Genomic DNA, 56,212 nt, shown 5'->3' with positions numbered 1-56,212 from the left:
CGGTCGACCCCCGCCGCGGCGAGCGCGAGGGCGACGGTGACTCCCGTCCGGTCCTTGCCGACCGTGCAGTGGACGAGCACCGGCTGCTGCGCGGCGATGGCGCGGACGGCCTCGACGACGCGGTCGGCGGACTCCTCGACGATCGCGGAGTAGAGATCCTCGAGGCTGAGGTCGCGCGCGAAGAAGGAGGCGACGGACCCGAGGAAGAGCGGCACGCGCTGCACCTCGCAGGCGAGGTCGTCGAGGCGGCTCGGCGAGCGGGCGACCTCGGCGTCGTCGCGCAGGTCGACGATCCTCCGGATGCCGAGGCTCCGCATCGTCGCGACGCCGTCGTCGTCGAGGCCCACCAGGTTGCCGGAGCGGAAGAGGACGCCCGGGCGGGTGCGCCCCTCCCCCGCGGGCAGGCCGCCGACGTCGCGGAAGTTGGTGGCCCCGGAGACGAGGGATGCCGTCACGTCGCGGCCCCGTCATGGGCGTGCGGCGTGCGCGGGGCGGTGGTCGCCGGCGGAGGCGTGCCGCCGACGACGGCGGCCGTGCCGCCGGAGCGAGGCGGCACCGGGTAGCGGCCGGCGATCGCGACGCGGTTGAACGCGTTGATGGCGACGAGGATCCAGCTGAGCGCGACGTACTCCTCCTCGCTGAGGATGCCGCCGGCGTGGTCGTAGACCTCGTCCGGGAGGCCGTCCTCGTGGATGAAGACGAACGACTCCGTCAGCTCCAGGGCGGCGCGCTCGCGCTCGTCGAAGACGCCGGACTCCCGCCACGTCGCGATCTGCGCGATGACGTCCGCGTCGAGGCCGGCGGCGACGGCCGCCTCCACGTGCACGCGCACGCAGTAGGCGCAGCCGTTGAGCTGCGATGCGTGGATCTGGACGATCTCGCGCAGCCGCGCGTCGATGCCGGCGCGGGCGGCGAGCCCGCCGACCGTGGTGGAGAACGCGCGCAACGCGGCGTACGCCTCGGGGGCCTTCTTCGACAGGTGCACGCGACGTTCCTCGCCCATGGCGACAGCCTAGGCCCGTGCTGCGCCCACACTGACTTGTCGCAGATGTACGTCGCGACTGTGTCCGGGCGTACATCTGCGACAAGTCAGCGCCCCAGGCAGCACTGAGGACCGGTGGCGCCGCGGCGACGGGGGTGGAAGGGTGGGCGGGTGCCCGCCGACGACGAGTTCTCGTTCCTGCCCGCCCAGGCCGCCGCCGCGGCCGCGCCGCTCCCCCGCGTCGAGCGCCGCACCCTGTCGCTCCCCGACGGGCGCGTCCTCAGCGGACTGGCCTGGGGCGACGCCCCGCCCGCGGTGACCCTGCTGCACGGCGCGGGGCTGAACGCGCACACCTGGGACACGACGCTCCTGCATCTCGGCCTCCCCGCCCTCGCGCTCGACCTCCCCGGCCACGGCGACTCGTCCTGGCGCGACGACGCGGCGTACGTCGCGCGCGTCCTGGCCCCGGACGTCGTCGCGGCGCTCGAGGAATGGACCGGCCGGCCGCAGACACTCGTGGGCCACTCGCTCGGCGGGCTCACGGCGGCGGCGGTCGCGGCGGCGCGGCCCGACCTCGTCGAGCGGCTGATCGTCCTGGACATCACCCCCGGCGTGGACCCGAGCGCCGGTCCCGCGCAGATCCGGGCGTTCTTCGCCGGGCCGACCGACTGGGCCTCCCGCGACGAGCTGGTGGAGCGCGCCCTGTCGTTCGGTCTCGGCGGGTCGCGCGCCGCCGCGGAGCGCGGCGTCTTCCTGAACTCCCGGGTGCGCCCGGACGGGCGCGTGGAGTGGAAGCACCACTTCGCCCACCTGGCCGCGGCCGCCGCCGCCGGCGGCTCGGCGGACACCGGGACGCCCGACGCGGTCCGGGCCGTCCTCACGGAGACCGGCTGGGAGGACCTCGCCGCGGTCCGCACGCCCCTCGACCTCGTCCGCGGCGAGCGCGGCTTCGTCACGGCGGCCGACGCGGACGAGCTGCTCCGCCGCCATCCCGGCGCCGACGTGCACGCCCTGCCCACCGGCCACAACCTGCACGAGGAGGATCCGGCGGCCCTCGCCGCGCTCCTCCGCGACATCATCGACGGGCGCTGAGCGGCCGACGTCCGGTGCCCGCGACGGGCCGCTGTCGCCGATCGTCACACGGCATCGAGCGTATGCGGGTGAAAGTAGGCTGTCACCACCCCTGCACGGCATCCCACAGCACCCGGATGCTTCGGCCTGCGAAAGGAACCCCCGCAATGCTGCGCCGCACCGCCCTCGCCACGAGCACCCTCCTCCTCGGAGCGCTCGTGCTGACCTCCTGCACCGGCACCTCGGACGCCCCCACCGCGACCGGCACGCCCGACCCGGACGCGACGCTGACCGTGCGCCTGACGCTCGAGCCCACCAACCTCGACATCCGCCGGACGAACGGCGCCGCGCTCGAGCAGGCCCTCATCGACAACGTGTACCAGGGGCTCGTGACCCGCGAGGGCGCCGAGGACGGCACGGTCTCGATCGCCCCGGCCCTCGCCACCGAGTGGACCGTGTCGGACGACGGCCTCACCTACACCTTCTCCCTCCGCGAGGGCGTCACCTTCCACGACGGCAGCGAGCTGACCGTCGACGACGTCGTGGACTCGCTGCAGAGCACCAAGGACGACGCGACCCTGCAGGGCAGCGCGGACCTCGCCGGCGTCTCGTCGATCACGGCCCCGGACGCGTCGACCGTCGTCGTCACGCTGGCCCAGCCGAACATCGACTTCCTCTTCGCGCTGACCGGCCGCGCCGGTCTCGTCTTCAACGCCGGCGACACGACCGACCTCGCGACCGCCGCGAACGGCACCGGCCCCTTCCGCCTGCAGTCGTGGAACACCGGCGACAGCCTCGTGCTCGAACGCAACGACGACTACTGGGGCGACCCGGCGGGCGTCGCGGAGGTCGTGCTCGACTACATCCCCGATCAGAGCGCCGCGGTGAACGCGGCCGTCAGCGGCGACGTCGACGTCGCGCTGGAGATCGACCCCGAGCTGCAGAGCCAGCTCGAGGGCGGCGACTTCGACCTGCGCACGGGCCTGACCACCGACAAGGGCACCCTGGCGTTCAACAACCAGCGCGCGCCGTTGAACGACGAGCGCGTGCGCGAGGCGCTGCGCCTGGCGATCGATCACGACGACCTCGTCGAGGCCCTCGGCACCGGGGAGACCCTCTACGGTCCGATCCCGCCGCTCGACCCCGGCTACGAGGACCTGTCGGACACGCTGTCGTACGACCCGGACCGCGCACGCGAGCTGCTCGCCGAGGCCGGCGTCTCCGACCTGGACCTGACCCTGACGATCCCCAGCGTCTACGACACGACGCTGCCGACGTTCCTGGTGTCGTCGTTCGCCGACATCGGCGTGACCCTCGAGGTCGATTCCGTCGAGTTCCCCGCCTGGCTGCAGGACGTGTTCCAGAACAAGGACTACGACCTCAGCTTCGTCCGCCACGTGGAGGCGCGCGACTTCGGCAACTGGGCGAACCCGGACTACTACTTCGGCTACGACAACGCCGAGGTCCAGGACCTCTACGCTCGCGCCCTGGCCACCACCGACGAGGACGAGTCCTCCGCACTGCTGTCCGAGGCGGCCCGGATCGTCGCCGACGAGGACGCCGCCGACTGGCTGTTCCTCTCCACGCCGATCGCCGCCGTCGGCACGCACGTCGCGAACTTCCCGCAGAACTCGCTGAACGTGCGGATGCCGCTGGCGGAGACGACGGTCTCGGCGGAGTGATCCGTTACGCGCTGACACGGCTGGGCCTGCTCGTGCTGGGCCTGGCCGTGGCCAGCGTGCTGATCTTCGTCTCGCTGCGCGTGCTGCCGGGCGACGTCGCGCAGCTCATCGCCGGCACGGAGTCCACCCCCGCGCAGGTCGAGGCGCTGCGCGAGAGCCTCGGACTGAACACGCCGCTGCCGGTGCAGTACCTGGACTGGGTGGGGGGCCTCCTGCGCGGCGACCTCGGCACATCGCTGCTCACCGGCGCTCCCGTCGCCGCCGAGCTCGGGGACAAGGCGCAGGTCACCGTCCCGCTGGGGATCATGTCCCTTCTCGTCGCGCTCGTCATCGGGGTGCCCTTCGGAGTGCTCTCGGCGATCCGCCGCGGCCGCGCCGACGGAACGGCCGTCGGCGTCGGGGCGCAGGCGCTCGCGGCCGTCCCGGTGGTGTGGGCGGGGATGATGCTCGTCGTCGTCTTCGCGGTGTGGCTGGGCTGGCTGCCGCCGCAGGGCTTCCCCCGCGCGGGGTGGGCCGACCCGGCCGCTGCGCTGCGCGCGCTCGTGCTGCCGGCCCTCACCATCGGGGTGGTGGAGGGGGCGATGCTGCTGCGCTTCGTCCGCAGCGCGACGCTGCAGGCGATCGGGCAGGACTACGTCCGCACCGCCGCCGCGAAGGGGCTCACACGCACCCGCGCCCTGCTCACCCACGGTCTGCCGAACGTGGGACTGTCGGTGATCACCGTGCTCGGCCTGCAGATCGCCGGGATCGTCGTGGGGGCCGTCGTCATCGAGCAGCTCTTCACGCTCCCGGGCGTCGGACGGATGCTCGTCACCGACGTGGCCACCCGCGACCTGCCCAAGGTCCAGGGCGAGCTGCTCGCCCTCACCGGCTTCGTCCTCGTCGTCGGATTCCTCGTCGACCTGGTCCACCGCCTGATCGACCCGCGGCAACGGGAGGCCTCGTGAGCGCGACCGACCCCCGCCGCGACGAGCGGGCCTCCACGCCCGGCGGCCGTCGGCGTCCCGGCATCCGTCCCGCCCGCCGGAGCGCCGCGCGCGACCGGCGCCGCACCCTGGGCCGCCTGTGGGCGCTCGGCACCGGCCGCTTCGGCATCGCCGTCGTCGCCGTCGTCGTGCTGACCGCGCTCGTGTCGCTGGTCTGGACGCCGTTCGACCCCGCGGCGGTCGACGTGCGGGCGCGGTGGGAGGGTCCGTCGTGGCCGCACCTGCTCGGCACCGAGGACAACGGCCGCGACATCCTCAGCCTCCTCATGGCCGGAGCCCGCACGACCGTGCTGGTCGCGGTCGGCGCGGGCCTCGTCGCCACCGTCGTGGGCCTCGGCCTGGCGGCCCTCGGCGCGCTCACGCCGCGGTGGGTGCGCGAGGGCGTGGCTGTCCTCGTCGACATCCTCATCGCGTTCCCCGTCCTCATCATCGCCATGATGATCTCCGCGGTGTGGGGCGGGTCCCTGTGGGTCGTCGTGTGGTCGGTCGGCATCGGCTTCGGCGTGAACATCGCCCGCGTCACCCGGCCGGAGCTGCGCCGGGTGCTGCACAGCGACTTCGTGCTCGCCGGGCGCGCGAGCGGGCTCACCGGCGCGCAGAACCTGCGGCGTCATCTCCTCCCCAACGTCGCCCCCGTCTTCATCGTGCAGCTGTCGTGGGGCATGGCGGTCGCCGTCCTCGCCGAGGCGGGCCTGTCGTACCTCGGCTTCGGCGCCCCGATCACCCAGCCGTCGTGGGGCGTGCTGCTCAGCGACCTGCAGAGCTACATCGCCGTGCACCCGCTGACGGTCGTCTGGCCCGGCCTGGCGATCACCGTGACGGTGCTGGGGCTCAATCTGCTCGGCGACGCGCTCCGCGAGGCGGGCGACCCGACGCTGACGCCACGGACCCGCGCCGCCCGGACGCCGGTCCCGGAGGTGATCGCGTGAGCCTCGTCGTCCGGGATCTGCGGATCGAGATCGACGGGAGGGCCGTCGTCGACGGCATCTCCTTCGACGTCCCCGACGGCGCCCGCCTGGGCCTGATCGGCGAGTCCGGGTCGGGCAAGTCGCTCACCGCCCTGGCCATCCTCGGACTCCTCCCGGACGGCGCGACCGCGAGCGGGAGCGTCCGCTGGGACGACCGCGAGATCCTCGGCCTCCCGGACCGCGAGCTCGCTCGGCTGCGCGGCGACGACATCGGCATCGTCTTCCAGGACCCGCGCACGGCGATCAACCCCATCCGCACGGTCGGACGCCAGATCGGCGAGGCCGTGCGCATCCACGAGGGCGTCTCCCGTCGCGAGGCGCTCCGCCGGGCCGTCGTCGAGGCGGAGCGGGTCGCCCTGCCCGATCCCGAGCGCATCGTCGCGCGCTATCCGCACCAGCTCTCCGGCGGACAGCGCCAGCGCGTCGCGATCGCGATGGCCCTCGCCTGCCGTCCGCGCCTCCTCATCGCCGACGAGCCGACGACGGCGCTGGACGTCACCATCCAGGCCGGGATCCTCTCGCTCCTGCGATCGCTCGTCGCCGACGCCGGCATGTCGCTCGTGTTCATCACGCACGACCTCGCGGTGCTCGCGCAGGTCGCCACGCACGCCGTCGTCCTCGAGCACGGGCGGGTCGCCGAGCGGGGCACGGTCGCCGAGCTGCTGCGCGCCCCCGCGGCCCCCATCACGCAGGCCCTCGTCCGCGACGCGACCGCGACCCTGTGGCATCCCGAGATCGGACGGAGGGATGCCGCCGCCCCGGGGCCGTCGCCGACCCCGCCCGGCCGCACACCCGACGACGCGACACCGGGGGGCGAGCGCGCATGAGCGACACGATCATCCATGCGCGGGGGCTGTCGCGCTCGTACCCGGCGCCCCGCACCCCCGGACGCGGGCGCGCGGCGCGGACGACCGCCCTGGAGGACGTCGACCTCTCCGTCCTGGCGGGCTCGGCCGTCGGCGTGATCGGCGAGTCGGGGTCGGGCAAATCCACGCTCATCCGTCTGCTGATGGGTCTCGACATCCCCACCGCCGGGACGGTCGAGGTCGACGGGCGGCCGGTGGATGCACGCGGCTCGGCGCGGTCGCTGCACTGGCTGCGGCGGCAGACCGGCATCGTCTTCCAGGACCCCTACGCCTCCCTCGATCCGCGGATGAACGTCGGGCGCATCGTCGGCGAGCCGCTGTGGGCCCTCGACATCGACGGCGACCGGCGCGCCCGCGTCGCCGAGGTGCTGGAACAGGTCGGGCTGGACGCCGACATGGCCGAGCGTTTCCCGCACGAGTTCTCCGGCGGTCAGCGCCAGCGGATCGCCCTCGCGCGCGCCATCGTCCACCGTCCGCGGATCCTCGTCGGGGACGAGCCCCTGTCGGCGCTCGACGTCACCGTCCGCGCGCAGATCCTCCGGCTCCTCGCCCGCCTCCGCGCGGAGGAGCAGCTGACCCTCGTCCTCGTGTCTCACGACATCGGCGTGGTGCAGAACGTGTGCGAGCAGGTGGTCGTCATGAAGGACGGCAAGGTCGTCGAGCAGGGCCCCACCGAGAAGGTGCTGCTGCAGCCGCAGGCGGCGTACACGCGGGCGCTGCTGGCATCCATCCCGACCCTGCCGTCCTAGGGCCTCGGGCCGGGATGCCGTGAGGCGGGGCCGTCTGCTCCCGGGACATGCGCCGCGGCCGGGACAGGCGGATCCGGGGTGTCGGCGCCTGTCGCGGGTTCGTCGCCTGCCCCGGATGCGCGGCATCCCGAGCGCAGGAGCGACGGCGGGGGCAAGTGGTCCGGGAATGTCGGGAGCGGGCGCTACTCTCGCCGCATGGCAGCCGGAATCGTCCCCCCGTTCCTCCTCGACCGCATCGCCTCGACCGACGACCCGCGTCTCGCACGCGCGGCCGCGGCGGCCCGAAAGACCCTCGCGATGCCGCGTCCGCCGCGGCCCGCGCGGACGCGGCTGCGCCTGTCCATCGACGAAGGCGCGCTCGTCGCGGAGGCCGTCCCCGCCCCCGACCGCATCATCTCCGACGCGCAGAACGCGGAGCTGCTGCCCGGTCGCCGCGTGCGCAGCGAGGACGAGCCCGCCACGGGGGATGCGGCGGTCGACGAGGCCTACGACGGCCTGGGCGCGACCTACGACTTCTTCTGGGACGCGTTCGCGCGCGACGGGATCGACGGCGCCGGCGGCTCGCTGCTGGCGACCGTGCACTTCGGCGACGACTACGACAACGCCTTCTGGAACGGCGAGCGCATGGTGTTCGGCGACGGCGACGGGGAGGTCTTCGTCGGGTTCACCCGGTCGCTGAGCGTCATCGCGCACGAGCTCGCGCACGGTGTGACCGAGGCCGCCGGTGGACTCGAGTACCAGGGGCAGTCCGGCGCGCTCAACGAGTCGCTGTCCGACGTGTTCGGGGTGCTCGCCGAGCAGCACCACCTCGGGGAGCGCGCCGACGAGGCGACCTGGCTCGTCGGCGCCGGCATCTTCGCCGACGCGGTCGAGGGGGTCGCGCTCCGATCCGTGAGCGACCCGGGCACCGCCTACGACGACGACGTGCTCGGGCGCGACCCCCAGCCGGGGCACATGCGGGACTACGTCGACACGCAGGACGACAACGGCGGGGTGCATATCAACTCCGGCATCCCGAACCGGGCGTTCTTCCTCGTCGCCTCGGCGCTGGGCGGCTTCGCCTGGGAGCGGGCCGGGCTCATCTGGTACCGCACACTGACCTCCGGCACCCTGTCGGTGACCGCGGACTTCTCCGCCTTCGCGACCGCCACCCTCGCCGCCGCGGCGGCAGAGTACGGTGAGGAGTCGGAGGAGGTCGCCGCCGTCCGCGCCGCATGGGCAGGAGTCGGCGTCGAGGAGGATGACGCAGCCTGACCAGGACACCGCGCCGCGGCTGATCATCGTCGTCGCCCGCTCGGGCGGTCTGGCGGGCCTGACGCGCGAGTGGCGCGCCGAGGCGGACCCGGAGCGCGAGCCGAGGTGGCGGGAGCTCGTGGAGAGCTGCCCGTGGGACGCGACTCCCCCGCCCGCCCGCGGCGCCGACCGGTTCCACTGGCGCATCGAGGTCCGCGCCGACGCGGCGACCCTGCACGAGGCGCGGCTCGGCGACACGCAGGTGTCCGGCCCCTGGCGCACCCTCGTCGACGAGGTCCGCAGCGCCGCCGCCTGACTCCTGCCCGCGCGCGCCTCCCCCGTCGAGATCACGTGATCTCGTCGAGGTCACGCGCTCCGGCGCGCACGAACGTGTCGTCTCGGCGAGATCACGTGATCTCGCGGCCGCCGCCGCGCGCCCGTCCACGGGCGGGAGCGGCGGGTCAGCGGAAGAGGCCGCGCCGCTTCTTCTTCGGGATGCTCAGCTGCAGGTAGATCACGCCGAGCCAGCGCCCGAACTTGAACCCGACGCGGCCCATGCGCCCGACCTCGGTGAAGCCGAGCTTCTCGTGCAGGGCGATCGAGGCGTCGGCGCCTTTGTCGCTGATGGCGGCCACCATCTCGCGGATGCCCTTCTCGGCACAGGCCTCGATCAGCGCTTCGAGCAGGGCGCGTCCGAGCCCCTTTCCGGCGGCGGCCTGCCCGAGGTAGATCGAGTTCTCGACCGTGTACCGGTAGGCGGACTTGGACTGCCACGGCTGCACGAGCGCATAGCCCAGCAGCTGACCGCTCGGCGACTGCGCGACGAGGAAGGGCAGCCCGAGCTTCTCGATCAGGGCGAACTTGTCGCGCCACTGACCGATCGACCACGCCTTCTCGTCGAACGTCACGACCGAGTTGCGGACGTAGTAGTTGTAGATCTCGCGGATGTCGGGGATGTCCCCCGCGGTCGCCGGACGGATCTCGTACGAGAACGGCGCCTCCGGTGCCGGCTGGCGCCGCAGATGCGCCGGCAGGCGGCGGCGGCTCTTCTCGTACTCCTCTTCCAGCACGCCCGCCAGCCTACGGCCGCGGTGTGTCAGGCAGGTAACCGCCAGTCCACGGGCTCCGCACGCTGCTCCTCCAGCAGGGCGTTGACCCGGGAGAACGGGCGCGAGCCGAAGAAGCCGCGGCTCGCCGACAGCGGCGAGGGATGCGCGGACGACACGACGGCCGTCTCCCCGAGGAGCGGGGTGAGGCCGGCGGCATCCCTCCCCCAGAGCACCGCCACCAGCGGCTTGTCGCGCTCGACGAGACTGCGGATGGCGCGCTCGGTCACCCGTTCCCACCCCCACCCCCGGTGGGATGCCGGCTGCCCCGGCGCCACGGTGAGCACCCTGTTCAGCAGCATGACCCCCTGGGCGCCCCACGCGGAGAGGTCGCCATGGGGGGCGGGGGCGATGTCGAGGTCGTCCGACAGCTCGCGGTAGATGTTCGCGAGGCTCCGCGGGAGGGGACGCACGTGCGGGTCCACTGCGAAGGACAGCCCGATCGGGTGGCCGGGCGTCGGGTACGGGTCCTGTCCGACGATGAGCACGCGCACCTCGTCGCGCGGGACGCGGAACGCCCGCAGCACGAGGTCGCCCGCGGGGAGGTACGGGGCGCCCTCCGCGCGGAGGCGCTCCCCGATGGCCGCGATGTCCGCCGCGACCGGTGCGAGCGGCTCGACCCAGGACGGGTCGATGAGGCCCGCGTCGGCGAGCTCGGGGAGGGTCTTGGCGGTCACGCGGCGAGGCCCGACCGCACGACGACGCTCGAGGCGCCCGCCGTCACGCGGCGTCCTCCTCGCTGACCGACCCCTGGAACGACCAGGGGAAGTCGATCCACAGCGAGGTGTCCTTCCATGCGTAATCCGGGGTGATGATCGTCGAGGGCTTGGTGTAGATGACCGCGGACCGCGCCTCCGCGCCGTGCCGGGCCAGCAGTTTCACGGCGAGGTCGAGCGTCCGTCCGCTGTCCGCCACGTCGTCCACGAGCAGGACCCGCCGGCCGGTCAGGTACGACAGGTCCAGCTCCGGGGGCAGCACCTCCGGAGCGTCCAGCACCGTGCCGACGCCGGTGTAGAACTCGACGTTCAACGCACCGCAGTTCTTCACGCCGAGGCCGTAGGCGATGGCGCCGCCCGGCAGCAGTCCGCCACGCGCGATCGCGACCACGACCTCGGGGTGGAAGCCGTCGGCGACGATGTCGCGCGAGATCGCGCGGGTGGCCTCCCCGAAGTCGTCCGAGGTCAGCCGCTCGCGCTCGTCCGTCGTCTCCGCCACGCGGGTCCCCTCTCGTCGTGGTCCCACCCTACGGGCGGTCGTCTCAGCGGGTCTTCAGCGGTCCGCGTGCGAGCAGGTGCTGGGCGGACTGCGCAACCGGCCGCACCGTCACGAGGTCGAGGTTCACGTGACCCGGCGCGTCGAGGGCGTAGGCGATGACGTCCGCGACGTCCTCCGCCACCAGCGGCGCCTCGACGCCCTCGTAGAGCGCGTCGGCCCCGGCCTGGTCGCCCCCGAGGCGGTTGAGGGTGAACTCCTCGGTGCGGACCATGCCCGGCGCGATCTCGATCACGCGGATCGGCTCGCCGTTCAGCTCCTGCCGGAGCGCGTGCACCAGCATCGCCTCCCCCGCCTTCGCGGCGTTGTACCCGCCGCCGCCGGGGTACGCCACGCGCGCCGCGGTCGAGGTCACGAAGAGCGCGTCCGCGTGACCGGCGCGGTCGGCGGCGCTCCGCAGGAGCGGGAGGAGGGATGCTACGAGCCGCTGCCCCGAGAGGACGTTCGCCTCGAACATCCAGCGCCAGTCGTCCGGGTCGCCGTCCTCCACGCGGTCGGTGCCGCGGGCTCCGCCGGCGACGTGCACGAGCGCGTCGACGCCGCCGGTCTCCTCCACCCACGCGGCGAGCGCGGCGATCGCGTCGCCGTCGGTGAGGTCGGCGACGTGCGCGACGACCCCGGTCTCCGCCTCGAGCGCGGCGAGGCGATCGGCGCGGCGGGCGACGCCCACGACGTCCCATCCGCGTGAGCGGAGGTGGCGGGCGGTGGCCTCGCCGATCCCCGAGCTGGCCCCGGTCACTACTGCACGTCGCGTCATGGCATCCACGCTACTGTCCCGCCCGGGCGTCCCGGCACGGGGCAGGTTACGGCGCGTGTCCGACCGGTTGTCCCGGGCGAGGGCGCTGCCTACGCTCGCAGGAGGCCGCGGCATCCGTCGGGCCCCACGCGACTTCAGGAGTAGCCATGTCCGCACCCGAGAACTGGCGTTTCGAGACCAAGCAGATCCACACGGGCGCCCAGCCCGACCCGGTGACCAAGGCCCGCGCCACGCCGATCTACCAGACCACCTCGTACGTGTTCGACAACGCCGACCACGCCGCGAACCTGTTCGCGCTGGCGGAGTTCGGCAACATCTACACCCGTATCCAGAACCCCACGCAGGACGTCGTCGAGCAGCGCATCGCCGCGCTGGAGGGCGGCACCGGTGCGCTTCTGGTGGCCAGCGGACAGGCGGCGGAGACCTTCGCCGTCCTGAACATCGCCCAGGCAGGCGACCACATCGTCTCGTCGAGCTCGATCTACGGCGGCACGTACAACCTCTTCAAGTACACGCTGGCCAAGCTCGGCATCGAGACGACCTTCGTCGAGAACCAGGACGACCCCGAGGCCTGGCGCGCGGCCGTCCGTCCGAACACCAAGCTCTTCTTCGCCGAGACCATCGGCAACCCGAAGATCAACGTCCTCGACATCCGCTCGGTCGCCGACGTCGCCCACGAGGCCGGCGTGCCGCTCATCGTCGACAACACGATCGCGACGCCCTACCTCATCCGCCCGTTCGAGCACGGCGCCGACATCGTCGTCCACTCCGCGACCAAGTTCCTCGGCGGACACGGCACGGTCATCGGCGGCACCATCGTCGACGGCGGCACGTTCCCGTGGTCGGAGCACGCCGACCGCTACCCCGGCCTGACCACCCCGGACCCGTCGTACCACGGCGCCGTCTACACGCAGGCGGTCGGCGACGGCCTGGCCTACATCATCAAGGCGCGCGTGCAGCTGCTGCGCGACCTGGGCGCGTCCATCGCCCCGCAGAGCGCGTGGCAGCTGATCCAGGGCATCGAGACGCTGTCGCTGCGCATCGAGCGCCACGTGCAGAACGCGCAGGAGATCGCCGAGTGGCTCGAGGGCCACCCCGACGTCGCGAGCGTCAACTACTCGGGTCTGCCGTCGTCGCCCTGGTACGCCGCCGCGAACAACTACGCCCCGAAGGGCGTCGGAGCGGTGCTGTCCTTCGAGCTCAAGGGCGGCGTCGAGGCGGGGCGCGAGTTCGTCAACTCGCTCGTCCTGTTCAGCCACCTCGCGAACATCGGCGACGTCCGCTCGCTCGTCATCCACCCGGCATCCACGACGCACTCGCAGCTGACGCCCGAGCAGCAGCTGACCGCGGGCGTCACCCCGGGGCTGGTGCGCCTGTCGGTCGGACTCGAGAACATCGCCGACCTGAAGGCCGACCTCGACCAGGCCCTCGCCGCCGCGCGTCGTCTCTCCGAGGCCGCCCGCGTCTGAGGCCGTTCGCGAGGACGCCCCGGCCCGTCAGGGTCGGGGCGTCCGCGTCTCCCCCGCAGAATCGGAGCGGGGCGCCGGAATCGGAGGATCCGGCGCCCACGGTCCGATTCCGGCGCGCGACTCCGACTCCGCGGCGGTCGGAGACGAATGGATGCCACCGGGGTGGCATCCATCTCAGATCTTCTGTCGTGGACGCAGGCTGCCCAGCCCGCCGTCCACGCCGAGCACCTGACCCGTGACCCAGACGTTCTCGGGGTCGAGCAGGAACTGCACCGCGCGGGCGATGTCGTCCGGCTCGCCGAGGCGGCCCGTCGGGTGCATCGCCTCGGACACCTTGCGCGACATGTCGGACGAGGTGAGCTTCGCGGTCAGCCGCGTCTGCACGAGCCCGGGCGCGACGGCGTTGACCCGTAGCCCGTGCGCGGCGTAGCTGGCCGCCGACGACAGCGTCAGGCCGATCACGCCGGACTTCGCCGCGGCGATCGCGTCGTGGTTCGGCAGTCCGGCCAGGGCGGCGGCGGACGACACGAGCACCACGGACCCGCCGTCGCGCAGGTGCGCCCCGGCCGCGCGCACCGCGGCGAACGCGGTCGTCAGCGACGCGGTCACGATCCCGTCGTACTGCTCGCGCGAGGTGAGGTGCGCGGGCTTGAGCAGCATGGACCCGGCGAAGACCGCCAGCCCGTCCAGGTGCCCCGCCCGTTCGACCGCCTCGCCGACGACGCGGTCCACGGCGTCGAAGTCGGCGGCATCCAGAGGGAAGTCCGGCTCGATGACCGAGGAGTCGCGAGCCGTCGTGAGGACGCGGTGCCCCGCGTCGGTGAGTCGTCGTGCCGTCGCCCCGCCGATGTCGCTCGAGGCTGCGATGAGGAGGTAGTTCGCCATGCCGTGATTGTGCGCGACGGCGCCACTCACGATCGGGGGCTGGACAGGCGCCCGCGGGCGGCCCTCCCGTCTGCAGGACCGGTGGGCTGGACGGGAGCTCGCGGGCGGCCCGCCCGCCGGTCAGCAGGACCGGCGGGGCTGGACGCGCCTCGCGTGGCCCGTGCGCCGCCCGCGCCCGCCTCCGTCCTGCAGATGTGCGGGTCGACGCCCCCGCGCTCCCGGCGTAACACGGGAGGCCGCGGCCGTCCGACCGGGGAGAATGGATGCCATGGACTGGCAGATCTCCGAGGACACGGTGCCGTCGGCGCCGATCACGGAGGCCGACGCCCGGCTGCTCCTCGGCCGCCCGCCCGCCACCGGCGCCTGGCGCGACGGCGATCCCGCCGGCGACCGGCTGTTCGCGGCGTTCGGCGCGTTCGAGACGGAGAACGGCCAGTCGCTCCCGGGCTACCGCCTCGCCTACGAGACGTGGGGCGAGCTGTCCCCCGCGCGCGACAACGCCGTCCTGGTGCTGCATGCGCTCACCGGGGACGGGCACGTCCGCGGCTCGGCCGGTCCCGGCCACCCCACGGCCGGCTGGTGGAACGAGCTCGTCGGCCCCGGCGCGGCGATCGACACGGACCGGTGGTTCGTCGTCGCGCCCAACATGCTGGGGGGATGCCAGGGCTCGACCGGTCCGGCCAGCATCGCGCCCGACGGGTACGAGTGGGCCGCGCGGTTCCCGCACCTGACCATCCGCGACCAGGTGCGCGCGCAGGTGCAGCTCGCCGACGCGCTCGGCATCGACGTCTGGCACGCGGTCGTCGGCGGATCCATGGGCGGCATGCACGCGCTGGAATGGGCCGTCGGCCACCCCGACCGCGTGGCGCGGGCGGCCGTCCTGTCGGCACCGCCGGTCACGACCGCCGACCAGATCGCCTTGAACTCGGTGCAGCTGGACGCCGTCCGCATGGACCCGCGGTTCAACGGCGGCGCGTTCTACGACGCCGGCGACGGCGACGGCCCTCACCGCGGGCTGGCGCTCGCCCGCCGCATGGCGCTGCTGAACTACCGCAGCCCGACCGAGCTGAACTCCCGCTTCCAGCGGTCCTGGCAGTCCGGCGTCAGCCCCCTCGGGCACGGCGGCCGCTTCGCGGTGGAGTCGTATTTGGACTTCCATGGCAACAAGTTCACGCGCCGCTTCGACGCCAACAGCTACCTGACGCTCGTCGAGGCGATGAACTCGCACGACGTGGGGCGCGACCGCGGCGGTGTCGAGGACGCGCTCGCCCGCGTCACCGCGACGACCCTGGTGCTGGGGGTCGACAGCGACCGCCTCTTCCCCATCGAGGGGCAGCACCGCATCGCCCGCGGCATCCCGCACACCCTCGACGGCGACGAGGCGGTCGTCCTCGTCAGCGACTACGGCCACGACGGCTTCCTCATCGAGACCGCGGCCGTCGCCACGCACCTGCGCCGCCTGTTCGCGGCCTGACGAAGAATGGATGCCACCGCAGTGGCATCCCTTCCCCCGGAGCGCCCGGGCCGGGCAGGGCCGCAGCGCTGCGTCGGGATGAAAGCCTTCCCGCCGGGCGGAGCCTCAGCGCTGGGTCGGGATGGATCCGGTGATCGCGGTCTGCGCGGCCTCCGCGACGGGCACGCGGTGGCCGGCGGCGGCGCGACCAGCGCGCTTCTCCACGCGGTACGACAGCGCGGCGACGACGAAGCCGCCGAGGGCGAGCAGCGCACCGACCCAGGCCGGGGCGACGAGTCCGAGGCCGGCGGCGATCGCGAGGCCGCCGAGGAAGGCGCCGAGGCTGTTGCCGATGTTCAGCGCCGAGTGGTTCAACGCGGCGGCGATGGACTGGTTGTCCTCGGCGACGTCCATGAGCCGGGTCTGGATGGCGGGGCTGAGGGCGGCGCCGAAGAACGCCACGAGGAACGCGAAGAGCACGAGGCTGACGATCCATCCCGCGGTCAGGGCGAGCCCCACCGACGCCGCGCCGAGCGCGAGGAGGCCGGTGAGCAGCCAGAAGCGCAGGTCCTTGTCGGCGAGGGTGCCGCCGACGACGTTGCCGGCGGTCATCCCGACGCCGACGAGCACCAGCACGAGCGAGACGGTCCATTCCGGCTGCCCGGCCACGTCCGTGATCATCGGGGCGATGTAGCTGTACATCGCGAAGAACCCGCCGAAGCCGACGGCGCCGATGCCGAGCGCGAACCACACCTGGCCGATCCGGAAGACGCGCAGCTCGTCGCGCAGGCGGCGGCCCGGGACGCCCGGGTGGTGCGGGACGAAGAGGGCGATGCAGACGGTCGCGAGGAGGAAGATGCCGGTGACCACGGCGAACGCCGCGCGCCACCCGACCTGCTGGCCGAGGAAGGTGCCGATCGGGACGCCGACGACGTTCGCGATCGTCAGGCCCGTGAGCACGAACGCCACGCCCTTCGCGCGATTGCCCGGGCCGAGCGCGTCGGCGGCGACGAGCGCACCGATGCCGAAGTACGCGCCGTGCGGGAGGCCGGCGAGGAACCGGGATGCCGCCACCAGCTCGAACGTCGGGGCCACCACCGTCAACAGGGTGAAGAACGTCAGGGCGGCGGCGAGCACGATCATCACCCGGTGCCGCGGGAAGCGGGCCACGGAGCCGGCGATCGTGGGGGCGCCGACGACCACGCCGAGGGCGTAGAGCGAGATGAGCCAGCCGGCCTGCGCGATCGCCTCGTCGGGCGACGCGGCCCAGGCGGCCGGGTTGAGGTCGCGGGCGATGTTGGGCAGCAGGCCCATCACCACGAACTCGGTCATGCCGATGCCGAAGCTGCCGATGGCGAGGGAGAGGAGCGCCCTCGTCGCCGCCCCCCTCGAGGTCGTCGAGGAGGTCATGCCTCCGATGCTATGCCCCGCGCGACGGTCGTGTCGAATCGATTCGGAGCCCGGACGCGGAACGTGCGCGCAGAGTGATCCGCAGCCGCGACGCAGAACGCGCGTGCAGACCGCCGGACGTCAGGACCGGGCGTCGAGAGCGCGCTCGAGGCGCTCGATCTTGCCGTCGATCTCGCCGGTGCGCCCCGGGCGGATGTCGGCCTTGAGCACGAGAGAGACCCGCGAGCCGTACGGCAGGACCGCGTCGGTGGCGCGCTTCACCACGTCCATGACCTCGTCCCACTCCCCCTCGACCTCGGTGAACATCGACGACGTGCGGTGCGGCAGTCCGGACGCGCGCACGACGGCGACGGCCGCGGCGACGGCATCGTGCACGGAGCCGTCGGGGGTCTCAGCGGAGGCGGGACCGACGCCCGAGGGGGCGACCGAGAAGGCGATGAGCATGCGTCGAGGCTACCGGCGCGCGGCGGCGAGCGGCAGGCGCCTGCCGCGTGCGAGCCGCCGACGTCGGACGGGGACGGATGCCACCGGGGTGGCATCCGTCGTCCTCACACGCGCGATGCCGCGGGCACCCGCTCGCCGGTCAGCAGCTCGCGCACACCGCGCGGGCGCGCGACACGGCCCACCGGGACGCGGACCAGCCGCACCACCGCCCACACGAACAGCCAGATCGCGAGGACGTTGCGCAGCTCGAGCAGCAGAACCGGGCCGAGGTACGGCCGGGTCGCCATGAGGCCGTCGTACCAGAGCGGGTAGACCAGCTGCGTGACGCCGGCGATCGCGAGGGTGAGCAGCGCTGGCCCGAACCACCGGCGCCGGTCCAGGACGAGGCCGACGACGATGGGGGCGAAGATCCACACGTAGTACTGCGGCGATCCCACCTTGTTGAGCACGATGAACGCGGTGACGAGCACGAGCGACAGCGGCGGGAACAGCGTCGCGAACGTCGCACCCCGCCACATCTTGACCGCGCCGAGCGCCGCGGCACCGGCGATGGCGAGCAGCAGCAGCGGGGTCATGAGGACGATCAACGGGTCGACCTGCGGCCCGGTCACCTGGAACGTCAGGACGTCGGGGTCGTAGTACACCCAGGCCTCGGGCACGTCGAGGGCGGCCAGGATCATGTAGACCCCGGCGACGGGCGCCTCCATCTGGATGCCGCGGCTCGTCTGATCGCCGACGAAGCCGAACACGTGGCTCGCTCCCCCCAGCAGGGCGACGAGCAGGATCGTCCCGCCCGAGACGGCGACCGCGCCCCAGACGAGGGACAGACGGCGACGGGCCGCGACGAGACCGGCGGCGAGGATGGCGGCGGGCCACACCTTCATCCACACCGCGGCGGAGAGCAGCACGGAGGCGACGAAGGGCCGGCGGACGAGCCACAGGCTGCCCGCGATGGCCAGGGGGACGGTGAAGCCGTCGATGCGGTAGATCCCGACGGGACCCATCAGGAGGATGGCCGCGAGCCAGAACGCCGCGGCGGTGAGGCGGCCGCGCGACCGGCCGCGCCCGAGGAGCAGGGCGAAGGCGCCGGCGTTGGCCAGCGAGACGGTGATGGCCCACGCGGGGGTGTAGGACACGGCCCACGCGAACGCCCAGGCGACCGCCATGGGGATGAGGGCGAGCTGCGGGTAGATCCAGCCCTGCGTCACGCCGGGCAGCTCCCACGAGCCGGAGAGGGTGCAGGCGGCGGGATCGGCCGCACCGAAGAGGGCGCAGCGCGACCACGGTTCGTAGACGAGGTACACGTCGCCCATGGGCGCGTTCGGCTGCTGATAGCCCAGGACGCCCACGACCACGTGCACGACGACGAACGCGATCCAGAGAACGACAGCCCACGGCACCGTCACATCCTAGGGGTCGCCTCATCCCGGTCTCCTGAACGAGGGATGCCGCCGGCTCGCGCCTCGTCTGCCCTGGTGGGGCGTCAGGCGGCGAGGGCGGGGGTCAGACGGCGAGCGCGGCCGCGACGGCGGCGCTCAGCCCCTCCGCGACGTCCAGCGCAGTGATCGGACCGCCGGCGGCCCCGTGCCGCGCGGCCGCCGTCGACCCGGCCGTGCCGTGCAGCCACGCAGCGGCCGCCGCCGCGTCGGCGAGATCGTCGAGGGTCGTGCGCCCGGCCGCGACCGCGCCGGCGAGGACCGCGCCGAGCGCGCCGCCGAGGACGTCCCCGGTCCCGGCGGTCGCGAGCCACGGCGTGCCGCTGGTGACCCGGCGGACGACGCCGTCCGGGGTGGCGACGAGCGTCGCCGCCCCCTTCAGCAGCACGACCCCGTCGATGGCGATGGCCGTCTCCCGGGCGGCCGCGGCCCGGCCGTCATCGTCGGCGTCGGCTGCCACCGGGTCCAGGTCCAGGGCCTCGCGCAGCCGGTCCAGCTCGCGCGCGTGTGGGGTCACGATCACGGGCGCCCCGGCCCCGGGCACGAGGTCGAGCGCGCCGGCGTCCACGACGACCGGCAGCTCCCCCGAGAGCACCTCGCGCAGCGCCGCGGTCTCGTCGGAAGAGCGGGAGGCGGCATCCATCCCGGATCCGATCACCCAGGCCTGCACGCGGCCGTCGGCCGTGACGGTCTCGGGTCGACGCTGCATCACGAGGTCCTGCGCGCGCTGCGGGCCGAGGTAGCGGACCATTCCCGTGCCCGCGCGCCACGCGGCCTCGACACCCAGGACCGCGGCCCCCGGGTAGCGCGCCGATCCGGTGCGCATGCCCACCACCCCGCGGGAATACTTGTCATCGCCGGCCGTTGGCCTCCGAAGTGCGCGCGCCGTCTCGCGTGCGGTCCAGTCCGTCGCCGTCATGGCGCCACCCTAGGAGAAAGGGTCCCCCGTGAGCAGCCTCTTCACGCCCCTCGCGATCCGCGGTAACGAGATGCGCAACCGCCTGTGGGTCTCGCCGATGTGCCAGTACAGCGCCGTCGACGGGGTCCCCAACGACTGGCACCACGTGCACCTGGCCCAGTTCGCCGCCGGCGGGGCGGGACTGGTCGTCGCCGAGGCCACCGCGGTCTCCCCCGAGGGCCGTATCTCCCCCGAGGACGTCGGCCTCTGGAACGACGCCCAGCTCGAGGCGTGGCGGCCCGTCGTCGCCGCCATCCGTGCGCGCGGCGCGGTCGCGGGCGTGCAGCTCGGCCACGCGGGACGCAAGGCCTCGACCACCTCGCCCCTCACCGGCGGGCGCGGGACCGTCGCACCGGCCGACGGCGGGTGGCAGACGGTCGCCCCCTCCGCCGTCGCCTACGACCGCTTCGCCGAGCCGGTCGCCCTCGACGCGGAGGGCATCGAGAAGGTGGTGCGCGACTTCGCCGAGGCGGCCCGCCGCGCCGTCGCCGCCGGCTTCGAGGTGCTCGAGCTGCATGCCGCCCACGGCTACCTGCTGCACCAGTTCCTCTCCCCGCTGACCAACCTCCGCGACGACGCCTACGGCGGGTCGTTCGAGAACCGCGTACGCCTGCTCGTGCGGGTGACGGAGGCCGTGCGCGCGGCCGCTCCGGATGCCGCGGTGTTCGTGCGCTTCTCCGCCACCGACGCCGCGGAGGGCGGCTGGGACGTCGCCGACACCGTCGCCGCCGCCCGCCTCGTCGCGGACGCCGGGGCCGACCTGATCGACGTGTCGAGCGGCGGGCTCGTGCCCCACCAGCGCATCACCACGGGCCCGGGCTACCAGGTCGAGTACGCGGCGACCGTCCGCCGCGAGACGGGTCTGCTCGTCAGTGCCGTCGGCATGATCGACGACCCGGCCCTCGCCGAGAACGTGGTCGCCGACGGGCGGGCCGACGCCGTGATGTCCGGCCGGGAGTGGCTGCGCGACCCCCACTTCGGCCTGCGCGCCGCCGCCGCCCTCGGCGCCGACGTGCCGTGGCCGGCGCAGTACACCCGCGCCGCCCGCTGACCTGCCGGCGTTCCGACGCCGAGAAACGCCCGCTGCACCGAGAAACGCCCGCACCCGGCGTTTCCGGGTGCAGCGGGCGTTTCTCACGGGCCCCCGGCGGGCGCACGCCGAGGACACGGGATGCCACGGGGCCGGGACCCGCGGCATCCGGTGTCGGGACGGTCAGGCGTAACGGCGGCGGGCGGTGGCGTCCTGCACCTCGCCGACGAGCTCCTCGATGACGTCCTCGAGGAACAGCACCGCGGTGACGTCGCCGCGCTCGTCGCGCACCTGCGCGAGGTGCCGGCCGGCGCGACGCATGAGCCCGAGGGCGTCCTCGAGGTCGGTCGTCTCGAGCACGGGGACCATGTGGTGGATGCGCTTGGCCGGGATGGGCCGTGCGAGGTCCGCCGGCGTGTCCGCGTCGTCGGCCACGCGCAGGACGTCCTTGAGGTGGACGTACCCGGTCGGGGCGCCGCTCTCGTCGACGATCACGTAGCGCGAGTAGCCGTGCCGGGCGACGGCGCGCTCGATCTCGTCCACGTTGGTCGTCGCCGGCAGCGTCACGAGGTCGGCCATCGGCACGGCGATGTCGGCGGCCTTCTTCTCGGTGAACTCCACGACCGCGGTGACCGTGCCGGCGCTGTCGTCGAGCACGCCCTCCAGGCGCGACTGGTTGACGATGGTCGCGACCTCGTCGAGCGTGAAGGTGGAGGCGGCCTCGTCCTTCGGCTCGACCCGGAAGAGCCGGACGACGTGGTTGGCGATCCAGTTGAGCGCGACGATGACGGGGTAGAACGCCTTCGACACCGCGACCAGCGGCGGCGCCAGCATGAGCACCGCCCGGTCGGGCAGCGAGAACGCGAGGTTCTTCGGCACCATCTCGCCGAACACCACGTGCAGGTACGACACGATGAGGAGCGCGACGACGAACGCCGCGACGTCCACGGCGGCCGCCGGCAGCCCGGTCAGCTCCATCGGCACCGCGAGCAGGTGGTGGATCGCGGGCTCCGACACGTTCAGGATCAGCAGCGAGCAGATCGTGATGCCGAGCTGGCACGTCGCCAGCATGAGCGTCGCGTGCTCCATCGCATAGAGCGCCGTCTTGGCGGATCGGGAGCCGCGGTCGGCGAGCGGCTCGACCTGCGACCTCCGGGCGGAGATGACGGCGAACTCGGCGCCGACGAAGAAGGCGTTGGCGACGAGCAGCACCACGAGCCATGCGAGTCCGGCCCAGTCGCTCATCGCTGGTCGCCGCCCTTCGTCGCGCGGACGAGGTCGTCCACGTCCTCCTCCACTGGCGTCGGCGTGAACTGCACGCGGTCGACGCGGCGCCCGTCCATGCGGTGGACCGTCAACGTCCCGCCGTCGATGTCCACGCGGTCCCCGACGGCGGGGATCCGCTCGAGCTGCGCCATGACGAACCCGCCGACGGTGTCGTAGACCTCCCCTTCGGGCACGACCACGCCCGCGCGGTCCAGCGCCTCGTCCGGCCGCAGGTCGCCGGGGAAGGTGAGGGACTGCGCCGACCGCACCACGCCCGCCCGCGACCGGTCGTGCTCGTCGAGCACCTCGCCGACGATCTCCTCCACGAGGTCCTCGAGCGTGACCACGCCGGCCGTCCCGCCGTACTCGTCGACGACGATCGCCATCTGGTAGCCGCGGGACCGGAGCTCCTCCACGAGCGCGTCGAGGTGCACGGTCTCGGGTACACGCAGCGGCTCGGTGGCGAGGGCCGCGGCGGGCACCTCGCCACGGCGCTCGCGCGGCACGCCGATCGCGGCCTTCAGGTGCACGACGCCGACGATGTCGTCCATGGACTCGCCGTACACCGGGAAGCGGCTGTGCCCCGTGCGCCGGGCGAGCTGCACGACGTCGTCGGCCGGGTCGCCCGCGGCGAGCGCGTGCACGCTCGGACGCGGGGTCATCACGTCGGCCGCGCTGAGCCGCGCGAAGGTGAGGCTGCGGTCCAGCAGCGACGCGGTGTCCTTCTCGAGCATGCCGGCGCTGGCGGAGCGCCGCACGAGGCTGGACAGCTCCTCCGCCGTGCGCGCGCCGGACAGCTCCTCCTTCGGCTCGACCCCCATGGCCCGCAGCACGCCGTTGGCGCTGCCGTTCAGGACCATGATCGCCGGGCGGAACACCGTCGTGAAGGCGACCTGGAAAGGCATGACGAGCTTGGCCGTCTGCCGCGGGATCGCGAGCGCGAAGTTCTTCGGGACGAGCTCGCCGAGGATCATCGACAGCACCGTCGCGAACGCGATGCCGATGAACGCCGCGAGCGGCACGACGAGCCCCGCGGGCAGCCCGGCGGCGAGGAACACCGGACGCAGGAGGTTCGAGATCGCCGGCTCCATCGTGTACCCGGTGAGCAGGGTCGTCAGCGTGATGCCCAGCTGCGCGCTCGACAGGTGCGTCGACGTGATGCGCAGCGCGTCGATCGTCAAGGACAGACGGGACTCGCCGGCGGCCCGACGGGACTCGAGGTCGGCGCGGTCCAGGTTGACCAGCGCGAACTCGCTCGCGACGAACAGACCTGTTCCGACAGTGAGAAGCAGCCCCACGCCCAGCATGACGTAATCCATCAGGCATCACCTCCGCTCGGCGCGGAGGCGGGTCGTCGGGGCCTGGGTCTACAACTGGGAGGGTCGTCCATCGTGAGGGCAATTCTAGGGCAGGGGCCCGACATCGGTCCCGCCCGTCAGGATGGATCCATGGATGCCACCGTCCCGGCGCCCGCGCGGGCCGCTCTCGCCGAGCGGGCCGTGCTGTCCCGGTACCTGCACCGCTTCGGACCCGTGGCCTGGGCGCACGCCTCCCCCGGGTCGCGGACGTGGCACTACTGGTGGCACGCGCACCTCGTGCACGTCCTCGCCGACACGGAGCGACGTGCGCCCGACCGCCGGCGTCGCGCCGTCCTCGCCGCGGTCGTCCGCGGTGTGGGCCTGCGCACGGGACTCACCTGGATCACCCCGTACTACGACGACATCGCGTGGATGGGTCTGGCCCTCGACGCCGCCGGCGGGCACCGGTGGCCGCGGCGCCGCATCGCCCGTCGACTGGCCCGGGCCGTCGATCCCCGGACCGGGGTCCTGCCGTGGCGGGTCGGCAGCACGCTCTTCAACGCCCCGGCCAACGCACCCGGCGGACTCGTGCTGGTCGCGCACGGGCGGAGGGATGCCGCGGAGCGGTTCGCCGAATGGATGGCATCCGTCCTCCACGACGACGACACGGGGCTCGTCAGGGACGGCCGCGAGGACGGGCGCGTGCGTCCGGACCTATGGACGTACAACCAGGGCGCGGTCATCGGACTCGAGCTCGCACTGTCCGATGAGAACCCCCTCGGCGCCGCGCACGAGGACCGGGCACGGGCGCTGGTGCGCGCCGTCGACGCCTGGTGCGCCCCGCAGGACGGGCTGTTCCCCGCGGCGGGGGGCGGGGACGGCGGACTGTTCGCCGGCATCCTCGCGCGCTACCTCGCCGAGGCCGCCGTGCGAGTGAGCGGACCGGAGGGCGCGACGGCGCGACGACTCGTCGAGCGCAACGCCGACGCGATCTGGGCGACGGCGGTGGACGGTCTGTTCTCCGCCGACCCGCGCCGCCCGGCGCGGCCGGAGGGCGACGACCTCGACCTGTCCGTGCAGCTCGGGGCGTGGATCACCCTCGAGGCCGCGGCCGCGATCGCCCCGCGTCCCTGAGCCCCGCGGCATCCCTCCGCCCGGGCGAGGCCGTCACCAGCTGACGGGCAGCGCCTTGCCCTCCTCGTACCCGGCGGCCGACTGCAGTCCCACCCGGGCGCGCTCGTGGAACTCGGCCACGCTCGCCGCCCCCGCATAGGTGAAGGAGGAGCGCACGCCGGAGGTGATCATGTCGAGCAGGTCCTCCAGGCCGGGGCGCTGCGGGTCGAGGTAGATGCGCGACGACGAGATGCCCTCCGCGAACAGCTCCTTGCGGGCCCGCTCGTAAGGGTCGAGGCGTCCGAAGCGCCCCTGCACCGCCTTCGTGGAGGCCATGCCCCACGACTCCTTGTAGATGCGGCCGTCCGCGTCCGCCTGCAGCTCCCCCGGCGCCTCGATCGTTCCGGCGAACCACGAGCCGATCATGACGGAGGCGGCGCCGGCCGCCAGGGCCAGCGCGACGTCGCGCGGGTAGCGGACCCCGCCGTCGGCCCAGACGTGGGCGCCCACGGCGCGCGCGGCCTCGGCGGTCTCGAGCACGGCCGAGAACTGCGGACGGCCGACCGCCGTCATCATGCGCGTGGTGCACATGGCGCCGGGGCCGACGCCCACCTTGAGGATGGACGCGCCGGCGTCGGTAAGGTCGCGCACGCCCTCGGCGGTCACGATGTTCCCGGCGGCGATCGGGATGCCGAGATCGAGCGCGGCCACCTCGCGCAGGGCGCGCAGCATCTGCTCCTGATGACCGTGCGCCGTGTCGACGACGAGGACGTCCACGCCCGCCGCGGCGAGCGCGCGGGCCTTCTCGGCGACGTCGCCGTTCACGCCGACCGCGGCGGCCACGACGAGGCGGCCGTCGGCGTCGACGGCGGGGCGGTACAGGGTCGTCCGCAGCGCGCTGCGCCGCGAGAGCATGCCGACGACGCGCCCGTGCCGGACGACGCAGACGAGGTCCGTGTCGGCGGCGACGAGCAGGTCGAAGGCGTGACGGGCATCGGTGACGTCGTCCGCGTCGATCGAGACCGGACGCGCGCGGACGAGGTCCCCGAGCTGCGCGTCCGGGAGGGCGGTGGCGAGCCGGGTCGCGGGCACGATGCCGACGACGTCGTCCAGCGACAGCGTCTCCGCGCCCGGATCCGCCACGAGGATGCCGTGACCTTCCGTCGGCGGCAGCACCTTCGCCGCTTCCGCGGCGGTCGCGTGCGGCGGCAGGACCAGGGGGCTGTCCCACGGCACCGGCTGCGACTTCACCCAGCGGATGGCGGCGTCCAGCTCCTGCAGCGGCATGTCCTGCGGCAGGACGCCCAGTCCGCCGCGGCGCGCCAGCGTCGCGGCGAGCCGCGTCCCGGTCACCGAGTTCATGTTCGAGGAGACGAGCGGGATGGTGGCCCCGCTGCCGTCTCCGGGAGCGAGGTCCACGTCCAGACGGCTGCGCACGTCCGAGTGCCGGGGCACCAGGAAGACGTCGGAATACGTGAGATCGACCTCGGGTGACGCGCCGTAGAACTCCATGGCATCCACCTCACCACATCAGGGGAATGTAAAGACCCGGAAGGCGGGCGGGAACCTCGGCTAGGCTGGAGTATCGCGCGCAACGTCGACGACTTCCTGCCGACGGATGCGCGCATCCACAGGAATCTTCATCGAGGAAAGCAGGCGATCGACTGTGTCGAGCCAGGTGACGGGCGTCGGTACTTCGAGCGAGGGCGAGTTCGGCGCGAACGAGTGGCTCGTAGACGAGCTCTACGAACAGTTCAAGGTCGACAAGCACTCCGTGGACAAGGCCTGGTGGCCGATTCTGGAGGCGTACCACCCGGTCGTCGACGGAACCGCCGCCGCCCCGCCGTCCGCGACAGCTCCCACCGAGCCGAAGCCGGTGACGGCACCGATTCCCGTGGTGGGCCAGGCGCCGGTGGCACGCACCACCGCGAAGCCCGCCGCTCCGCAGCCGATCCCCGCGCAGGCGCCCGCGTCGGCGCCGTCCGCCGCGAGCGAGAGCACCGAGGAGGACCGGGTCACCGTCCTCAAGGGGATGCCGAAGGCGCTCGCCTCCAACATGGACGAGTCGCTGACGGTTCCCACCGCCACGAGCGTGCGCACCGTGCCCGCGAAGCTGATGATCGACAACCGCATCGTCATCAACAACCACATGTCCCGCACGCGCGGCGGCAAGGTGAGCTTCACGCACCTCATCGGGTGGGCGCTGATCCAGGCGCTCAAGGAGTTCCCGAGCCAGAACGTGTACTACGCCGAGATCGACGGCAAGCCGGCCGTCGTCGCCCCCGCGCACGTGAACCTGGGCATCGCGATCGACCTGCCCAAGCCCGACGGCACCCGCGCGCTCATGGTGCCGAGCATCAAGCGCGCCGACACCCTCACGTTCAGCGAGTTCCTCGCGTCCTACGAGGACCTCGTGCGCCGCGCCCGCAACAACAAGCTGACCGCGGCCGACTTCCAGGGCACCACCGTCTCGCTCACCAACCCGGGCGGCATCGGCACGGTCCACTCGGTCCCGCGGCTCATGCGCGGCCAGGGCTGCATCGTCGGCGCCGGCGCGCTCGAGTACCCCGCCGAGTTCCAGGGCGCGAGCGAGAAGACGCTCAACGAGATGGCGATCGGCAAGACGATCACCCTCACCAGCACCTACGACCACCGCGTGATCCAGGGCGCCGGCTCCGGCGAGTTCCTCAAGAAGGTGCACGAGCTGCTCATCGGCCAGCGCGGCTTCTACGACGACATCTTCGCGGCCCTGCGCATCCCCTACGCGCCCATCCACTGGGCGGCCGACATCAGCGTCGACCTGTCCGAGCGCATCGACAAGAGCGCGCGCGTCCAGGAGCTCATCAACTCCTACCGGGTCCGCGGCCACCTCATGGCCGACATCGACCCGCTCGAGTACGTGCAGCGCACGCACCCCGACCTCGAGATCGAGTCGCACGGCCTGACCTTCTGGGACCTCGACCGCGAGTTCGTGACCGGCGGCCTCGGTGCCAAGCGCGTGGCGAAGCTGCGCGACATCCTCGGCGTGCTGCGCGACTCGTACTGCCGCACCATCGGCATCGAGTACATGCACATCCAGGACCCGGCCCAGCGCCAGTGGTTCCAGCGGCAGGTCGAGGTCAAGTACACCAAGCCCGGCCACGACGAGCAGCTGCGCATCCTGTCGAAACTGAACCAGGCCGAGGCGTTCGAGACGTTCCTGCAGACCAAGTACGTCGGCCAGAAGCGCTTCAGCCTCGAGGGCGGGGAGTCGCTCATCCCGCTGCTCGACCAGATCCTCCAGGGCGCCGCCTCCGTCGGTCTCGACGGCGCCGCCATCGGTATGGCGCACCGCGGTCGCCTGAACGTCCTCACCAACATCGCCGGCAAGACGTACGGTCAGGTCTTCCGCGAGTTCGAGGGCGCGGTCGCCATCGGCAGCAAGCGCGGCTCGGGCGACGTGAAGTACCACCTCGGCACCGAGGGCACCTTCGTCGGCGACGCCGGCGACGAGCTCCCCGTGTACCTGGCGGCCAACCCGTCGCACCTCGAGACCGTCGACGGCGTGCTCGAGGGCATCGTCCGCGCCAAGCAGGACCGCAAGCCCATCGGCACGTTCTCGTGGCTGCCGATCCTCGTCCACGGCGACGCCGCCTTCGCGGGTCAGGGCGTCGTGGTCGAGACGCTGCAGATGTCGCAGCTGCGCGGCTACCGCACCGGCGGCACGATCCACGTCGTGGTCAACAACCAGGTCGGCTTCACCACCACGCCGACCGACGCGCGCACCTCGGTGTACGCCACGGACGTCGCCAAGACGGTCCAGGCCCCGATCCTCCACGTGAACGGCGACGACCCCGAGGCCGTCGTCCGCGCCGCCGAGCTCGCGTTCCTGTACCGGGAGGAGTTCCACCGCGACGTCGTGATCGACCTCGTCTGCTACCGCCGCCGCGGTCACAACGAGGGCGACGACCCCTCGATGACGCAGCCGCTGATGACCAACCTCATCGAGGCCAAGCGATCGGTGCGCCGTCTCTACACGGAGTCGCTCGTCGGTCGCGGCGACATCACCGAGGACGAGTACGAGCAGGCGAAGCAGGACTTCCAGAACCGCCTCGAGGTCGCCTTCGCGGACACGCACGAGGCCGAGACCGGCACCAACCCGGTCGTCTCGACCGACGCGGCCGACGAGGTGCCGACGGGCGAGCCCGAGACCACCGGCGTCTCGCGCGAGGTCGTCCAGCACATCGGCGACGCGTTCGTGAACAAGCCCGACGGCTTCACCGTCCACAACAAGCTGCAGCAGCTGCTCGACAAGCGCTACGACATGAGCCGCAACGGCAACATCGACTGGGCCTTCGGCGAGCTCCTCGCCTTCGGCTCCGTGCTGATGGAGGGCACCCCGGTGCGCCTGGCCGGTCAGGACTCCCGTCGCGGGACGTTCGTGCAGCGCCACTCGGTGCTCCACGACCGCTCGAACGGCCAGGAATGGCTCCCGCTGACCAACCTCAGCGAGAACCAGGGCCGCTTCTGGGTCTACGACTCGCTGCTCAGCGAGTACGCCGCGATGGCCTTCGAGTACGGCTACTCGGTGGAGCGCTCCGACGCGCTGGTGCTGTGGGAGGCGCAGTTCGGCGACTTCGCCAACGGCGCGCAGTCCGTCATCGACGAGTTCATCTCGTCGGCGGACCAGAAGTGGGCGCAGCAGTCCAGCGTCGTCCTCCTCCTGCCCCACGGCTACGAGGGCCAGGGACCGGACCACTCGTCGGCGCGCATCGAGCGCTACCTGCAGATGTGCGCGCAGGACAACATGATCGTCGCGCGTCCCTCGACCCCGGCGTCGTACTTCCACCTGCTCCGCCGTCAGGCCTACCAGCGCCCGCGCCGCCCGCTCGTCGTGTTCACGCCCAAGGCGATGCTCCGCCTGCGCGGCGCGACGAGCCCCGTCGAGGACTTCCTCGAGGGTCGGTTCGAGCCGGTGCTCGACGACGACCGCGGCGGCGACCGCGGCGCCGTCACCCGCGTGCTGCTGCACGCCGGCAAGATCCACTGGGACCTGCGTGCGGAGCTCGAGAAGAACCCCAACCCGGCCGTCGCGCTGGTCCGTCTCGAGCAGTACTACCCGGCGCCGGTCGAGCAGCTGACCCGCGTGCTGGAGAACTACCCGAACGCCGAGCTGGTGTGGGTCCAGGACGAGCCCGAGAACCAGGGCGCCTGGCCGTTCATCGCCCTCGAGGTCGCGCAGCAGCTGGGCGGACGCGCCATCCGGTGCATCTCCCGCGCCGCGGCGGCGTCGACGGCGACCGGCTCGCCGAAGGTGCACGCCTCCGAGCACGCCGAGATCATGAAGGCGGCGCTCGCGCGCTGACCCGCGACAGCGGACCCCGGGGCCCGGTCGACATCGCGTCGGCCGGGCCCCGTCGTCGTCCCGGACGGAGCGCACCGCCCGGCGGCGCTCAGCCGCACGGCCGCGTCGAATCAGGTGGACGGCGCCGCGAGCCGACCCGCCCGGCGGCGCTCAGCCGCACGGCCGGGTCGGATCAGGTGGACGGCGCCGCGAGCCCGAGCGCGGGAGCGAGGCGGGGGATCCCCCACGCCAGTCCGGCGTCCAGCGCCTGACCCGTGTGTCCGGCGCCGGGCACGGTGTAGGTGAGGGTCGTGAACCCGGCCTTCTGCGCGGCCTGCGCGTTCGACGCCTGTCCGGGACCGTAGGTCGTGTCGTCCGCACCCCAGGTGAACACGGCGGTGTGCCCGTCGAACGTGCCGGCCGGTGCGGCGGCCATGAGTGAGGACGGCTTGGCCGCCTCGAACGCGGTCGCGTTGCCGCCGTAGACGTCGGCGACGGTCTCGCTCACGTGCTCGGACCCGGGGTACTCGTTGCCCGACACGTCGAGGATGTTGCCCCAGACGTCCGGGTGACCCGCGCCGTAGAACGCCGCGCACGAGCCGCCGTTCGAGAACCCGCCGATCGTCCAGTAGCGGTTGTCCGGGGTGACATTGAGGTGGGTCTTCGCCCACTGCGGCAGCAGCTCATTGATGTAAGTGCTCACCGCGCCGTACATCGCGGAGTCCGCACAGGCGGGGTCGCTCGTGGACGCCGCCAGCTGGTCGACGACGACCGCGATCGGCGCGAGGCCGCGGTTCTGCGCGGCGTAGGCGTCGAGCGCCTTCGCCAGGCTCGTCGGGTCGGGCGACCCCGGCTGGCCCATCATGAAGACGAGGAGCGGGAGGGCCGGCGGGTCGGCGACGAGGGCGGCGGGCGGGAGATAGAGCGAGGCGTCGCGAGCGGCGAACTGCCCCGTCGGGATCTGCGCGCTCCCGCTCAGGGCGCTCACCGTCCCCTGCGTCGGCATGTCCGCCGGCGGCTGCCACCGCTGGTAGAGGGTCGCGGGGTCACCCTCGGTGGCGTTCGTGGTCGGCAGGTCGGCGGCGTCGAGGGCCTGGATGCCGAGGACAGCGGCCGGCGTATGGGTCACTCCGTACGCCGCGTTCACCCCGAGGGCGCCGGCCAGCAGCGAGGCGAGCACCGTCACCACGCCGACGATGCGACGCCCCCACGGGCGCCGGCAGATGCCGACGACCCCGATGGCGATGCCGAACACCGCCAGCGCCGACCACTTCGCCGCCCCGACGGGCAGCGGGCCCTGCATCGTCTCGAGGGCGTTCAGGATGAGCGCCACGACGTACATCACGGCGCCGGCGATCACGCCGATCACCAGGGTCAGCACCACCCGTCGGCGCGGCCAGAGAATGACCGCCAGCGCACCGGCCACGGCGATCGCCGCCACGACGGCGAGCAGGGGGCTGTCGATGAGCTCGATCGACAGGAAGAACTTCCTCACTTGCGTCCCTCCCACGCCGTCCGAGCGAGGGCGACGAGCTCGCGGCGGGAGGCGTCCGGCAGATAGGCGCGGCCCACGGCCGCCCCGATGGCGGGCAGCTCCAGCGGATCCCGGTACGCCAGCGACAGCGGGCGGTAACGGGGGCGGAACTTGCCCTTGAAGCGGAACAGCGAGGCGAAGCCATAGGCCGGCTCGAGCACCTCGGCGAGCCAGCGCAGCACGGCCCGCAACGGGGAGGCATCCGCCCCCGGCTCCTCGCCCGGGTCGTCCGCGAGGGGCGCACCCGACAGGCTGAGCACCGTCGCCCCCTCGGACTGCAACTGCAGCGCGGCCTTGGCGATGAGGAACTCCATCATGCCGTTCTGACCGTCCGCGCGCCGCCGCATGAAGTCGAGGGTCCAGCCGGTGATGCGACCGTGCTCCCAGCTCGGCATCCAGCTCGTCACGGCCTCGATGCGCCCGTCCGGGCCGACCGCGAGCTGCAGGCGCACCTCGGGGTCGCGCAGCTCCTCGAGCGAGCCCAGGGTGAACCCCATCTCGGGGAGGGCCCGGTCGGCCACCCACTCCTCATCGATGGCCACGACCTGCGAGGCCTGCGAGACCGTGAGATCCGGCCAGCGCGTCCAGATCGAGGTGAAGCCGTCACGCTCCGCGCGGGTCAACGGCTGCCGCACCTTCTGCCAGGCCTTGCCGGCGAACTCCAGGCCCGGCAGGTCCATCACGGTCTCCACTCCTACCGGCACCTCCCGCCAGCCGCGGGCCCGGAGATCGTCCATGGTCTCGGCGTGGATGCTGTAGAACGCCGGCGTCCAGCCCTGCTCGAGGCAGTAGTCGGTGAATCCGGCGAGGGCGGCGGGACGCTCCCCCGGGGCGGCGAGCGGATCCCCGACGGCGAGCGCGACGTCGCCGACGAGGCGGTAGGCGACGGCGGCGGTGCGGTCCTCGGCGTACCAGTAGCGGTTGCCCTCCCAGGTGCCGAGGAAGCCGAGGGTGTCGCTGCCGCGGCGCAGCAGGTCCCGGTACAGACGGTCGTCCCCCGCGTCCGGCCGCTGCACCTTGCGGAACAGCCACAGCAGCGCCGCGCAGACGATCGCCCAGAACAGCACGCCCACCCACTGGTAGACGAACAGCGCCGGACCGTGGTGCGGGAACGGAGACGACCCCGGCGGGTGGAGGAAGACGGGCGGGATGAAGCGGCGCACCGTGAGGCCGAGCAGGTCGAGGACGCCGAGGTCGCGGTCGAACTCCCGGCGGTTGACCTCCTCGACGACGAAGAAGGCCGCACCGCAGACGACGAACGCCGCCCCCACGACGACAGCGACCGTCCGGGCCGCCCGGGCCGTCGCCCGGATCCGGAACCGCTCGCGCGCGACCAGCAGCGCGGCCGCCAGGGCGAGCGGGATGACGATCGACGCCAGCGCCCACAGCACGTACTCGGCGCCGCTGCCGTCCACCCACGGGTCGATGACCAGGCGGCCGTCGAGCAGCGACACGACGGGGAGGACCGCGGATGCCACGAGCACCGCGACCGCCAGCACGAGGGCCGCGCGGCGTCCCTGCCGCAGGCCCCAGGCGGCGATGAGCAGCAGCACGAGCGGCGTCACGGCCAGCAGGGCGGGACCCACGCCCCGGGTCATGAGGAGCGCGAACTGCTCGTCGCACGCCGACGACGACAGCTGGTCGCACTGCTCGATGAGCGCCTCGTCGAACTGCGTGTAGGCGTCGACCACGAGCGAGAGCGGACCGCGCCCCCCGCCGCTGACGAGGGCGACCAGCGGCCCCAGCCCCACGACGGTCGTCAGCAGCGCCAGCAGGGTCCGCGTCTCGCGCGTCGAGCTGCGGTGCCAGGACCCCCGCGCGCTGCCGCGGGCGAGGAACGCCCCGGTCAGCAGGCCGAGCGTGGCCGCGATGAGTCGGTACCAGGAGTCCGCGTCGCCCGCGTAGAGCGCGAACAGCGCGAGCAGGGCGAAGCCGACGAGCCGCACCCGGCGTCGCCAGAGCGTGGATGCCATCGCCGACGCGGCCATGACGACGGCGGCCGAGGTGATCGTGGGATCGAGGACGGGCACCTCGGTGGCGATGACGGGGCGGAGGTCGGTGAGCCCCCACGCCGCCGCGTGCAGGCCGATGCCCGTCAGCAGGCCGAGGACGCCGAGTCCGCCGAGGAGGGCGGCGGTGCGCCGGGAGCCCAGACGCCGCTCCGCCCACGCCAGCAGTGTCACGGCGACGAGGATCGACGCCAGCGCGTCCACGGTCGAGTCCGGCACCACCAGGGCGGTGACGAGCGTCCACCACCGCCCCGACACGAAGGTGGACAGGGGCCCCGCGCCCCAGGCCGAGGCGTCCGTCCCCCACAACGACCCCGTGGCGGCGGACGCCGAGAGGATGGCAACCGCGAAGGCCAGCGCGACCGGGTTGACGGCCGCGTAGCGCCGCAACGCGTCGCCGAGGGAGCGCAGACGGGCGCGCAGGACCGCGCCGCGGGTCGGGGCCGGCGGGGTCGTCGTGGTGTGGGACATCGGCGGGATGCTACTCCAGAACTCGATACCGGATGCCGTGAACCCGGCGGATCAGTACCAGATGTCGAGCAGCGGCGTCGCGGCGGGCGCGAAGGCCGCGTCGAGCGCGGCGAGCGCGTCCGGACCGCCGCGGACGAGACCCGCGACGGACAGCTCGGTGGCACGGACGCCGCCGAGCAGGAGCGAGCCCAGCGCGTTGACCGACAGCGTCACGTCGGCCTCGTCGTCGACGGGGACGACCTCCGCGGTTCCCTCCTCGTCGATCCGGAGCGACCAGGTGCCGTCGGCGAAGCCCAGGGGGTCCTCGACGCGGATCGTCGTCGTCAGCGCGGCCGCGTACGTCCGCGCCGCGAGCGCGCGGGGCACGTCGAGCACGCGCAGCCAGTGATGGTCGGTGAGCGTCGCGGTGACCGCGCGCCGGTCGGACACCATCCACTGCACCGGCGGGACCGCGGGCTGCAGGCTGGCCGTGACCCGCGAGACGAGATCGTGCTCGAGGGCGAAGCGCCAGAGCGCCGCGACGGCCTCGTCGTCGTCCGCGAGCAGGATCCGCACCCGCAGCTCGTGGTCCGTGAACGCCGACCCGTCCTTCTCGGCGAGCGTGTACACCAGGATGCCGCGCTCCTCCCCCGCCGCATCGGTGTAGGCGACGGCGCGCACCTTGCGGGCCTCCTTGTCGTCGGGGTTCAGCCCGGCCATGCCGCGCCACCGCGCCTCCCACCCGCGGACCGAGCCCGGACGCTGGACGCGGATGCGCTCGTGCAGCGTCTCGAGCCGCACGGGGAGGGTCTCGCGGGCCACGAAGTCGAGACGACCGGATGCCACCGGGCCGGTGAATGCGGCGCGGCGGCTGTCGATCACGACGTCCGACGCCCAGGCCGCGGGTGAGAAGCCCCACCGCCCGTAGATGGTGGCCTCGGTGACCGTGAGCCCCGCGACCGCGAAGCCGGCGGCCGCCGCCGTGCGCAGCTCACCGGTGAGCATCGCGCGGGCGATCCCCCGCCGCCGGTGCGTGGGGGCGACGGTGACGGCGCTGATGGACCAGAGCGGGAGCGTCCGCTCGGGCGAGACGGTCAGCTCCGACGGCCAGGACTCGATCGTGCCCACCGGGGCGTCGGGCGCCTCGCCCGCGCGGTCGAAGACGCCGATCAGCCGCCGGGCGCGCATCGCGCGCCGTGCCGTCTCGACCACCTCGTCCGTCGGCTCCTCGTCCAGGAACCCGCGGACCACCGACCGGAGGTAGGGCACGAAGTCGTCGCCGTCGCCGGAGACGAGCGCGTACTCCAGCTCGTTCTCGGCGAGGGCCTGCGATGACGAGGCGTCCAGGGGCAGAGTCGCGGTGTCGGTGTGAGCCATGCCCCCAGCCTAGGGAGGGCCGGCGTCCGTGTCCGGCGGGCTTGTCCCGGATCGCGGGAGCCCGGACGACTAGTGCGTCGCCTGGATCGAGCGCAGGCGCGTGAGCACCTGATCGCGCAGCTCGTCGGGAGCCGTCTCCTTGCAGGCCCGTGCGACCACCTCGGTCAGGGTGCGGGCGACGAGCGCCTCGTCCTGGCATCCGGGGCAGTTCTCGAGGTGCTCGCGGATGTCGTTGTGCTCCGTCTTGCACACCTCGTTGCGGAGGTACTCCTCCAGGTCGCGCCGTGCCTTGTCGCAGCCGCAGTCGCTCATTTCTTCACTCCCGTCGCGGCCTGGTAGCCGCGCTCCTTCGCGTAGTCCGACAGCAGGTCTCGCAGCAGCCGCCGGCCGCGGTGCAGACGGCTCATGACCGTGCCGATCGGGGTTTTCATGATGTCGGCGATCTCCTGGTAGGCGAAGCCCTCGACGTCGGCGAGGTACACCGCCATCCGGAAGTCCTCGGGGATCGACTGCAGCGCGTCCTTGACGACCGACGCGGGCATGTGGTCGATGGCCTCGGCCTCGGCGGACCGGGCACTGGTGGCGGTGGTCGACTCGGCACCGCCGAGCTGCCAGTCCTCCAGGTCGTCGATCGCGCTCTGGTAGGGCTCGCGCTGCTTCTTGCGGTACGTGTTGATGTACGTGTTCGTCAGGATGCGGTACAGCCAGGCCTTCAGGTTCGTGCCCTGCGTGAACGAGGCCCACGAGCCGAAGGCCTTCACGAAGGTCTCCTGCACGAGGTCCGCCGCATCGGCGGGGTTGCGCGTCATGCGCATCGCCGCCGCATAGAGCTGGTCCATGAAGGGCAGCGCCTGCTCTTCGAACTGCGCGCGGGGCTCCGTCGCATCTGCCGTGTCGTCCATCATGCGCCAGTCTACGTCCGGCGTGTCCGCCGGCCACTGGACGGTCTCGCGCTCGAGAAGTGCGGTCACGTGTCGTCCCCCTTTCAGTAGGGTAGGAACCGATGACCGACCACGGGTATTCCCCGCTCTCCCCCTCCGCCGCCCCGCGCGGCCCATGGGACGCGCCCGTCGCCGACGGAGTCCTGGATGCCGCGATCACGGTGCCCGGTTCGAAGTCGCTGACGAACCGCGAGCTCGTCCTCGCCGCCATCGCCGACGGCCCGGGCATGCTCCACGCCCCGCTGCACTCCGACGACTCGGCCCGCATGGTCGACGCCCTGCGCGCGCTCGGCGTGACCATCGAGGACGTCCCCACCGACTCCCCCTACGGACCCGACCTCCTCGTCACCCCGCCGTCGGCGTTCACCGGCGACGCGACGGTCGACTGCGGGCAGGCGGGCACGGTCATGCGCTTCGTCGCCCCCGTCGCAGGCCTCGCCCGCGGCGACGTCCTGGTCACGGCGCACGAGAGCGCGCTGCACCGCCCGATGGGCACGATGATCTCCGCCCTCCGCGACGTCGGCGTCGACATCGACGACGGCGGGCACTGGGCCCTCCCGTTCTCGGTCCGCGGCCACGGCCACATCCGCGGCGGCGAGGTCGACATCGACGCGAGCCAGTCGAGCCAGTTCGTCTCGGGGCTGCTTCTGGCCGCCCCCCGCTTCGACGTCGGCCTGCGCCTGCGCCACGTCGGCTCGCGCCTGCCGAGCGTGCCCCACATCGACATGACCGTCGAGGCCCTCGGGCACCGCGGCATCCACGTCGAGCGCCCCGCGCCGGGCGAGTGGATCGTGCCCGCCGGCCCCGTGCGGGCCAAGGACGTCGCCATCGAGCCCGACCTGTCCAACGCGGCGCCGTTCCTCGCGGCCGCCATGGTGGTCGGCGGGTCCGTCACCGTCACCGGATGGCCGCTGCACTCGACGCAGCCGGGCGCCCTGCTCGGCGACATCCTCACCGAGATGGGGGCCCGGGTCGTCCGCCGCGGCGGCAACCTCACCGTCTCGGCCGGGGAGGGCATCTCCGGCGTCGAGCTCGACCTCTCGGCCGCCGGAGAGCTGGCGCCGACGATCTTCGGCCTCGCGGCGTTCGCCGACGGTCCGACGACGCTGCACGGCATCGGCCACATCCGCGGACACGAGACCGACCGCATCGCCGCTCTCGTGGGCAACCTGCGCTCGCTCGGCGGCGAGGCGCACGAGCTGCCCGACGGCATCCGGATCGTCCCCCGCCCCCTGCGGGGCGGCGAGTGGAAGGCGCACCACGATCACCGTCTCGCGACGACCGGCGCGCTCATCGGTCTGCGGGTCCCCGGGGTCCGCGTGGACGAGATCGGGACGACCGCCAAGACCCTCCCCCAGTTCGCCGCGCTCTGGCGGATCATGCTGGGGATGGATGCCACGGGCTGACGCGTGAGCTGGCTCGACGACAGCGACGACGACGACGATCTCGACTACGACGAGTCGTCCATCCGGGTCCGCCCGAATCCCAAGGCGAACCGTCCGCGGACCAAGCGGCGTCCGGCGCACGCCGACGCGCAGATCGCGCGCGTGCTCGGCGTGGACCGCGGCCGCTACACGGTGCTCGTCGACGAGGACGGGCCGGACGAGCGCCGCATCCTGGCCACCCGCGCCCGCGAGCTCCGCAAGCAGCCCATCGTCAACGGCGACCGCGCCCGCGTCGTCGGCGACCTGTCCGGCGACGAGGGCACCCTCGGTCGCATCGTCGGCATCGAGGAACGCACGTCGCTGCTCCGCCGGAGTGCCGACGACACCGACCAGGTGGAGCGCGTCATCGTCGCCAACGCCGACCAGATGCTCATCGTCGTCGCCGCCGCCGACCCCGAGCCCCGCGCGCGGCTCGTCGACCGCTACCTCGTCGCGGCGCTGGACGCCGGCATCCGCCCGATGCTCGTCGTCACGAAGACCGACCTCGCCGACCCGAGCGACTTCCTCGCCCACTTCGAGGGCGTCGACCTCCGCGTGTTCACGAGCGCGCAGGGCGACATGCCGGTCGAGCGCATCGGGGAGGCTCTCGTGGGGCACTCGACCGTGTTCGTCGGACACTCCGGGGTGGGTAAGTCGACGCTCGTGAACGCGCTCACCGGCTCCGAACGGGCGATCGGGCACGTCAACGTCGTCACCGGCCGCGGCCGGCACACGTCGTCCTCCGCCGTGTCGCTGCGCTACCGCGGGGCGGGCGGGTCCGGCTGGGTCATCGACACCCCGGGCGTCCGCTCCTTCGGGCTGGGGCACGTCGATCCGTCGAACGTGCTGGGGGCCTTCACCGACCTCGCCGCCGTCGCGGAGGAGTGCCCCCGCGGCTGCACCCACCTGCCCGACGCCCCGGACTGCGCGATCGCCGAGGCCGTGGCATCCGGTCGCCTGGGTCCCGGCGGACCCGCCCGACTGGACTCGCTGCACCGGCTGCTGACGACGTTCCAGGCGATCGAGCGCTCTAGGCTGGAGGGGTGACGAACCTCGAACCCGGCTCCGCCGCGCCCGACTTCACCCTGCTCGACCAGGACGAGCACCCCGTCTCGCTGAGCGACTTCCGCGGTCGCCGCGTCATCCTCTACTTCTACCCCGCCGCGCAGACGCCCGGCTGCACCACGCAGGCGTGCGACTTCCGCGACAGCCTCGCCTCGCTGCAGGGGGCCGGCTACACGGTGCTGGGCATCTCGCGCGACACCCCCGAGAAGCTCCGCGCGTTCCGCGACAGCGACGGCCTGACCTTCCCGCTGCTCAGCGACCCCGACCACGCCGTGCACGAGGCGTACGGCGCCTGGGGCGAGAAGCAGAACTACGGCAAGACGATCACCGGCGTGCTCCGCTCGACCTTCGTGGTCGACGAGGAGGGCGCCGTCGTCGAGGCGCTCTACAACGTCAAGGCGACGGGTCACGTCGCGCGTCTGCGCAAGACGCTCGGCCTCGCCGCGGCCTGAGTCGCGCGCGGGCCGCCGACTCTCAGGCGTCGTCGCGACGCGCGCGCGGCGCCGCCTGACGCACGGCGAGGATCAGCAGGATCAGGCCGACCACGGCCGGCACGGCGATCAGCGCCGCGACACCGGGCTCGGCCCACTCCCCCGTGACTGCGCCGAGCGCCACCGACAGGATGAGCAGCTGGGTCACGATCCCGCCGGACCGGCCCGCCGACACCCCGCGCGCCGTCGCCACGGCGAAGGCGCCGACGGCGACCGCTCCGATGACGGTGAGCACGATGAGTGCGATCGAGCTGGTGACGGAGTCGGTGTCGCCGCCGGCGAGGGCGACGACCTGCCATGCCGCGAGGGCCAGGATGCCGATCGCCTCGACGGCCAGGACGGCGGCGGCCAGAAGACGGACCGGCATGGAGCGGCATCCTCTCGAAGACATGTTTCGCCGACGTTGCTCGCTGGAAACCTGCCGGTTACCTCTTGATCGGCCGGAAGCGCTGTGGGAGCATGGAAAAAGCCGTGTGCTCCCACAGCGACGTGGGGCGAGCAATCGCTCGCATTTCCCACAAGGGTACCGGACCCGAACACCGGTGCCCGAATCACAAGAAATTTTCGCAACAAGGAGCACCCCCATGGACTGGCGTGATAAAGCAGCCTGCCTGACCGTCGACCCCGAGCTGTTCTTCCCCGTCGGCAACACCGGCCCGGCCGTCGACCAGATCGAGAAGGCCAAGTCGGTCTGCGCACGCTGCACGGTGACCGAGGTCTGCCTGCAGTACGCCCTCGAGAGCGGTCAGGACTCGGGCGTGTGGGGCGGTCTCTCCGAGGACGAGCGTCGCGCCCTCAAGCGCCGCGCCGCCCGCGCCCGCCGCGCCTCCTGACCTCGCGGTCCCGCTGAAGAACCCGCCCCCGAGGGGCGGGTTCTTCGCATTCGGGGCGGGTCAGCCCGCCGAGCGGTCGATGTAGCGCAGCGGGATCTCGATCGTGACCTCGGTGCCGTTGCCCATGAGGGTGTGCCAGTCGATCGTGCCGCCCAGCTCGCCCTGGATGAGGGTGCGGACGATCTGCGTCCCGAGACCCCGACCGACCTGCCCCTCGGGCAGACCGACGCCGCTGTCGCGGACGCGCACCTCGAGCATCTCGTCGCCGCGCTCCGCCGCGATCTCGACGTCGCCCTCCTGCCCGGCCAGTCCGTGCTCGACGGCGTTGGTGACGAGCTCGGTCAGCGCGAGAGCCAGCGGGGTGGCGTACTCGCTCGGCAGCGTCCCGAAGCGTCCCGTCGAGCGCGTGCGCGCCCGGGTGTTCGGTGCGGCGGCCACCTCGGCGACGAGCTTGAGCACCCGCGCGAAGACGTCGTCGAAGTCGACGTTCTGTGCCAGGCCCTCCGACAGCGTGTCGTGCACGACCGCGATCGCGGAGACGCGGCGCATGGCCTGGGTCAGGGCGTCCCGCGCCTCGTCGGAGTGGGTGCGGCGCGCCTGGATGCGCAGCAGCGACGCGACGGTCTGCAGGTTGTTCTTGACGCGGTGGTGGATCTCGCGGATCGTCGCGTCCTTGGTGATGAGCTCCTGCTCCTGATGACGGATCTCCGTCACGTCCCGGCTCAGCACGATCGCGCCGATGCGGGTGCCCCGGTCGCGCAGCGGGATCGTCCGCAGCGACACCTGGACGCCGCGCGCCTCGATGTCCGCGCGCCAGGGAGCGCGGCCGGTCACGACGATCGGCAGCGACTCGTCCACGTCGCGGCGCTTGGCCGGCAGGATGCGGGACGTCACCTCCGCCAGGGACTCCCCCTCGAGCTCGTCGTCGAAGCCCATGCGGTTGAACGCCGAGAGGGCGTTGGGGCTCGCGAACGTGGTGATGCCGTCCACGTCGAGGCGGATGAGGCCGTCCGACGCACGCGGGGCGCCGCGCCGCGGGGAGGTCGGGGCCTTGAGGTCGGGGAACTCGCCGGAGGCGATCATGCCGAAGAGGTCGTCGGCGCAGTCGTTGAAGGTGATCTGCTGCCGGGAGGGGGTGCGCGCCTCGCCGAGGTTGGTGTGGCGCGTGAGGACGCCGACCGTGACCTCTGCGCGTCCGTCGCGGGCGAGCGTGCGCACGATGGGGACGGCCCGCACGCGCGTGGGCGTCTCCTCGAACCAGTCCGGGGAGGCCGAGTCGACGATGCGCCCGCTCTGGAACGCCTCGCGCACCTGCGTCCGCCACTGCGGGCGCACCCGGTCGCCGACGATGTCCCGGTAGAACAGCGTCGCCGCTCCCCCGGGCCGCGTGTGCGCGACGGCGACGAACGAGTCGTCGGGGGTCGGGACCCAGATCACGATGTCGGCGAAGGCGAGGTCGGCCAGCAGCTGCCCGTCGCCGGCGAGGCGGTGCAGCCACTCCACGTCCTCTTCGCTGGAACGGCCCTGGGCGTAGACGAGTTCGCTGAGTGTCGACACGCGACCAGCCTATTCTGCGGGCGACCCGGCCCCGCCCGCGGGGGTCGTCGCGCCGACGGGCCGACGGGTGAGGCACGGGTCCGGCAAGGGTGACGTCGGCGCCGCTGACGGGTGATGTGATGCGGCGTCGACCGGTGAATCCCCTGCCCCGGCTTCTCCACAGGTCCCGGTTCTCGTGGGAGTGCGCGCCCCGGGTGTGCTCTACTGGCCGCGACGACGCCCCCCGATCACCGTCGGCACACGATCGAGGGAGCTCCCATGCCTGACACCACCGCACGACGGTCGCCGTCCGAGACGCGCACCGAGCAGCCGCCGTCCCTGGCGCTCGTCCCTGCCGACCCCGACGCGGCGAGCGGGCACGGCGAGCTGCCCGACCCGCTGCCGCTGGTTCACGCCCTCGTCCGGGGCCTGCTGGAGGTGCTCTCCGGCGTGCGGGAGGCCGAGCAGATGTCGCGGTGGTTCAGCGAGGACGCCTACCGCGCCCTCGTGACCCGCGCCGGACTCGCCACCCGGGCCCGGAGCGCCCGGAACACCCCCGCACAGCGGCCCCACTACGGCATCCGCAGCATCCATCTGTCGTCGCCGGCCGACGGTGTCGTCGAGGCCGCCGCGGTGGTCGCCGCCCGGGCGCGCACGCGGGCCGTCGCCCTGCGCCTCGAGGCCACCGAGCGACGGTGGCGCGTCACGGCCGCGGCGCTGCTGTGACCCGCCGTGCCGCGCCCTCCACGGCGGCCCGTCGCGTCAGGGACGCCAGGTGGACAAGAAGTTGCCCAGCCGCTCGATGGCGTCCGTGAGCACACGCGCCTCGGGCAGCGTGACGATGCGCACGTGGTCCGTCGACGGCCAGTTGAAGCCCGACCCCTGCACGAGGAGCACGTGCTCCGCGATGAGGAAGTCGTGCACGAACTTCGCGTCGTCGGGGATCTCGTACACCTCGGGGTCGAACCGCGGGAAGGCGTAGAGCGCGCCGCGAGGACGCACGCACGAGACGCCCGGGATGGCCTCGAGACCCTCCCACGCCGCGTCGCGCTGCTCGTGGAGGCGGCCCGTCGGCGCGATGAGCGAGTCGATCGACTGCACGCCCGACAGCGCGGCCTGCACCGCGTACTGCGCCGGGACGTTGGGGCACAGGCGCGTGGAGGCCAGGAGGTTGATGCCGTGGAGGAAGCCCTCGGCGTGCTCCTTCGGGCCGGTGATGGCGAGCCAGCCCGACCGGTAGCCGGCGACGCGGTACGTCTTGGAGAGGCCGTTGAAGGTCAGGCACAGCAGGTCGGGGGCGATCGTCGCGAGGGGGATGTGCTCCGCGTCGTCGAACAGGATGCGGTCGTAGATCTCGTCGGCCAGCAGCAGCAGCGAGTTCTCGCGTGCGATCGCCGCGATGCCCTCGAGGACCGCCCGCGAGTAGACGGCCCCGGTCGGGTTGTTCGGGTTGATGACGACGATCGCCTTGGTCCGCGGCGTCACCTTCGCGCGGATGTCCTCGAGGTCGGGCTGCCACTCGTTCGTCTCGTCGCAGACGTAGTGCACGGGGGTCCCGCCGCCGAGGCTCGTCATCGCGGTCCAGAGCGGGTAGTCCGGGGCGGGGATGAGCACCTCGTCGCCCTCGTCCAGCAGCGCCTGCATGGTCATCGTGATCAGCTCGGAGACGCCGTTGCCGAGGTAGACGTGGTCGGGGTCCAGGTGCGGGAAACCGGGGGTCTCCTCGTAGCGCGAGACGACGGCGCGACGCGCGGACATGATGCCACGGCTGTCGCTGTACCCGTGGGCACGCGGGATGGACGCGATCATGTCGCGGACGATCTGGTGCGGCGCCTCGAACCCGAACGACGCCGGGTTGCCCGTGTTGAGCTTGAGGATCGTGTGCCCCTCGGCCTCGAGCCGGTCGGCCTCCACGAGGGCCTCTCCACGGATCTCGTAGAGGACGTCCTTCAGCTTCGATGACTGGTCGAGGGGGCGCAGCGGGCTCATCGCCTCAGGATATCCCCGCTCCACAGCGTCCAATCGACCCCCCGTGGACCGCCCGCCCTCCGGACGACGGGACCTCCGCCGGCCGCGACGGACCCCCGGACGACGGATGCCGCGACCGGGGCGTCCGGCCCCCGTCGCGGCATCCGTGGTCCCTGCTTACTTCTTCTTGCCGGTGGCGCGACGCTCCGCGCGGTTGTTCGCGGCGGCCGGCTCGGCCACCTCGGTGCGCTGACCGAACGCTCCGCGCGGGCCGGTCGCGGCCGCGGCCTCGGCGGGCGGCGCGGACGACGAGGCCGCCGCCGCCTGACGCAGGCGGTTCGTCGCGGCCTGCTGCACCTGACCGCGGTCGTTGCGCACCTCGACCTCGCCGGCGTCGTTGGCCGCCGAGTACTGCAGACGCTGCCCCTCGACGGGAGCGGCGGTCAGGCCCTTCGCCTCGACCTCGGCGCTGTCGCCCTCGACCTTCTTGACCTCGACCTCGAGGTTGTAGAGGTAGCCGACCGACTCCTCCTTGATCTGGCCCATCATCGACTGGAACATCTGGTACCCCTCGCGCTGGTACTCGATGAGCGGGTCGCGCTGGGCCATGGCGCGCAGGCCGATGCCGTCCTTGAGGTAGTCCATCTCGTAGAGGTGGTCGCGCCAGCGGCGGTCGAGCACCTGCAGGACGACGCGGCGCTCGAGCTCGCGGACGGCCTGCTCCCCGAGCGTCTCCTCGCGGTTGTGGTACGCGATGCGGGCGTCCGAGATGATCTCGCGCTTCAGGCCCTCGGCCGTGATGCGGCCGCGGTTGCCGCCGGCCTCGGCGACGACCTCGTCGATCGTCACTCCCACCGGGTACAGGGTCTTGAGCTCCGTCCACAGGGCGTCGAAGTCCCAGGACTCGGTGTGCCCGTTGCTGGTGTGGTCGTCGATGACCGCGGTGATCGCGTCCTCGATGAAGTGCTGCACGCGGTCGGCGATGTCGTCGCCCTGCAGCATGTGGCGGCGGTCGGCGTAGATCGCCTCGCGCTGACGGTTGAGGACGTCGTCGTACTTCAGCACGTTCTTGCGCATCTCGGCGTTGCGGGCCTCGACCTGCGACTGGGCGCTCTTGATCGCGCGCGAGACCAGCCCGGACTCGATCGCGACGTCGTCGGGGAAGTTCGTGCGGGCGAGGATGGCCTCCGCGGCGCCGGACTGGAACAGGCGCATGAGGTCGTCGGTGAGCGACAGGTAGAAGCGGCTCTCGCCGGGGTCGCCCTGACGGCCCGAGCGACCGCGCAGCTGGTTGTCGATGCGGCGCGACTCGTGGCGCTCGGTGCCGAGCACGTAGAGACCGCCGGCGTCGACGACCTTCGCGGCCTCCTCGGCCACGGTGTCGCGCGTCTGCTGGTAGACGGAGTCCCACTCGGACTCGTACGCGTCCGGGGTCTCGACGGGGTCGAGGCCCTTGGCCTTCATCTCCGAGACGGCGAGGAACTCCGCGTTGCCGCCGAGCATGATGTCCGTTCCACGACCGGCCATGTTGGTCGCGACGGTGACGGCGCCGAGGCGACCGGCACGCGCGACGATCTCGGCCTCGCGGGCGTGGTTCTTGGCGTTCAGGACCTCGTGGCGGATGCCCTTCTTGGCCAGCAGCCGGGAGAGGTACTCGCTCTTCTCGACGCTCGTCGTGCCGACCAGCACGGGCTGGCCCTTCTCGTGACGCTCGGCGATGTCCTCGACGACCTGGGCGAACTTGGCGGTCTCGTTCTTGTAGACGAGGTCGGCCTGGTCCTTGCGGATCATCGGCTTGTTGGTCGGGATGGGGACGACGCCGAGCTTGTAGGTCGACATGAACTCGGCGGCCTCGGTCTCGGCGGTACCGGTCATGCCCGAGAGCTTGTCGTACAGGCGGAAGTAGTTCTGCAGCGTGACGGTCGCCAGCGTCTGGTTCTCCGCCTTGACCGGCACGCCCTCCTTGGCCTCGATGGCCTGGTGGATGCCCTCGTTGTACCGGCGACCGACCAGGATGCGGCCGGTGTGCTCGTCGACGATCATGACCTCGTCGTTCATGACGACGTAGTCGGTGTCGCGCTTGAACAGCGCCAGCGCCTTGATCGAGTTGTTGAGGAACGAGATGAGCGGCGTGTTCGCGGACTCGTAGAGGTTGTCGATGCCGAGGTAGTCCTCGACCTTCTCGATGCCGGGCTCGAGCACGCCGATCGTGCGCTTCTTCTCGTCGACCTCGTAGTCGACGCCGGCCTCGAGCGTGCGGGCGAGCTTGGCGAACTCGGCGAACCAGCGGTTCGCCTCCCCCGACGACGGGCCCGAGATGATCAGCGGCGTGCGCGCCTCGTCGATGAGGATCGAGTCGACCTCGTCGACGATGGCGAAGAAGTGCCCGCGCTGCACGAGGTCCTCCTTGCGCCAGGCCATGTTGTCGCGCAGGTAGTCGAAGCCGAACTCGTTGTTCGTCCCGTAGGTGATGTCGGCCTCGTACTGCTCGCGGCGCACCTCGGGGGTCTGACCCGCGACGACCGTCCCGGTGGTCATGCCGAGCGCGCGGTAGACGCGGCCCATGAGCTCCGACTGGTAGCTCGCGAGGAAGTCGTTGACCGTGATGACGTGCACGCCCTTGCCCGCGATGGCGTTGAGGTACGCCGGCAGCGCCGCGGTCAGCGTCTTGCCCTCACCGGTCTTCATCTCGGCGATGTTGCCGAGGTGCAGGGCCGCGCCGCCCATGATCTGGACGTCGTAGGGGCGCTGACCGAGCGTGCGCTTGCCCGCCTCGCGGACGGCGGCGAAGGCCTCGGGCATCAGCTGGTCGAGGGTCTCGCCCGCCTCGTACCGCGCACGCAGCTCGACGGTCTCGTTGCGCAGCTCCTCGTCGGTCAGCTGCTCGTAGTCCTCTTCGAGGGCGCCGGTCGCCTTGACCACGCCCTGCAGCCGTCGCAGGATGCGTCCCTCTCCGGCGCGCAGCAGTTTCTCGAGCGGATTGGCCACGAAGCATCTCCATCTGTCGGGTGTCGCGTCCACACAGACGCCGGCATGCCCACAGGCATACCGGGGGCCATGTTAGTCGTGTTACCCGTTCGTGACCTGCGAGCGGGCGGGTTTCGGTATTCCGGCGTTCGCGCCCGCAGCGAACACTCGGCGACGCCGCCGGGTACGCGGCCTAGGATCGTGCCATGGCTGGGTTCTGGGGCAAGAGGAAGCGCGAAGAACAGGATGCCGCGGATGCCGACCTGGCACGACGCGCCGAGCTGGCGATCGTCGCGGCGGACGAGCGGGTGCGCCTCACCTCCGACGAGCTCGACTTCGCCCGGGCGGAGCTCGGCGACAAGGCCGTCGAGGACCTCAAGGCCGCTCTGGACTCGGTGCGCACGCACCTGGCCGAGGCCTTCCACCTGCACCAGCTGAACCACGACGAGATCCCCGACACCCGCGAAGAGCTGCGCACCCGCAACGCGCGCATCGTCCAGCTCTCGGAGTGGGCCGAGGACCTCCTCGAGGAGCGCACGCTCGTCCTCCAGCCGAAGATCGACGCGGTCCGCCGCGCGCCCGAGATCCTCGCCCGCGTCCGCGCCGACCGCGAGCAGCTCGCTGCGCGCGTCCCGCACGCCCGAGCGGTCGTCGAGCGTCTCGCCCACCGCTACAGCGACTCGGCGATGCAGCAGATCGGCGGCAACCCCGAGGAGATCGACCAGCTGCTGGACTTCGCCGTGCACACCGCGGGCGTCTCCGAGCGGCGCCGGGAGGCCGGCCAGCGCGAGCAGGCGTCGGTGGCGCTGGAGGCGGCGACGGAGGCGGTCCGCCGCGCCGAGTCGTTGCTGGACGCCGTCGACACGTTCGAGATCGAGGCCCTGCGCGCCGAGTCCACCCTCGCCGCCGTCGTCGACGACTCCCGCGGCGACCTCGTCGAGGCCCGCCGCGGCCCGCAGACCCCCGCGGTCGCCCAGGCCATGACGGCCCTGGAGCGCGCGCTCGCCGCCCTGCCGGCCTCGGGCACCCGCACAGACCCGTTCGCGGCGCTGTCCTCCCTGCGCCAGGCCAACGCCGACCTCGACACCGCTCGTGAGCGCGCGTCGCGGCCGGTGCCCTCGCAGGAGCAGGTCGACCACGCCGTGGACGACGCGGACCGGCAGATCGCGGTCGCGCGCGGGCTGATCACCGGCCACCGCGGCTGGGTCGGCGCCGACGCCCGCACCCGCTTCGTCGAGGCCGAGCGCCTGCGGTCGGGCCTCCCCCTGGGGCCGGTCCCCGAGGACGACCGCGAGACCGTGCTGGCGACCGCCCGCCGCGCCGGCGGCCTGGCCGCGGAGGCGCTGCAGCTCGCGCAGAACGACATCCAGCAGGGCCGTCCCGACGAGTGGAACGACGGCGGCTACGGCGGCAACGGTTGGGGCGGTCGCCCCCGCGGCGGCGGCATGGGCGGCGGCAACATGGTCGGCGGCATGCTCGGCGGTCTCGTCATCGGCTCGCTGCTCGGCGACATGTTCGACGGCTGAGCCCCGCTCCTCGCCCCGGCGGGGCGGACGGCGCCCCGCTCGCACACCCCACGGCTCCCGCGTCGCCCCGTGACGCGAGCGACGCCCCGCGGCATCCATGACGCCCGGCACTATCCGGCGAGCCCGGCGACAGCGACGACGGCCCCCGTCCCGGAGGACGGGGGCCGTCGTGACGGTCTGCGTCAGCTCGCCACCTGCGCGGCCGGAGGCGCCTGCGTGCCGAGGGCGATGACACCGTAGTCCCATCCCTTGCGGCGGTACACGACGCTCGGGTGATCGGTGCGCGCGTCGATGAAGAGGAAGAAGTCGTGGCCGACCAGCTCCATGCGGTCGACGGCGTCCTCGGCGGTCATCCACTCGGCGTCGAACTCCTTCTGGCGGATGACGACCGGGGAGTAGTCCTGCTCGTCCTCAGCGGACGACTGGATGGGCACCTCGCCGGTCGCGACCGCGCGCAGCACATCGACGGAGGCGGGCTCGACGTCGATGCCCGACAGCTCGCCGGTGCCCTTCTCGAACCGTGCGCCACGGGGGTGGTTTCGGGCGTCGACGCGCTTCTCCTTCGCGCGCCGCACCTGCTCGGAGATCTTGTCGACCGCCAGGTCGAGCGCGGCGAACTTGTCCGCGTCGGTGGCCTCGGCGCGCACGACGGGGCCCTTGCCGTCGAGGGTGAGCTCGACGGTGTCGTCCTCCATCCGGCCGTTGCGGTACGAACGGTGCGTCACCTTGACCTCGAGGACGGTGGCGCGGGGCGCCAGATGCTCGATGCGACCGACCTTCTCTTCGACCACCGAGCGGAAACGATCGGTGATACCGACTCCCACGCCGACGATGTTGGTGTCCATCCGTGACCTCCTTGTTCCGGGTTCCGCCCGGAGAGGGCGGAACATCCGTCGCCTTCAGTCCCTCCCACGCTAGTGGCGCGGCACCGGGGTGTCACGTGGGAATCATCTGCTGTTCACCTCCCGATCCCCTGCGCGACGGCGTGTGCGCCAGTGCCACCGCCCGGACGGGCCCCGCGCCGGCCGCGCGGAGCGCCCGCATGGCTTCGGCCAGGGTCGCGCCGGTGGTCACCACGTCGTCGACCACGACCACCGCCCGTCCGCGCACCCCCCGCGCCACGAGCGCGCCCGCGAGGTTCCGACGCCGCTCCTCCCGGTCGAGGCCGCGTTGATCGCGCGGGACACGCCGCAGGCGCAGGACGCGAACGGGACGACGCCCAGCCCGTCGGACGAGGAGCTCGACGACGACGAAGCCGCGCCGCCGGAACGCCGCGGCGCGCGTCGGGACGGTGGTCACGAGCACCGTCGGCGGGACGGCGGTCAGGACCGCGGCCAGCGCGGGAGCCAGGTCACGGGCGAGACCGGTCCGCCCCTCCTCCTTGAGCGCGCGGACGCAGCGCGCCACGACGCCCGAGAACGGCAGGGCGCACAGCACGGCCTCGCCCCCGGGCAGCCGGCGCGTCGACGGCCGGGCGGCGAGCTGTGCGCGACACGCCGGGCACAGCGGCACGTCCAGCGCCCCGCAGCCCGCGCACGCGATCGGAAGCCAGAACGACAGCGCCTCCTGCGCCGCCGCGCGCAGCGCGGCGGCGAACCGGCCCGTCCGGGAATCCGAGAGTGAGGTCATGCGGACCAGGGTGCCGGTGGCATCCCTCCCCCCGCTCGCCCTGCAGACGCATCCGTGGACGGATCCCCCGGACCGATGCCTGGGGAGGAGGGATCAGGACGCGGTGCCCTGCTGCGCGGCGAGCAGCCGGATGTCGCTCGCGACGAGGGTCCAGGAGCTGCCGCGGCGGCTGAAGAGCTGCCCTTCCGAATCCAGCACGCGGATGCTCGTACTGCCGCCGGCCACCGAGCGTGCGCCCTCGGGCGCCACGGCATCCGTGCCCCGTCCGCCGACGCCGATCTCGCGCAGGCGCGTGCCGCTGTCGCCCTGCGCCAGCACGCCGACGGTCGTGTCGTCGAGCCAGGCGATGTCGAACGCCCCGGCCTCGCTGAAGGACAGCACATGCGGGGGTCCGAGCGTGATCTGCCCCGACTCCCGCTCGATACCGGCGAGCCACACCTCGCGCGCCCCGGCGACGGTGACGATGGCCGCGACGCGGCTGCCGTCGCGGGCGAGCTGGAAGGCGGTGACCTCGGAGGCGTCCGGCCAGGCGTTGCCGACGGCCTGCGGGTTGCCGTCGGACGTGTAGGCCCGCAGCTCCCCCGGCGACGAGCGCGGCACGCTCCAGATCGCCCCCTCGGTGTCGATGGAGGGGTCGACGAGGCCCGGACGCTCGTCGAGGAGGAAGGTGCGCCCGTCCGGCAGGGCGCTGACGACCGTGCCGCCGATGGTGCGCACCGCCGCGAGGCTCCGGTCGGCCTCGAGCTCGATCGAGGCGGCATCCAGTCCCTCGATCGCCTCCGAGAGGTCGCCGAAGGGGGTGACCTCCTCGCCGGACAGGGCGCCGAACACGCCCGCCTCGGTCAGGACGGCGGGGGTCGGGTCGACGCGCCCGCGCACCGACACCTCGCTGGCGGGCACCGGGGTGCCCTCGACCGTCATCTGCACCTCGGCGATGCCGGCCGAGGCCAGGCTGCGCGCCAGCTGCGTCTGCATGCGGTCGAGCGTCATGGTGTCCAGCGCCAGGGCGGCCCGCGGCAGCTGGATCTGCGCGACGCCGCCGGTCGACAGGGTCACCGACCGTCCGACGAGCGACAACTCCTCCGGGAACGCGCTCTCGACGGCGCCGGCGAGCCAGGTGCTGGGCTGACCGTCGACGAGCGCGGTCGCGATGCGGCTGGCCACCGACTCCCGCGGGAACCAGCGGACATCGGGCACGATCGAGGTCCACGTCGGGTCGAAGTAGGCGATGGATGCCGTCTGGTAGACGGCCGGGAAGACCTCCTCGTACAGCACGACGCCGTCGGGGGCCTGGGTGATGCGCCACTGGTCGTCGACGAGCGCGAGGGCGAAGCCGAGCGTCTCGGTGGTGCCGCTGATGTCGGGCGTGTAGGCGCCCGTGCTGTCGACCTGCGCGACCGTGGCGAGGTCGACCGTCACGGCGGTGCCGTCCGCCGAGGCCGTCGCGCGGCGGTCCGCCAGCCGGTCGATGGTCACCTGCGCACGCGGGTCCCACGACGCCCCGGGGGCGAGGAAGAGCTTGGCGGTGCGCCAGTCGTCGGCCGGACCCGAGCCCGCGCGCAGGAACCCCTGCACGATCTCGGCCGGTGACGCGCCGTCCTGGGGGCTGTCCGGGACGAACGAGAACGCCTGCACGTCGTCCTCGCTCTGCGGGCCGCGTCCGGGGTTGACGTATCCGGAGGTGGGGAGACCGGTGCACGCGGCGAGCGCGAGCACGAGGAGCAGGCTGAGAGCCGACAGGATGCGCTTCACGGCGTCCTCCGCATCGCGTCGCGGGAGAGCGAGATGGGCTGCGTGAGTCCGAGCGCCTCGCGCGGCCCCCCGCCCTGCTCGTCCTCGGGGACGAGCGGCAGCGGCGAGCTCTCCACGGCCCGGCCGTCGCGCGGGAGGGTGAGGACGAAGTTGGACCCGCGTCCGGGCTCGGACCAGACGGCGAGCGTCCCCCGGTGCAGGCGGGCGTCGCCGAGGGCGATGGAGAGCCCGAGCCCGGTCCCGCCGATGGTCCGCACGCGGGACGGGTCGGCGCGCCAGAAGCGGTCGAACACGCGCTCGACGTCCTCCGCGCGCATGCCCATGCCGAAGTCCCGGACGCCGAGCGCCACGGCATCCCGATCGCTGTCCACCGAGACGACGATCGGGCGCCCCTCCCCGTGCTCGATGGCATTGCCGAGCAGGTTGCGGGCGATGCGGCGGATGCGGCGGGCGTCCATGTCCACGGGCGAGTAGCCGCCCGGGGCGACCAGGCGCACGTCGGAGCCCCGCTGCTCGGCGAGCTGCTCCATCGAGGCGATCACGTCCTCGGCGAGGTGGGCGAGGCTCGTCGCCTCGAGCTCCAGCTGCACCGAGCCAGCGTCGTAGCGGCTGATCTCGAGCAGGTCGGTCAGCAGCACCTCGAACCGCTGCACCTGCGCGTGCAGCAGCTCGGCGGCCCGGCCGGTGACGGGGTCGAACTCGGCGCGCTGGTCGTTCAGCATGTCCGAGGCGAGGCGGATGGTGGTCAGCGGCGTGCGCAGCTCGTGGGAGACGTCGGAGACGAACCGCTGCTGCACGAGCGACAGATCGGCCAGCTCCTTGATCTGCGACTCGATGCTGTCCGCCATCGCGTTGAACGAGCGGTTCAGCGTGGCCAGCTCGTCCTCGCCCCGGACGGGGAGCCGCACGCCGAGGTCGCCCGCGGCCAGCTTGGCGCTGGTCTCGGCGGCGTCGGCGATCGGGGTCGTCACCGACCGCAGCACCACCCAGGCGATCGCGCCGATGAGGACGACGAGGACGAGTCCGACCACCCACAGCAGGACCTGGACGAAGGCGAGGGTCTGCGACGCGCTGGCGAGGTCGTACGCCATGTACAGCTCGTAGGAGTCGCTGCCGTCCTCGGAGGGGAAGCGGAGCTGATGGCCGACGAGGATGCCGGGGACGGTCCGGCCGCCGTCGATCTCGAGGGGGACCGACTGCCACCACTGGGTGTCCGGGTTGGCCTGCACCTGCGCGCGCAGGGCGTCGGTCAGGATGCTCGCGTCGAACGCGCTCGAGATGAACGGCTGCGGCGCCAGCGAGGACGGCGGGCCGATGCGGTACAGCGCGATGAGGTCGCTGGAGGACTGCTGCGACAGACGCGTCGCGATGCCGTTCATCAGCGTCTGCGCCGCCGCCGGATCGGTCGAGTCGACGGCGGCATCCAGGGTCGCCTGAGCGGAGACGGTCGCGCGCTGGGCCTCCAGCAGCACCTGGTCCTTGCGGGCCGAGAACAGCTCGTTCTGGATGACGAGGGCCATGGCCACGCAGGTGACGAGGATCGTCAGCGCGGTGAGGGCGACCGTGACGACGATCGTGCGGAACCGCAGCGAACGGCGCCAGAGCGTGCGCAGCCGCTCGGCCCAGGCCCGCCAGTCCGGCCGACGCCGGAACCGCGGGACCGCGACGGTGCGCACGGCGGCGGACATGTCGGCCTCAGGCCACCGCGCCGGCGCGGTAGCCGACCCCGCGCACCGTCGTCACGATCCGGGGGTTGTCGGGGTCGGCCTCGATCTTGGCGCGGAGGCGCTGCACGTGGACGTTCACCAGACGCGTGTCCGCCTTGTAGTGGTAGCCCCACACCTGCTCGAGCAGCATCTCGCGGGAGAACACCTGCTGGGGCTTCTCGGCGAGGGCGACGAGCAGCTCGAACTCCAGCGGGGTGAGCGCGATGGGCGCGTCCCCCCGGCGGACCTCGTGCGCGGCGACGTCCACGACGAGGTCGCCGATGCGCAGCGTCTCGTCGACAGGGGCCGGGGAGGGGCGCAGCCGCGTGCGGATGCGGGCGACGAGCTCCTTCGGGTTGAAGGGCTTGACCATGTAGTCATCCGCGCCGGACTCCAGGCCCTTCACGACGTCGGCGGTGTCGGTGCGGGCGGTGAGCATGATGATCGGGATGCCGGACTCGGCACGCACGCGCGTGCAGATCTCGATGCCGTCCACACCGGGCAGCATGAGGTCGAGGAGGATGAGGTCGGGACGCTCGGAGCGCCACGCGTCCACGGCCTGCGAGCCGTCCGCGCAGAAGATGGTGTCGAACCCCTCCGTGCGCAGCACGATGCCGATCATCTCGGCCAGAGCGGTGTCGTCGTCGACCACCAGGATCCGTGAAGTCATCGGGTCATCGTCTTCCATGTCTCACCCGCCGTGCAGCGGGGAACGCGTACCGGGTTTATACACGCGCCTTCGAGAGTAACGGACGTGGCGACGAGACAGCCGAGGGCGTCGGACGTGTATGACACGATGAACGGACCGCCGACGCACGAGGAGGCACGCCGTGACCGCGTACCCGGCCTGGACCCCGGCATCCCGTCCGGGCATCGTCCCGCTGCACCCCTACGGGTTCGGCACGATCCTGGGCCGCTCGTTCACCGCCCTGCGGCAGAACCCGCGCGTGCTCCTGGGCTTCGCCCTGGTCGTGCAGGCCGCGGGCTCGATCCTCACCATCCTCGGCACCGCGGCGGTCGCGTTCGCGACGTTCTCGCGCCTGGACACGGTCCGCGCGAACACCGACGAGTTCGAGGCGGTCTTCGCCGGCTCCGTCGCTCTCACCGCCCTGACCGGCATCGTCCTCTCGGTCGCCTCGGGCGTGCTGACGACGCTCGTCCAGGGGGTCGTGGTGGCCGAGGTCGCGCACGCGGTCGTCGCCGAGAAGGCGCCGCTGCGGACCGTCTGGCGCCGCGTGCGCCCGTCGGCCTGGCGGCTCATCGGCTGGGCGGCGCTGTCGGTGCTGGCGGTGGGGGTCGTCGTCGGCCTCGTCGCGCTCGTCTTCCTCGGCGCGGCGGTGGTCGGGCCCGGGTTCCTCCTGCTGCTCATCCCGCTCGTGCTGGCGCTCATCCCGCTCGGGCTGTGGCTGGCCGCCAAGCTCTTCCTCGTCCCGGCCGCGATCGTCCTGGAGGGCGCCGGTGTCTTCGGTGCCGTGGCCCGCTCCTGGCGTCTCACGCGAACGCGCTTCTGGCCCACTCTCGGCGTGATCGTCATCATCACCGTCGCCTTCGGGGCGATCGGCCAGGTGATCTCGGTCCCGCTGGGCTTCGCGTCGGGGATCGTCTCGAGCATCCTCTCCCCGTCCGGCGAGACGAACGTCACCGCCGTCGTCACCCTCCTCCTGACGCAGCTGCTCGGGCAGGTCCTCGTCACGCTGGTCCAGTGCATCGCCCTGGTGGTCCAGGCCACCGCGGCCGGACTGACCTACGTGGACGCGCGGATGCGGCGCGAGGGGCTCGATCAGGACCTCATCGCCTACGTCGAGGCCCGTGACGCCGGCGGCACGGGACTCCCCGACCCCTACCGGGCGGGCATCGGCCGGTCCGCGCCGGTCCGGCCGTCGCCGGGGGCCGCCACGCCCGTCGCGCCGGCCGCGTACCCGCCGCCCGCCATGGCCCCCTCCCCTCCGGCCGCGACGCCCTTCGCGCCGGGTGCTCCGGCTGCCACGCCCTTCGCGCCCGCAGCCGCCCCGGCCTATCCGCCGCCGACGGGACCCGCCGGCGTCCCGACGGCGCCCGCCGCCGCTCCCGCCACTCCTCCGCCGTCGGCCTTCCCGCCGCCGTCCGGCTCGCCCGTCGCGCCCGCCTCACCCCCGGCGCCCGGCCCGCCGTCCGCCGAGACGCCGCCCGCGCCCGCCCCGCCCGCCGCCACCCGCTGGGCTCCGCCCGGCGACGGCGCCTCGTGATCGTCCTCCACCGCGCCCTCTCCGCGGTGCCGCTGCTGCCCGACGGCGAGGAGGCCCGCGACTGGGCGGAGCGCGAGCTCGCCGACCCCGTCTACCGCGCCGCGGAGCCGACGTTCTTCGACCGAGCCTCCCGCGCCGTCGCCGACTTCTTCGCCCGCCTGTTCTCGCCGGAGGTACCCGACGGCTCCGGCTCGGTCGCCCTCATCGTCCTCGCCGTCGTGGTGATCGCGGCGGTCGTCGTGGGCATCCTCGTCTGGGGCGTCCCCCGCGCGACGGCGCGTTCGCGCAGCGTCGGCGACGCGCTGTTCGACGCGGCGGACGACGGCCGGAGCGCCGACGACCTCCGGCGCGAGGCCGCCGCCGCGGCGGCGCGCGCGGAGTGGGACGACGCGATCGTGCTCCGCTTCCGTGCCCTCGCGCGCGGCCTCGTCGAGCGCGGGATCGTGGAGACGGCGCCCGGCGCGACGGCACGGGCGTTCGCACGCGAGACGGCGCGCGCCCTCCCCGCCCTCGACCCGGCCGTCGGCGAGGGGGCCGCGGTCTTCGACGACGTCCGCTACCTCCGACGCCCGGGCACCGCCGAGCGCTACCAGCAGGTCGCCGCCCTCGACGCGGCGGCCGTGGCCGCGCGCCCCCGGATCCCGGATGCCACCGGAGCGCTCCCGTGACCGGCCTCGCGCCGGCGCCGGCCGCTGCTCCCCCGCGACGGTCGCGCAGGGTGCTCGGATGGGCGTCGTTCGTCGTCGCCCTCGTCCTCTTCGCGCTCGTCGGTGCGAGCCTGCTCCCCGAGGAGTGGAGCGCACGGCAGCCCCTCGACCCCGAGTCGGCCGGCACGGACGGGACGCGCGCCCTGGTCCAGGTCCTGCGCGCGCAGGGCGTCGAGGTGACGATCGCCCGGAGCCGCGACGAGGCGCAGGCCGCCCTGGCCGGAGGCGACGCCACGCTCGTCATGCCCGCGGCATCCATGCTCTCGCTCGACGCGATCGACGGGCTCACCGCGTCGGCGCGGGACGTCGTCCTCA

General features: G+C 72.9%; 50 protein-coding genes (2 of these 50 running past the window's edge). 22 read left to right on the top strand and 28 right to left on the bottom strand.

All coding sequences use genetic code 11. The features are described 5' to 3' along the window. Both MRBLMI1_RS08740 and MRBLMI1_RS08735 read right to left on the bottom strand, forming a co-directional pair. On the bottom strand, positions 1 to 455 hold the 5' portion of the coding sequence (locus tag MRBLMI1_RS08740) for a tyrosine-protein phosphatase (RefSeq protein WP_367729966.1). It extends 292 nt beyond the left edge of the window; the window shows 455 of its 747 coding nt (coding positions 1-455); the start codon lies at positions 453 to 455; its stop codon lies off the left edge, out of view. After that, complete coding sequence (locus MRBLMI1_RS08735) at positions 452 to 1,003, bottom strand: carboxymuconolactone decarboxylase family protein (protein WP_367729964.1); 552 nt, start codon at positions 1,001 to 1,003, stop codon at positions 452 to 454. Before MRBLMI1_RS08735 ends, MRBLMI1_RS08740 begins: the two co-directional genes overlap by 4 nt. 150 nt (positions 1,004 to 1,153) lie before the next feature. Here MRBLMI1_RS08735 and MRBLMI1_RS08730 point away from each other — a divergent pair, with 150 nt between their 5' ends. The 8 genes from MRBLMI1_RS08730 (at position 1,154) to MRBLMI1_RS08695 (ending at position 8,853) form a co-directional block, all read left to right on the top strand. Next, positions 1,154 to 2,074 (top strand): alpha/beta fold hydrolase, encoded by a 921-nt coding sequence (locus MRBLMI1_RS08730; protein ID WP_367729962.1) that lies wholly within the window; start codon positions 1,154 to 1,156, stop codon positions 2,072 to 2,074. Positions 2,075 to 2,220: 146 nt separating this feature from the next. Next, on the top strand, positions 2,221 to 3,735 hold the full coding sequence (locus MRBLMI1_RS08725) for an ABC transporter substrate-binding protein (protein WP_367729959.1): 1,515 nt from the start codon (positions 2,221 to 2,223) through the stop codon (positions 3,733 to 3,735). After that, complete coding sequence (locus MRBLMI1_RS08720; protein ID WP_367729958.1) at positions 3,732 to 4,682, top strand: ABC transporter permease; 951 nt, start codon at positions 3,732 to 3,734, stop codon at positions 4,680 to 4,682. The genes MRBLMI1_RS08725 and MRBLMI1_RS08720 overlap by 4 nt, the downstream gene beginning before the upstream one ends. A 62-nt stretch (positions 4,683 to 4,744) precedes the next feature. Continuing rightward, positions 4,745 to 5,650, top strand: a complete 906-nt coding sequence (locus MRBLMI1_RS08715) for an ABC transporter permease (protein WP_367730930.1) — start codon at positions 4,745 to 4,747, stop codon at positions 5,648 to 5,650. Next, positions 5,647 to 6,516, top strand: coding sequence for an ABC transporter ATP-binding protein (locus MRBLMI1_RS08710; protein WP_367729957.1), 870 nt, complete (start codon positions 5,647 to 5,649; stop codon positions 6,514 to 6,516). Before MRBLMI1_RS08715 ends, MRBLMI1_RS08710 begins: the two co-directional genes overlap by 4 nt. Further along, on the top strand, positions 6,513 to 7,304 hold the full coding sequence (locus MRBLMI1_RS08705) for an ABC transporter ATP-binding protein (RefSeq protein ID WP_367729956.1): 792 nt from the start codon (positions 6,513 to 6,515) through the stop codon (positions 7,302 to 7,304). The genes MRBLMI1_RS08710 and MRBLMI1_RS08705 overlap by 4 nt, the downstream gene beginning before the upstream one ends. A gap of 195 nt (positions 7,305 to 7,499) precedes the next feature. Beyond that, a complete protein-coding gene (locus MRBLMI1_RS08700; protein ID WP_367729955.1) occupies positions 7,500 to 8,558 on the top strand; it encodes a M4 family metallopeptidase in 1,059 nt (352 codons plus the stop codon). Then, complete coding sequence (locus MRBLMI1_RS08695) at positions 8,545 to 8,853, top strand: protealysin inhibitor emfourin (RefSeq protein ID WP_367729954.1); 309 nt, start codon at positions 8,545 to 8,547, stop codon at positions 8,851 to 8,853. The genes MRBLMI1_RS08700 and MRBLMI1_RS08695 overlap by 14 nt, the downstream gene beginning before the upstream one ends. Before the next feature lie 145 nt (positions 8,854 to 8,998). Here the strand turns inward: MRBLMI1_RS08695 and MRBLMI1_RS08690 are convergent, their stop codons facing one another. Genes MRBLMI1_RS08690 through MRBLMI1_RS08675 form a run of 4 tightly spaced genes read right to left on the bottom strand, consistent with a single transcriptional unit; the run spans position 8,999 to position 11,672 of the window. Continuing rightward, complete coding sequence (locus MRBLMI1_RS08690; RefSeq protein ID WP_367729953.1) at positions 8,999 to 9,607, bottom strand: GNAT family N-acetyltransferase; 609 nt, start codon at positions 9,605 to 9,607, stop codon at positions 8,999 to 9,001. Positions 9,608 to 9,633: 26 nt separating this feature from the next. After that, positions 9,634 to 10,320, bottom strand: a complete 687-nt coding sequence (locus MRBLMI1_RS08685; RefSeq protein WP_367729952.1) for a uracil-DNA glycosylase — start codon at positions 10,318 to 10,320, stop codon at positions 9,634 to 9,636. 43 nt (positions 10,321 to 10,363) lie between these two features. Beyond that, positions 10,364 to 10,858, bottom strand: a complete 495-nt coding sequence (locus MRBLMI1_RS08680) for a phosphoribosyltransferase (RefSeq protein ID WP_367729951.1) — start codon at positions 10,856 to 10,858, stop codon at positions 10,364 to 10,366. Between the two features lie 43 nt (positions 10,859 to 10,901). Next, entirely contained in the window at positions 10,902 to 11,672 is a 771-nt protein-coding gene (locus MRBLMI1_RS08675) for an SDR family oxidoreductase (RefSeq protein ID WP_367729950.1), read from the bottom strand. A 146-nt stretch (positions 11,673 to 11,818) separates the two neighbouring features. On the opposite strand from MRBLMI1_RS08675, the gene MRBLMI1_RS08670 reads away from it, so the two are divergent. After that, positions 11,819 to 13,141 carry a bifunctional o-acetylhomoserine/o-acetylserine sulfhydrylase gene (locus tag MRBLMI1_RS08670; RefSeq protein ID WP_367729949.1) on the top strand — a complete coding sequence of 441 codons (1,323 nt, stop codon included), beginning with the start codon at positions 11,819 to 11,821 and terminating at the stop codon, positions 13,139 to 13,141. Between the two features lie 174 nt (positions 13,142 to 13,315). On the opposite strand, the gene MRBLMI1_RS08665 is transcribed toward MRBLMI1_RS08670, so the two are convergent. Further along, positions 13,316 to 14,026, bottom strand: a complete 711-nt coding sequence (locus MRBLMI1_RS08665) for an SDR family NAD(P)-dependent oxidoreductase (RefSeq protein WP_367729948.1) — start codon at positions 14,024 to 14,026, stop codon at positions 13,316 to 13,318. Between the two features lie 268 nt (positions 14,027 to 14,294). On the opposite strand from MRBLMI1_RS08665, the gene metX reads away from it, so the two are divergent. Next, the gene (gene metX, locus MRBLMI1_RS08660) at positions 14,295 to 15,500 is read left to right on the top strand and encodes a homoserine O-acetyltransferase MetX (protein ID WP_367729947.1); all 1,206 of its coding nucleotides are present in this window, start codon (positions 14,295 to 14,297) and stop codon (positions 15,498 to 15,500) included. 105 nt (positions 15,501 to 15,605) lie between these two features. Here the strand turns inward: metX and MRBLMI1_RS08655 are convergent, their stop codons facing one another. The 4 genes from MRBLMI1_RS08655 to MRBLMI1_RS08640 form a co-directional block, all read right to left on the bottom strand. Then, complete coding sequence (locus tag MRBLMI1_RS08655) at positions 15,606 to 16,889, bottom strand: MFS transporter (protein ID WP_367729946.1); 1,284 nt, start codon at positions 16,887 to 16,889, stop codon at positions 15,606 to 15,608. 120 nt (positions 16,890 to 17,009) lie between these two features. Beyond that, complete coding sequence (locus MRBLMI1_RS08650; RefSeq protein WP_367729945.1) at positions 17,010 to 17,333, bottom strand: thiamine-binding protein; 324 nt, start codon at positions 17,331 to 17,333, stop codon at positions 17,010 to 17,012. A gap of 104 nt (positions 17,334 to 17,437) precedes the next feature. After that, positions 17,438 to 18,733 (bottom strand): hypothetical protein, encoded by a 1,296-nt coding sequence (locus tag MRBLMI1_RS08645; protein ID WP_367729944.1) that lies wholly within the window; start codon positions 18,731 to 18,733, stop codon positions 17,438 to 17,440. Between the two features lie 103 nt (positions 18,734 to 18,836). Beyond that, positions 18,837 to 19,688, bottom strand: a complete 852-nt coding sequence (locus MRBLMI1_RS08640) for an ADP-dependent NAD(P)H-hydrate dehydratase (RefSeq protein WP_367729943.1) — start codon at positions 19,686 to 19,688, stop codon at positions 18,837 to 18,839. Positions 19,689 to 19,716: 28 nt separating this feature from the next. Between MRBLMI1_RS08640 and MRBLMI1_RS08635 the strand changes: the two genes are divergently transcribed. Next, positions 19,717 to 20,778, top strand: a complete 1,062-nt coding sequence (locus tag MRBLMI1_RS08635; RefSeq protein ID WP_367729942.1) for an NADH:flavin oxidoreductase/NADH oxidase — start codon at positions 19,717 to 19,719, stop codon at positions 20,776 to 20,778. A gap of 162 nt (positions 20,779 to 20,940) precedes the next feature. Here the strand turns inward: MRBLMI1_RS08635 and MRBLMI1_RS08630 are convergent, their stop codons facing one another. Then, a complete protein-coding gene (locus MRBLMI1_RS08630) occupies positions 20,941 to 22,002 on the bottom strand; it encodes a hemolysin family protein (RefSeq protein ID WP_367729941.1) in 1,062 nt (353 codons plus the stop codon). Next, positions 21,999 to 23,342: a hemolysin family protein gene (locus MRBLMI1_RS08625; RefSeq protein WP_367729940.1), complete on the bottom strand. Its 1,344-nt coding sequence runs from the start codon at positions 23,340 to 23,342 to the stop codon at positions 21,999 to 22,001. Before MRBLMI1_RS08625 ends, MRBLMI1_RS08630 begins: the two co-directional genes overlap by 4 nt. Before the next feature lie 129 nt (positions 23,343 to 23,471). On the opposite strand from MRBLMI1_RS08625, the gene MRBLMI1_RS08620 reads away from it, so the two are divergent. Next, the gene (locus tag MRBLMI1_RS08620) at positions 23,472 to 24,455 is read left to right on the top strand and encodes a glycoside hydrolase family 76 protein (protein WP_367729939.1); all 984 of its coding nucleotides are present in this window, start codon (positions 23,472 to 23,474) and stop codon (positions 24,453 to 24,455) included. 33 nt (positions 24,456 to 24,488) lie between these two features. Here the strand turns inward: MRBLMI1_RS08620 and MRBLMI1_RS08615 are convergent, their stop codons facing one another. Continuing rightward, the gene (locus tag MRBLMI1_RS08615; protein ID WP_367729938.1) at positions 24,489 to 25,946 is read right to left on the bottom strand and encodes a GuaB1 family IMP dehydrogenase-related protein; all 1,458 of its coding nucleotides are present in this window, start codon (positions 25,944 to 25,946) and stop codon (positions 24,489 to 24,491) included. Between the two features lie 154 nt (positions 25,947 to 26,100). On the opposite strand from MRBLMI1_RS08615, the gene MRBLMI1_RS08610 reads away from it, so the two are divergent. Further along, on the top strand, positions 26,101 to 29,778 hold the full coding sequence (locus tag MRBLMI1_RS08610) for a multifunctional oxoglutarate decarboxylase/oxoglutarate dehydrogenase thiamine pyrophosphate-binding subunit/dihydrolipoyllysine-residue succinyltransferase subunit (protein WP_367729937.1): 3,678 nt from the start codon (positions 26,101 to 26,103) through the stop codon (positions 29,776 to 29,778). A gap of 172 nt (positions 29,779 to 29,950) precedes the next feature. Here MRBLMI1_RS08610 and MRBLMI1_RS08605 read toward each other — a convergent pair whose 3' ends face one another. The 5 genes from MRBLMI1_RS08605 to MRBLMI1_RS08585 all read right to left on the bottom strand — a co-directional run bounded on the left by MRBLMI1_RS08605 (position 29,951) and on the right by MRBLMI1_RS08585 (position 36,032). Further along, positions 29,951 to 31,252: an alpha/beta hydrolase-fold protein gene (locus MRBLMI1_RS08605; RefSeq protein WP_367729936.1), complete on the bottom strand. Its 1,302-nt coding sequence runs from the start codon at positions 31,250 to 31,252 to the stop codon at positions 29,951 to 29,953. Continuing rightward, positions 31,249 to 33,771, bottom strand: a complete 2,523-nt coding sequence (locus MRBLMI1_RS08600; RefSeq protein ID WP_367729935.1) for a bifunctional lysylphosphatidylglycerol flippase/synthetase MprF — start codon at positions 33,769 to 33,771, stop codon at positions 31,249 to 31,251. Before MRBLMI1_RS08600 ends, MRBLMI1_RS08605 begins: the two co-directional genes overlap by 4 nt. A gap of 51 nt (positions 33,772 to 33,822) precedes the next feature. After that, positions 33,823 to 35,127 (bottom strand): GNAT family N-acetyltransferase, encoded by a 1,305-nt coding sequence (locus tag MRBLMI1_RS08595; RefSeq protein WP_367729934.1) that lies wholly within the window; start codon positions 35,125 to 35,127, stop codon positions 33,823 to 33,825. 69 nt (positions 35,128 to 35,196) lie between these two features. Next, complete coding sequence (locus MRBLMI1_RS08590) at positions 35,197 to 35,439, bottom strand: zf-HC2 domain-containing protein (RefSeq protein WP_367729933.1); 243 nt, start codon at positions 35,437 to 35,439, stop codon at positions 35,197 to 35,199. Continuing rightward, a complete protein-coding gene (locus MRBLMI1_RS08585) occupies positions 35,436 to 36,032 on the bottom strand; it encodes a sigma-70 family RNA polymerase sigma factor (RefSeq protein ID WP_367730928.1) in 597 nt (198 codons plus the stop codon). The genes MRBLMI1_RS08590 and MRBLMI1_RS08585 overlap by 4 nt, the downstream gene beginning before the upstream one ends. Before the next feature lie 98 nt (positions 36,033 to 36,130). Between MRBLMI1_RS08585 and aroA the strand changes: the two genes are divergently transcribed. Genes aroA through bcp form a run of 3 tightly spaced genes read left to right on the top strand, consistent with a single transcriptional unit; the run spans position 36,131 to position 39,009 of the window. Further along, positions 36,131 to 37,474, top strand: a complete 1,344-nt coding sequence (aroA, locus tag MRBLMI1_RS08580; protein ID WP_367729932.1) for a 3-phosphoshikimate 1-carboxyvinyltransferase — start codon at positions 36,131 to 36,133, stop codon at positions 37,472 to 37,474. A gap of 3 nt (positions 37,475 to 37,477) precedes the next feature. Beyond that, on the top strand, positions 37,478 to 38,539 hold the full coding sequence (rsgA, locus tag MRBLMI1_RS08575) for a ribosome small subunit-dependent GTPase A (RefSeq protein ID WP_367729931.1): 1,062 nt from the start codon (positions 37,478 to 37,480) through the stop codon (positions 38,537 to 38,539). Next, positions 38,536 to 39,009, top strand: coding sequence for a thioredoxin-dependent thiol peroxidase (gene bcp / locus MRBLMI1_RS08570; protein ID WP_367729930.1), 474 nt, complete (start codon positions 38,536 to 38,538; stop codon positions 39,007 to 39,009). The genes rsgA and bcp overlap by 4 nt, the downstream gene beginning before the upstream one ends. A gap of 22 nt (positions 39,010 to 39,031) precedes the next feature. On the opposite strand, the gene MRBLMI1_RS08565 is transcribed toward bcp, so the two are convergent. Next, the gene (locus MRBLMI1_RS08565) at positions 39,032 to 39,415 is read right to left on the bottom strand and encodes a histidine kinase (RefSeq protein ID WP_367729929.1); all 384 of its coding nucleotides are present in this window, start codon (positions 39,413 to 39,415) and stop codon (positions 39,032 to 39,034) included. Positions 39,416 to 39,632: 217 nt separating this feature from the next. On the opposite strand from MRBLMI1_RS08565, the gene MRBLMI1_RS08560 reads away from it, so the two are divergent. Further along, positions 39,633 to 39,881 carry a WhiB family transcriptional regulator gene (locus MRBLMI1_RS08560; RefSeq protein ID WP_013583608.1) on the top strand — a complete coding sequence of 83 codons (249 nt, stop codon included), beginning with the start codon at positions 39,633 to 39,635 and terminating at the stop codon, positions 39,879 to 39,881. Between the two features lie 60 nt (positions 39,882 to 39,941). On the opposite strand, the gene MRBLMI1_RS08555 is transcribed toward MRBLMI1_RS08560, so the two are convergent. After that, positions 39,942 to 41,438 carry a sensor histidine kinase gene (locus MRBLMI1_RS08555; RefSeq protein WP_367729928.1) on the bottom strand — a complete coding sequence of 499 codons (1,497 nt, stop codon included), beginning with the start codon at positions 41,436 to 41,438 and terminating at the stop codon, positions 39,942 to 39,944. Positions 41,439 to 41,696: 258 nt separating this feature from the next. Here MRBLMI1_RS08555 and MRBLMI1_RS08550 point away from each other — a divergent pair, with 258 nt between their 5' ends. Continuing rightward, entirely contained in the window at positions 41,697 to 42,143 is a 447-nt protein-coding gene (locus MRBLMI1_RS08550; protein WP_367729927.1) for an Rv3235 family protein, read from the top strand. Positions 42,144 to 42,179: 36 nt separating this feature from the next. Here MRBLMI1_RS08550 and MRBLMI1_RS08545 read toward each other — a convergent pair whose 3' ends face one another. Next, positions 42,180 to 43,406, bottom strand: a complete 1,227-nt coding sequence (locus tag MRBLMI1_RS08545; protein WP_367729926.1) for a pyridoxal phosphate-dependent aminotransferase — start codon at positions 43,404 to 43,406, stop codon at positions 42,180 to 42,182. Between the two features lie 156 nt (positions 43,407 to 43,562). Continuing rightward, positions 43,563 to 46,373, bottom strand: coding sequence for a preprotein translocase subunit SecA (secA, locus tag MRBLMI1_RS08540; RefSeq protein ID WP_367729925.1), 2,811 nt, complete (start codon positions 46,371 to 46,373; stop codon positions 43,563 to 43,565). 185 nt (positions 46,374 to 46,558) lie between these two features. Here secA and MRBLMI1_RS08535 point away from each other — a divergent pair, with 185 nt between their 5' ends. Then, on the top strand, positions 46,559 to 47,878 hold the full coding sequence (locus MRBLMI1_RS08535) for a hypothetical protein (protein WP_367729924.1): 1,320 nt from the start codon (positions 46,559 to 46,561) through the stop codon (positions 47,876 to 47,878). Positions 47,879 to 48,060: 182 nt separating this feature from the next. On the opposite strand, the gene hpf is transcribed toward MRBLMI1_RS08535, so the two are convergent. The 5 genes from hpf to mtrA all read right to left on the bottom strand — a co-directional run bounded on the left by hpf (position 48,061) and on the right by mtrA (position 53,635). After that, complete coding sequence (gene hpf, locus MRBLMI1_RS08530) at positions 48,061 to 48,723, bottom strand: ribosome hibernation-promoting factor, HPF/YfiA family (RefSeq protein ID WP_367729923.1); 663 nt, start codon at positions 48,721 to 48,723, stop codon at positions 48,061 to 48,063. A gap of 91 nt (positions 48,724 to 48,814) precedes the next feature. Continuing rightward, positions 48,815 to 49,507 (bottom strand): ComF family protein, encoded by a 693-nt coding sequence (locus MRBLMI1_RS08525; protein WP_367729922.1) that lies wholly within the window; start codon positions 49,505 to 49,507, stop codon positions 48,815 to 48,817. A 93-nt stretch (positions 49,508 to 49,600) separates the two neighbouring features. Next, positions 49,601 to 51,259, bottom strand: coding sequence for an LpqB family beta-propeller domain-containing protein (locus tag MRBLMI1_RS08520; protein ID WP_367729921.1), 1,659 nt, complete (start codon positions 51,257 to 51,259; stop codon positions 49,601 to 49,603). Beyond that, complete coding sequence (gene mtrB, locus MRBLMI1_RS08515) at positions 51,256 to 52,947, bottom strand: MtrAB system histidine kinase MtrB (protein WP_367729920.1); 1,692 nt, start codon at positions 52,945 to 52,947, stop codon at positions 51,256 to 51,258. Before mtrB ends, MRBLMI1_RS08520 begins: the two co-directional genes overlap by 4 nt. A gap of 7 nt (positions 52,948 to 52,954) precedes the next feature. Further along, entirely contained in the window at positions 52,955 to 53,635 is a 681-nt protein-coding gene (mtrA, locus tag MRBLMI1_RS08510) for an MtrAB system response regulator MtrA (RefSeq protein ID WP_367729919.1), read from the bottom strand. A 160-nt stretch (positions 53,636 to 53,795) separates the two neighbouring features. Between mtrA and MRBLMI1_RS08505 the strand changes: the two genes are divergently transcribed. The 3 genes in view from MRBLMI1_RS08505 to MRBLMI1_RS08495 are tightly spaced (each overlapping or abutting the next) and all read left to right on the top strand, a layout consistent with a single transcriptional unit that may run on beyond the window. Next, positions 53,796 to 55,190 (top strand): glycerophosphoryl diester phosphodiesterase membrane domain-containing protein, encoded by a 1,395-nt coding sequence (locus tag MRBLMI1_RS08505; protein ID WP_367729918.1) that lies wholly within the window; start codon positions 53,796 to 53,798, stop codon positions 55,188 to 55,190. Beyond that, a complete protein-coding gene (locus MRBLMI1_RS08500) occupies positions 55,187 to 55,858 on the top strand; it encodes a DUF4129 domain-containing protein (RefSeq protein WP_367729917.1) in 672 nt (223 codons plus the stop codon). The genes MRBLMI1_RS08505 and MRBLMI1_RS08500 overlap by 4 nt, the downstream gene beginning before the upstream one ends. Next, on the top strand, positions 55,855 to 56,212 hold the start of the coding sequence (locus MRBLMI1_RS08495; RefSeq protein WP_367729916.1) for a DUF4350 domain-containing protein. It continues 824 nt past the right edge of the window; 358 of the gene's 1,182 nt are visible here — the first part of the coding sequence; it begins with the start codon at positions 55,855 to 55,857; the stop codon falls past the right edge of the window. The genes MRBLMI1_RS08500 and MRBLMI1_RS08495 overlap by 4 nt, the downstream gene beginning before the upstream one ends.

The sequence above is a fragment of the Microbacterium sp. LMI1-1-1.1 genome, from assembly GCF_040815675.1.
In the GTDB taxonomy this organism is placed as follows: Bacteria; Actinomycetota; Actinomycetes; order Actinomycetales; family Microbacteriaceae; genus Microbacterium.
This window is presented reverse-complemented; position numbering and strand designations above follow the sequence as displayed.

Bases quoted from the DNA above. Each gene is read 5' to 3' on its own strand.
- MRBLMI1_RS08590 (WP_367729933.1), bottom strand. From the start codon at position 35,439: ATGAGCGACTGCGGCTGCGACAAGGCACGGCGCGACCTGGAGGAGTAC.
- mtrA (WP_367729919.1), bottom strand. From the start codon at position 53,635: ATGACTTCACGGATCCTGGTGGTCGACGACGACACCGCTCTGGCCGAG.
- MRBLMI1_RS08705 (WP_367729956.1), top strand. From the start codon at position 6,513: ATGAGCGACACGATCATCCATGCGCGGGGGCTGTCGCGCTCGTACCCG.
- MRBLMI1_RS08525 (WP_367729922.1), bottom strand. From the start codon at position 49,507: ATGACCTCACTCTCGGATTCCCGGACGGGCCGGTTCGCCGCCGCGCTG.
- MRBLMI1_RS08650 (WP_367729945.1), bottom strand. From the start codon at position 17,333: ATGCTCATCGCCTTCTCGGTCGCCCCCTCGGGCGTCGGTCCCGCCTCC.
- MRBLMI1_RS08625 (WP_367729940.1), bottom strand. From the start codon at position 23,342: ATGGATTACGTCATGCTGGGCGTGGGGCTGCTTCTCACTGTCGGAACA.
- MRBLMI1_RS08565 (WP_367729929.1), bottom strand. From the start codon at position 39,415: ATGCCGGTCCGTCTTCTGGCCGCCGCCGTCCTGGCCGTCGAGGCGATC.
- MRBLMI1_RS08640 (WP_367729943.1), bottom strand. From the start codon at position 19,688: ATGACGGCGACGGACTGGACCGCACGCGAGACGGCGCGCGCACTTCGG.
- MRBLMI1_RS08585 (WP_367730928.1), bottom strand. From the start codon at position 36,032: ATGATGGACGACACGGCAGATGCGACGGAGCCCCGCGCGCAGTTCGAA.
- hpf (WP_367729923.1), bottom strand. From the start codon at position 48,723: ATGGACACCAACATCGTCGGCGTGGGAGTCGGTATCACCGATCGTTTC.
- MRBLMI1_RS08670 (WP_367729949.1), top strand. From the start codon at position 11,819: ATGTCCGCACCCGAGAACTGGCGTTTCGAGACCAAGCAGATCCACACG.
- MRBLMI1_RS08535 (WP_367729924.1), top strand. From the start codon at position 46,559: ATGGCTGGGTTCTGGGGCAAGAGGAAGCGCGAAGAACAGGATGCCGCG.
- MRBLMI1_RS08550 (WP_367729927.1), top strand. From the start codon at position 41,697: ATGCCTGACACCACCGCACGACGGTCGCCGTCCGAGACGCGCACCGAG.
- MRBLMI1_RS08725 (WP_367729959.1), top strand. From the start codon at position 2,221: ATGCTGCGCCGCACCGCCCTCGCCACGAGCACCCTCCTCCTCGGAGCG.
- MRBLMI1_RS08695 (WP_367729954.1), top strand. From the start codon at position 8,545: ATGACGCAGCCTGACCAGGACACCGCGCCGCGGCTGATCATCGTCGTC.
- MRBLMI1_RS08630 (WP_367729941.1), bottom strand. From the start codon at position 22,002: ATGAGCGACTGGGCCGGACTCGCATGGCTCGTGGTGCTGCTCGTCGCC.
- MRBLMI1_RS08735 (WP_367729964.1), bottom strand. From the start codon at position 1,003: ATGGGCGAGGAACGTCGCGTGCACCTGTCGAAGAAGGCCCCCGAGGCG.
- MRBLMI1_RS08595 (WP_367729934.1), bottom strand. From the start codon at position 35,127: ATGGCTCACACCGACACCGCGACTCTGCCCCTGGACGCCTCGTCATCG.
- MRBLMI1_RS08655 (WP_367729946.1), bottom strand. From the start codon at position 16,889: ATGACCTCCTCGACGACCTCGAGGGGGGCGGCGACGAGGGCGCTCCTC.
- MRBLMI1_RS08545 (WP_367729926.1), bottom strand. From the start codon at position 43,406: ATGAGCCCGCTGCGCCCCCTCGACCAGTCATCGAAGCTGAAGGACGTC.
- MRBLMI1_RS08600 (WP_367729935.1), bottom strand. From the start codon at position 33,771: ATGTCCCACACCACGACGACCCCGCCGGCCCCGACCCGCGGCGCGGTC.
- mtrB (WP_367729920.1), bottom strand. From the start codon at position 52,947: ATGTCCGCCGCCGTGCGCACCGTCGCGGTCCCGCGGTTCCGGCGTCGG.
- aroA (WP_367729932.1), top strand. From the start codon at position 36,131: ATGACCGACCACGGGTATTCCCCGCTCTCCCCCTCCGCCGCCCCGCGC.
- MRBLMI1_RS08675 (WP_367729950.1), bottom strand. From the start codon at position 11,672: ATGACGCGACGTGCAGTAGTGACCGGGGCCAGCTCGGGGATCGGCGAG.
- metX (WP_367729947.1), top strand. From the start codon at position 14,295: ATGGACTGGCAGATCTCCGAGGACACGGTGCCGTCGGCGCCGATCACG.
- MRBLMI1_RS08665 (WP_367729948.1), bottom strand. From the start codon at position 14,026: ATGGCGAACTACCTCCTCATCGCAGCCTCGAGCGACATCGGCGGGGCG.
- MRBLMI1_RS08700 (WP_367729955.1), top strand. From the start codon at position 7,500: ATGGCAGCCGGAATCGTCCCCCCGTTCCTCCTCGACCGCATCGCCTCG.
- MRBLMI1_RS08620 (WP_367729939.1), top strand. From the start codon at position 23,472: ATGGATGCCACCGTCCCGGCGCCCGCGCGGGCCGCTCTCGCCGAGCGG.
- MRBLMI1_RS08560 (WP_013583608.1), top strand. From the start codon at position 39,633: ATGGACTGGCGTGATAAAGCAGCCTGCCTGACCGTCGACCCCGAGCTG.
- MRBLMI1_RS08615 (WP_367729938.1), bottom strand. From the start codon at position 25,946: ATGGAGTTCTACGGCGCGTCACCCGAGGTCGATCTCACGTATTCCGAC.